We start from the raw sequence: 54,960 nt of genomic DNA, 5'->3' as shown, positions 1-54,960 counted from the left end.
GGACAAGGTCACCTTCCCCGAGCTGCTCGCCTCGGACGCCGTGCTGACGAACTCACGCGGCATCTTCGACCGCCCGATGGCCGAGTACGTGCTCGGCTGCGTGCTGGCGTTCGCCAAGGACCTGCCCGGGACGCTCGCGCTGCAGTCCCGCGCGCAGTGGCGGCACCGCGAGACCGAGGGCGTCGCCGGGAAGCGCGCCACGGTCGTCGGCAGCGGGCCGATCGGACACGCGATCGCGGACCTGCTCCGGGCCGTCGGACTGCGGACCGAGCTGGTCGGCCGGCGCGGCGGGGAGGGCGTGCACCCCTTCGACGCGCTCGACGGCCTGCTGCCCACCACGGACTTCCTGGTCCTGGCCGCCCCGCTCACGGACACCACGCGCGGGATGCTGGACAAGGCCGCGCTCGACGCCCTGCCGGACTCCGCGCGGGTGATCAACGTCGGACGAGGGGGGCTCGTCGTCGAGCAGGACCTGATCGCCGCGTTGGCGGGCCGCCGGATCGCCGGTGCCGCGCTGGACGTGTTCGAGACCGAGCCCCTGCCGGACGACTCCCCCCTGTGGGCGATGCCGAACGTGATCGTCTCCCCGCACATGTCCGGCGACGTCGTCGGCTGGCGGGACCTGCTCGTCGACCTGTTCCTCGACAACCTCACCCGCTACCGCGCCGGCGAGCCGCTGCGCAACGTCGTCGACAAGAGCCTCGGCTACGTCTCCGGAAAGGGCTGATCCCCGTGTCCACCCCCACCAGGACCACCGCCGACCTCTCGGCCGCCGACCTGCTCGCCGCCTACCGGACCGGGGAGCTCTCGCCCGTGGAGGCCACCCGGGACGCGCTCGACCGGATCGCCGCGCTGAACGACACCGTCAACGCCTTCAACCTGGTCGACGCCGAGGGCGCACAGACCTCGGCCAAGGAGTCCGAGGCCCGCTGGCAGGCGCGAACGCCGTGCGGGCCGCTGGACGGCGTGCCGACCTCGATCAAGGACATCCTGCTGACGACCGGCTGGCCGACCCGCCGCGGCTCGCGCACCTCAGCCGACGCGCCCGCCGAGGTCGACGGGCCGCCGGTCGCGCGGGTGCGCGAGGCCGGGGCGGTGCTGCTGGGCAAGACGACGACCCCGGAGCTGGCCTGGAAGGGCGTCACGGACTCCCCGCTCACCGGGGTCACGACCAACCCCTGGGACCCGACACTGACGTCCGGCGGGTCCAGCGGCGGCAGCGCCGCGGCCGTCGGGCTGGGCATGGGCGCGCTGTCCCTCGGCACGGACGGCGGCGGCTCGGTCCGCATCCCCGCCGCGTTCACCGGGACCGTCGCCCACAAGCCGACCTACGGCCGCGTCGCGCACCACCCGGGCAGCCCCTTCGGCACGCTCGCGCACGTCGGGCCGATGACCCGGACCGCGGCGGACGCCGCGCTGCTGCTCGACGTGATCTCCGGCTTCGACGGCCGCGACCCCTGGCTGCTCTCCCCGTACGCCCGGACGTTCGCGGACACGCTGGCCGACGGTGTCGACGGGCTGCGGATCGCGGTCAGCCCGACGCTGGGCTTCGCGACCGTGGACCCCGAGGTCGAGGCCGCCTTCGAGGCGGCCGCGGACGTCTTCGCCGCGCTCGGCGCGACGGTCGAGCGCGCGGAGCCCGGGTTCGCGGACCCGGTCGAGCCCTTCCACGTGCTGTGGTTCTCCGGCGCCGCCAAGACGATCGAGAACCTGGGCCCGGGGGCGCGGGCGCAGATGGACCCGTCGCTGGTGGAGATCGCGGAGCAGGGCGCGCGGTACAGCGCCCTGGACTACCTGACCGCGATGGCCGTCCGGAACGACCTCGGGACGCTGATGGGCGCGTTCCACGCCGAGTACGACCTGCTGCTCACCCCGACGCTCCCGATCCCGGCGTTCGCCGGCGGGCTCGAGGTGCCGCCCGGGTCACCGGACCCGCGGTGGACGTCCTGGACGCCCTTCACCTACCCGTTCAACATGACCCAGCAGCCCGCCGCGAGCGTCCCCTGCGGGTTCACCTCGGCCGGGTTGCCCGTGGGGCTGCAGATCGTGGGCCCACGGCACGCGGACGGCCGGGTGCTGGCCGCGGCGCACGCGTTCGAGACGGCGACGGACCACCACACCCGCCGCCCGCCGCTGCTCGGCTGAGCTCGGACCCCGACCGGCAGGAAAGCCTGGGTCAGGTCGCGTCGGGGTCGATCGGGGGGCGCTCGTTCGGGGCGAGCTTCTCGGGCTGCGGCGCCGCCGCCGGATGCGGCTGCGGGGTCACGCTGCCGCCGTTCGCTCCCGGAGCGTGGCCGTTGGGCTTCTCGCCGAACAGGTCGCCGTCGTCGAAGAGGCTCCGGCGGACCGCGGTGCGGGGGTTGAAGTTCCGCAGGCCGCGGAGGTCCTCGAGGGGTTTGCGCAGCTCGTCGAACTCCGGGCCGAGCTCGTTGCGCAGCTGGTCCTTCGCGCCAGTGGCGTACTCGCGGACCTGCCGGATGGTCTTGCCCAGCCACGCCGCGGCGGCCGGCAGCCGCTCGGGGCCCAGGATGAACAGGCCCGCCACGATGAGGACCAGGATCTCGCCCCAGCCGACGGAGTCGAACACGCGACCAGCCTACTCGGATCTAGTCGGACGCCAGGGTGGCCGTCACCGTCAGCGGCCGGCCGTCCCGGACCAGCTGGATCGGCACGACGTCCCCGGGGTTGCGTTCCCGGACCGCGACGACGAGCTCGTCCGCTCCGGCGACGGACCGGTCCGCGACCTTCACGATCACGTCCCCCTCGAGGATCCCGGCCACGGCGGCCGCCCCGCCCTGCACGACGTTCTGCACCTCCGCGCCGTCGGAGGCGCCGTCGGTGACCGAGCGGGTGTTGACGCCCAGGTCCGCGTGCTTGACGACGCCGGTGCCGATGAGCTCCTCCGCGATGACCCGGGCGTCGTCGATCGGGATGGCGAAGCCGAGGCCGATGGAACCGCCCTCGTCCTGCGTCGCGCCGAGGCTGCGGATCGCGCTGTTGATCCCGACGACGGCACCGGTGGAGTCCACGAGCGGCCCGCCGGAGTTGCCGGGGTTGATCGCGGCGTCGGTCTGGACGGCGTCGATGACCGCCACGTCCGAGCCGTCGCCGTCGAGCCGGATGGGCCGGTCGACGGCGCTGACGATGCCCTCGGTGACCGTGCCGGCCAGGCCGAGCGGCGACCCGATGGCGATCACCCCGTCCCCGACGACCAGCGACTTCGACGTCCCGATGGTCGCGACGGTCGGGTTGGTGACCCGCACCTTGACCACCGCCAGGTCCGTCTTCGGGTCCCGGCCGACGATCTGCGCCGGGGCCCGGGTGCCGTCGCTGAACACGGCCTCGATGGTCGCGCCCTGCGCGCCCGCGGCCGGGGCGATGACGTGGTTGTTGGTGAGCACGTAACCGGCCTGGTCGATCACGACGCCGGAACCGGTCCCGCTCTCCTGCCCCACCTTGACGTCGATGGAGACGACCGCTGGGAGGACCCGCTGCGCGATGTCCGCGACCGAGCCGGGCGGGCGTTCCTTGCCGTCCGACGTCGCGGTCAGGGTGACGCCGGGCTCGGTGAGCGAGTTGGCGCCCTCCGCGGTGTAGCGGCCGACGAGCCCGCCGACGGCCCCGATGAGCAGCGCGACGATGCCGAGCAGGGCCAGGGCCTTCGGGGCGACGCGGCGACCGAACAGCAGCTCCCGGACGCTGAGCCGGGCGCCGACGCGGGCCGGCATGCTGGCACCGGGGGTCTCCTCACCGGGCTGCGGCGGGCCGAGTTCGACCGGCGTCCCGGGGTTCCGCCAGGGGTCCTGCTGGGCGCCGGAGTTCCAGAAGGGGTCCGCGCCGTCACCGTCGGCGCCGCCGGCCTCGACGGGCGGGCGTTGCAGGGTGGGTCCGCCGGTCGCGGGACGGCCGAAGGCCGTGGCCAGGGCGGCGGTGGGGGCCGGGGCGCGCCGGGCGCGGCCGTTGCTGCCGAGCGTCGAGGCGAAGGCCCCGTCGACCCCGTCCGGCCGGGCGAAGGCGGCGGCGGTGCCCGGGTCGACGGGCGGCCGCTCGATCGGGCGTGGACTCAGCCGCGGCGGGCCGCCCGCACCTTCGGCACGGAGATCGGCGATCTCGGCCCCGGACGCGTCCTGTCGGGGTGCGTCCTGTCGGGGTGCGTCCTGCGGGGGCACGGACGAGTCCGGCTCGGCGCGCTCGCGCGCGTCCTGCTCGTCTGACATCGCAGGCCGGCTCCAGGGGACGGGACTGATCGGACCCGCTCAGCCTGCCGGATACGGGGTGAAGTCCGCGTAGCCGGGCCGGGCGGGAGAGCTCAGCGCAGACCGGCCGGCGGGAACGACGCCGGGACGGCCGCGCGCTCGTCCTGGCGGAGCTCGGCGGGGAGGATCGGGGCGGCGGTCGGGGTGGCCGAGGCGGACGGCGTCGAGACCGCGCGGCTCGTGGCGCCCTGGGTGCCCTGCAGACGTGCGGCCGGCACGACGCCGCCGGCGCCGCCGAGCACCGCCCCGCCGAGGACCCCGCGCGGAGCCGGGACGCCGGTGTGCACGACGCCGGCGGACGGGACCGCGCCGAGCGCGAGCGCCCCGAGGGCGAGCCCCGAGACGGCGCCGACCGCGCCGACGCGCAGCCGGCGGACGCGACCGGCCTGCGGGTGCTCGTCGGACCGGTCCGGGAGGCCGTCGGGCAGCCCGGCCGGCGCGTCGGGGAGCGTGGGGCCGAAGGGCCGCCGGACGGAGACGGCGGGCCGGACGACGTCCGGCATCCGCTCGGGCCGCAGCACCGAGACGAGCGTGCCGTCCGCGGTCATGGCGAGACCGGGCGGCGACGGGGGCAGCTCGGCGTCGTGCGGGATGGACTGCAGGGCTGCGAGCAGCGAGGACGGGACCGTCGGGTCGTCCGCACCGCGCAGCCGCGTCCGGACCTGCCGCTGGACGCGCACCTCGGCGGTGCACTCCAGGCATTCGCGGACGTGGGCGGTGGCCCGCTCGTGGGCACCGGCGGCGAGCTCGCCGTCGACGAAGGCCACCACCGCGTCCGAGGACAGGTGGTCCGTGCCCCAGCCGGGTCCGCGGACGAACCTGCGGCGCGCCTCGGTCATCGACCCGCTACCTCCCCGGCCATCACCAGCTCACCCCGACCACCTCTCCACAGCTGCTCGCCCTCCGCGCGGCGACGCTCGAGCGCACCGCGCAGCTGAGCGCGACCACGGTGGATCCTGCTCCTCACGGTACCCAGCTTCACGCCGAGCGTGGCGCCGATCTCCTCGTAGGAGAGGCCTTCCACGTCACACAGCACGACCGCGGCCCGGAACTCCGGGGGCAGCTCGTCCAGCGCGTCCTGCAGCATCGGGTCCAGGTGGGTCTCCGAGAAGACCGTCTCCGGCTCCGGGCCGCCGCCCGGGAGCCGGTCCGTGTCCTCGGGCAGGCCCTCCATGCGCACGCGGGCGCGGCGGCGGACCATGTCCAGGAACAGGTTCGTGGTGATCCGGTGCAGCCAGCCCTCGAAGGTGCCGGGCTTGTAGTTCGCGAGCGAGCGGAAGACCCGGATGAAGGTCTCCTGGGTGAGGTCCTCCGCGTCGTGAGGGTTGCCGCTGAGCCGGTACGCGAGCCGGTAGACCCGGTCCGCGTGCTCTCGGACGACCTCGTCCCAGCTCGGCGGGGTCCATTCGGGCCCTTCGCCGGGCAGCGACACGGAGCCCGGCGACGAGGACGTCACCGTTTCCGCGTCGAAGCCCACGGTGGCCGGTCGGTCGGTCATCGGGGGAGCGCACCTCCTGCGGCGGGTCGTGCCTTCGTGGCGACGAGCGAATTGCGGGGGTTCCCCGGTTCGCCGGTGTGAAACCGACGACCCCGGTTCCACGCTCCACACGGTGCCCCACCCCCATGACAGAAGTGTGAGATCCGACTGAGAAGAGCCTGTGAAATCTCCCGACACACGAAATTTCCCGATCTTCCTCCCCGTCCGCGCGGTGGCCGGGCCTGCGCACAGTAAGTTCGTGCCATGACCGGCCCCCTGGCGGCGAACGAGCGGGCGGACCGCCCGATGGGCACCGCCGACGGCTACCTCGCCGAGGACGACGTCCTGGCGTCCGCCCGCGCCCGCGGGGACGCGGCGGGCGCGACCCCGGTGACCAGCGGTGTCGGTGCCGCGCTGGCGTTCCTGGCCGCGACGACGTCGGCGAAGGCGGTCGTGGAGATCGGCACCGGAGCGGGCGTGAGCGGGCTCTGGCTGCTCCGCGGGATGTCCGGGGACGGCACGCTGACCTCGATCGACGTCGACCCCGAGCTCCAGCGGGCGGCCCGCCGCTCGTTCCTCGACGCCGGTTACGGCCCGTCCCGGCTCCGGCTGATCAACGGCATGGCCCTCGAGGTCCTCCCCCGGCTCACCGACGGCGGCTACGACCTGGTGTTCGTCGACGCCGTGCCCACCGAGTACCCGCGGTACCTCGAGGAGGCCGTCCGGCTGATCCGGCCGGGCGGCGTCGTCGTGCTGGAGGGCGTGCTCGCGGACCCCGGGATCGACCGCGCCGGCCACGACGGCCACGAACGCGCCGACATCGCCGCCGCGGCGCTGCAGGAGGTCGCGGACCTCGCCCGGGACGACGAACGCCTGGTCGCGGCCCTGCTCCCGCTGGGGCAGGGCCTGCTCTGCGCGACGCGCGTCTGACTCCTCAGAGGGCGGTGACGCCCTTGCCGAGGACGACGACCCCGCCCGGGCTCACCGTGTAGCGCGCCCGGTCCAGGGCCAGGTCGACGCCGATCAGCGCGCCGTCGGGCACCACGACGTTCTTGTCCAGGATCGCGCGGCGCACCACGGCGCCCCGGCCGATCTTCACCCCCGGCAGGATCACCGAGTCCGACACCTCGGCGCCGGCCTGGATCGTCACGTTCGGGCTGATCGTGGACCGGCGGACGATCGCGCCGGAGATGATCGTGCCCGCGCCGACGATGGAGTCCTGCGCGATCCCGCCCTCGACGAACTTGGCCGGCGGCAGCGGCGGCGTCGCCGTGCGGATCGGCCAGCGCTCGTTGTAGAGGTTGAAGATCGGGTGCACCGAGACGAGGTCGGTGTGCGAGTCGTAGTAGGCGTCGATCGTGCCGACGTCGCGCCAGTAGCCGCGGTCGCGGTCCGTCTCGCCGGGGACGACGTTGTCCGCGAAGTCGTAGACGTGCGCCTCGCCCTCGTTGACCAGCCGCGGGATGATGTCCCCGCCCATGTCATGGTCCGAGTCCGGGTCCTCGGCGTCGGCCCGCAGCGCGTCGATGAGCGTCTCCGTGGTGAACACGTAGTTGCCCATCGAGGCGAACGTGACCTCGGGGTCGTCCGGGACGTGCGGCGGGTCCGACGGCTTCTCGAGGAACCCGACGATCTTGCCTTCCGCGTCCGAGTCGATGCAGCCGAAGGCCTTGGCCTCCATCCGCGGCACCCGGATCCCGGCGACGGTGACGCCCGCCCCGGTCTCGATGTGCTGCGCGATCATCTGGCTCGGGTCCATGCGGTACACGTGGTCCGCGCCGAAGACCGCGATGTAGTCCGGCCTCTCGTCGTAGACGAGGTTGAGGCTCTGGAAGATCGCATCCGCGCTGCCGGTGTACCAGCGGCGGCCGAGCCGCTGCTGCGCCGGGACCGTGGTGATGTACTGCCCGAGCACACTCGAGAGCCGCCACGTGGTGGAGATGTGCCGGTCCAGCGAGTGCGACTTGTACTGCGTCAGCACGCAGATCCGGTGCACCCCGGCGTTCACCAGGTTGGAGAGCACGAAGTCGATCAGGCGGTAGTTGCCGCCGAACGGCACACCCGGTTTCGCGCGGTCCGCCGTCAGCGGCCACAGCCTCTTGCCCTCACCGCCGGCCAGGACGATGCCGAGCACGTTCGCCGGCATGCCTCCGGGGGTCAGCATCCGGGAGGACGTCATCGCCTGCCGCCCTTCCCGGACGGCCCGTCCAGCAGTCGCACGGTCACGGTGGAGACCCTAGTGCGCCCGGCGGGTGCTGGGCCACACCGAGAAGGCCCTGTGTCGGCGGCCGATCAACCGATAGCGTGTGTCCGCGTGCGGATCGGTCTGCTCACCCGCGAATATCCCCCGGACGTCTACGGCGGCGCCGGGGTCCATGTCGCGCACCTCGTCCCTGCCCTCCGGGCCCTCGTCGACGTCGACGTGCACGCCTTCGGCGGCGCCGGCTCCCCACCCCGCGAGGGGGTGACGACCTACGCCACCCCGGGCGGCCTGGCCGGGGCGAACGCCGCGCTGCAGACGCTGGGCGTGGACCTGTCGATGGTCGCGGGGCTGCAGGACGCCGACGTCGCGCACTCCCACACCTGGTACGCGAACATGGCCGGGCACCTCGCGAAGATCCTCTACGGGATCCCGCACGTCGTCACCGCGCACTCGCTCGAGCCTCGACGCCCGTGGAAGGCCGAGCAGCTCGGCGGCGGCTACCGGCTCTCGTCCTGGGTGGAGAAGACCGCCTACGAGTCCGCGGACGCCGTGATCGCCGTCAGCCGGGGCATGCGGGACGACGTCCTGGACTGCTACCCCTCCCTCGACCCCGCCCGGGTCCACGTGGTTCACAACGGGATCGACACCGAGTTCTACCGGCCGGATCCCGGCCGGGACGCCGTCGTCGAGGCCGGGGTGGACCCGGACCGGCCGATCGTCGTGTTCGTCGGGCGGATCACCCGGCAGAAGGGTCTCGGGCACCTGGTCGCCGCGGCGCACTCGATCAACCCGGACGCCCAGATCGTGCTCTGCGCAGGCGCGCCGGACACCCCGGAGATCGCCGAGGAGACGGAGAAGGCGGTCAGCGAGCTGGCCTCCGCCCGGCCCGGTGTGATCTGGGTGCGACGCATGCTCGGCACTACCGAGGTCCGCCAACTGCTGTCCGCCGCGACGGTGTTCGTCTGCCCGTCGGTGTACGAGCCGCTGGGGATCGTCAACCTGGAGGCGATGGCGTGCGGCACGGCCGTCGTCGCCTCCGACGTGGGCGGGATCCCGGAGGTCGTCGAGGACGGCGTGACGGGGACCCTCGTGCACTATGACGAGCACGACACGGAGACCTTCCGCAGCGGGATCGCCGACGCCGTCAACGCCCTGCTCGCGGACCCCGCCCGCGCCGAGGCGATGGGCGTCGCGGGCCGCGAGCGGGCGGTACGGGAGTTCGCCTGGGAGCAGGCGGCCGAGCGCACGGTCGAGATCTACCGCAACCTGTAGACCGCCGAAGACAACGACTCGCGGTGTGAGGCCGCGCGAGTCGCGGTCAGCGGGACGAGCGCTGGCGGGCTCGGTGGGCGGCGACCGCGGAGCGGTTGGCGCAGGCCGGGGAGCAGTAGCGGCGGGCGGCGTTGCGGGAGGTGTCCGCGAAGACCCGCGAGCAGCCGTCCGCGGCGCAGACACCGTGCCGGTCCATCCCGTACTCGGACACCAGCATGGCGAGGGCGAAGGCGGTGGTGGAGCGGACCCGGTCCACCACGGCGGCGTCCGGCGGCGAGTAGTGCAGATGCCAGCTCTGGTCGTCGTGCCGGGTCAGGTGCGGGCCGATCACGACGTCCGCGAGCACCGCGTTCACCGCCGCCGCGGTCTCGTCGAGGTCCTCGGCGTCGAACACGGTGCGCAGCCGGTGCGCCCAGCCCCGCAACGTGGGCTCCACCGATGCGGGCGCCCGGCCCGCGAGGTAACCGTGGGCGAGCAGGACCTCGCGGAGCTGGTTCGGCGGCGCGCTCTCGCCGTTACGGCCCGCCGGCGCGGCCGTGACCGTGTTCACCAGTTCGACGGCAGCGCCGAGCGCGTCACTTCTGTAACCGATGAAGTCCACTGAGCTATTACTCCTGCTACCCTCTGGGCGTAAGGCGTCAACTAAAGACGCACATTACTCTCATCAGGAGTGCGACGATGCGCTGCACGCGCTGCGGCTGGCCGACGGACGAGGCCAGGACGCTCTCGACCCACCACACCTCCGAGGGCTGGGTCCGCTACCGGCTCTGCGTCTGCGGGGCGGTGTCGATCCAGCACCTGGAACTCGCCGACACGGGGGTGAGCGAGCAGGGCGTGCACGCCACGGCGGGCAGCGAGTCCTGACGCGCACGTCCGGGCAGCCGGTCCCGAGGAGCCTGCCCCGGACTTCCCGGTGCGGGCCCCGCGCCGCGGGAACGACACGGGCACCCACTTCCGGGGCTCAGCTGGGGGAGGCCGCCTTGAGGGCGTCGCCCAGATTGCTGGCCTCTTCGGGGGTCATCTCGACGACGAGCCGGCCGCCGCCCTCGAGCGGGACCCTCATCACGATGCCCCGACCCTCCTTGGTCACTTCCAGGGGTCCGTCGCCGGTCCGGGGCTTCATCGCCGCCATGTCCTGCTCCCTCCGTCGTCAGTTCTCGTGCAGGGCGCCGGTGCGCTGGGGAGCGCGCACGGCGGGATGGTGTGGCCATTCTCCCCCATCGCGGAGCGTGAGGTGCAACCGAGGCGATCAACGGTGCACGCCGGGGTGATGCGTGCACGCTGCGCAATCGCCGGATCACGGGCCGAACGCGGCGTCGGGAGAAGACCGTCCGTTATGGACGCGGAGCGTCCGGGGCCGCTCGCCAGCAGTCCGCGACGTGGTCGTCCACAAGCCCGGTGGCCTGCATCAGCGCGTAGCAGGTGGTGGGTCCGACGAACCGGAAGCCTCGCCGTTTGAGCTCCTTCGCCATGGCCTTCGACTCCCCGCTCGTGGCCGGTACCTCGGCGAGTGTCGCCGGGCGGATGCGGGTGGCCGGGTCCGGCGCGAACGACCACAGCAGCTCGTCGAGCGGCGTGTCGAGCTCGAGGACGGCCCGGGCGTTGTCGATCGCCGCATCGATCTTCAGACGGTTCCGGACGATGCCGGCGTCCGCCAGCAGCCGCGCGCGGTCCGCGTCGTCGAACTTCGCGACGGCCTCCGGGTCGAATCCCGCGAAGGCCTCCCGGAACGCCGGCCGCTTGCGCAGGATCACCAGCCACGAGAGCCCGGACTGGAAGCCCTCGAGCGTGAGCCGCTCGAAGAGCGCGACCTCGCCGCGCAGGGGACGGCCCCACTCGTCGTCGTGATAGGCGACGTACTCCGGGGCGGAGGTGGCCCATCCGCATCGGAGGCGCTCGCCAGCAGGTGTCGTCACGGGCGGCACGCTACCCGCGGGGTCCGACAGTTCCGTCGCGCTTTCCCCGGTCACCGCCGTGCGGTGTACCGCCGCTCGCACAGCCGGGCCATCTTCCGCAGCGCGAGCTGGACACCCGCCGCGAAGCCGGGCCGCACCAGCGGCCAGCCGAACCGGCCGACCGCCCCGAGCGGGAGGTCCAGCAGCTCGGTCCAGACGAACCGGGAGCGTTGCGGCCCTAGCTCGACGACCTCGAACACGCCGTCGCCGCGCACGACCTTCCCGGTGTGCAGGACGACGCAGCGCCAGGGCCCGTCGGAACCGGGAGCCGGCTCGCTCCACTCGGTGATCTCCATCGTGTCCAGGAAGCCGACCGGGCCGACGCCGGTGAAGGCGTCGAGGGTGGACCCGACGGACCGGCCGTCCCCTCCGGTGCGCCGGACGCGGGTCGCGGGGATCCACTCCCCCTGCGCCTCCCAGTCCGTCACGTAGGCCCAGACCACAGGGGCGGGCGCCCGGACGTCGACGGTCAGGGTCAGCTCGCGACGGCCGTGCGGAGCCGGCGTCCCGCCGGTGGACGGCTCGCTCACGGGCGCGGCCCCTCGTGCTCGGACGGGCCGACGCGCCGGTGGGTGCCGCCGGTCGCGCGCCGCGCGGCCGGTATCGCGGGACCGGATTCCAGTTCGTCGACGCGGGCCGACAGCGCATCGCGTTCGCTCGTGAGCAGGTCCAGCTCGTCCGCCAGGCGTTCGAGCACCCAGTCCACCTCGCCCATCCGGTACCCGCGCACGACCTGTTGGAAGCGCAGGTCCCGCACGTCCACCCCGCGGACGGACTCCGCGGGCAGCCGGGTCGGTGTCGCCCCCGGCGCCAGCGGGGCCAACTCCTCGCCCCGGCCGAAGACCATGGCCGCGAGCACGAACACCACCGCCGCCACCGCCGCGACGACGAGCAGGTAGATCAGAGCTGTCCCCACCACGCCATCCCATCACGGGGTGGGGAACGACGCGACAGGGCTCAGGCGACCTGGTCCGGCTGCCGGGCGGGCAGGACCTCCCGCATCGGCGGCCGCTCGGTGGCGACCAGCTCCCGGCTGTTCGGGACCCATTCGCCTCCGACCTGCACGAACTGCGTCAGCGGTGCGCCGGTGTCCGGCAGCCCCGTGCGGCGCAGCGCCGTGGCCGTGATCTGCCGGGACATGACCCCGAGGTCCATGAGGTTGCGGTTGCGGTGCTTGCGCACCCCGAGGTTCACCTGGGCGATGGCGTCGAGGCCCAAGCTGTCGACCGTGTCGAGCAGCAGCCCGATCTCCACCCCGTAGCTCGTGGCGAAGGGGACGGACTCGAGCAGCGCGCGGGTGCCCGCGTACTCGCCGCCGAGCGGCTGGACGATGCCGGCGAGCTCCGGGCGGAGGGCGGACAGCAGCGGGCGGGCGACGAGCTCGGTGACCCGGCCGCCGCCGTGGTCCAGCGACTCGACCTCGGTGACCTCGAGGCGCAGCGGCCGCCGGTAGAAGCCCTTCACCAGGTGCACGCCGTCCGCCAGCAGCAGCGGGCCGAGCAGCGACGGGACGAACCCGGGGTCGAAGTCGACAAGATCCGAGTCGATGAAGCAGATGACGTCGCCGTCGGTGGCGGCGAGCGAACGCCAGAGCACCTCACCCTTACCGGGAACCGGCTCGAGATGCGGCACGACATCGGTGCGCAGCGCGACGCGGGCACCGTTCTCGCGCGCTATCTCGATGGTGCGGTCCTCGGACCCGGAATCCATCACCAGTAGGTCGTCGACCAAGGCCCGGTCCCCCGTGGTGAAAGGCGCGATGCCGGCGACGATGGCGCCGATGGTCGCTTCCTCGTTCAACGCGGGAAGGACGACGGACACCCTGCGGCCACGCTTCGCGGCGATCAGGTCGTCGACGGTCCAGTCCGGGGCCTGCCAGGTGCGACGGGCGAACCAGTCCTCGGTGATCGGCTGCATGGTTCTCCTCGGGTCGGGTCTCGGAACGCGGTCAGCGCGTCGACGTAAGGATCAACTGGGATTCCAAGTCGTGGTGCGAGTACTCGATTAGTTCCATTGCGGATTACTGTTCACGACACGACTCGTTACAGCGCGGTTAAGAGCATCCGAACCGGACTGCCATTGAAGTGTCGGTCAGAGATAAACCCAACTTCCGGGTGATTTCCCTCCGTACTACGCCAGCGCGCGGACGGTCCGCGCCGGAAGACGGGTACCCAGAATGGACGCGACCATGTCCACGGTGCGCCGGGTCTCCACGATCTGGTGCGCGCGGAACACCCGCGCGCCCGCCGCCGCGGCCAGCGCCGTCGCGGCCAGCGTGCCCTCGATGCGCTCCTCCAGCGGGACGCCCAGGGTCTCCCCCACGAAATCCTTGTTGGACAGGGCCATCAGCACCGGCCAGCCCGTCGCGACGAGAGTGTCGCAGTGCCGCAGCAGGGCCAGCCCGTGGAAGGTGTTCTTGCCGAAGTCGTGGGTCGGGTCGATGAGGATGCCCTCGCGCGGCACCCCCATCGCGAGCAGCCGTTCCGCCTGGCCGGTGACCTCCTCCACCACGTCCGCGACGACGTCCGCGTAGCGCACCCGGTGCGGCCGCAGCCGGGGCACGGCGCCCCCGGTGTGCGAGCAGACGATCCCCACGCCGGTCTCGGCCGCGACCTCGGCGAGCGTCGGGTCCGTCCCGGCCCACGTGTCGTTGAGCAGGTCCGCGCCCTCCGCGACGGCGAGCCGGCCGACGGCGCCGCGCCAGGTGTCGACGCTGATCACGACGTCGGGGTGCCGCTCGCGCACGGCGGCGACGAACGGCACGACCCGGCGGACCTCCTCGTCGACGTCCACGACGTCCCCCGGGCCGGCCTTCACACCCCCGATGTCGACGATGTCCGCGCCCTCGGCGACGGCCCGGTCGACCTTCGCCATCGCGGCATCGTCGGAGAACGTGGCGCCGCGGTCGTAGAACGAGTCCGGCGTGCGGTTCACGATGGCCATGACCAGCGCGCGGTCCTGTGCCGGGGTCCGGGTGCCGAAGCGGAGCGGGGGGAGCGTCACGTCCCCGATCGTGGCACGGCCGCGGCGTCGACGCGGGGGGCGCAGGCCTCCAGGGCGCCCGCGACGTCGTGCACCACCGTGATCCGCTCCAGCGGGGCACGGCTCGCGAACCCGGCCGCCGGGAGCCCTTCGACCCACTGGAGGAGACCCGTCCAGTGGCCGTCCGGGTCCAGGATCACGACCGGCTTGCCGTGCAGGTCCAGCGCCCCGGCCGACCAGACCTCGAAGAGTTCCTCGCAGGTACCGATGCCGCCCGGGAGCGCGAGGAAAGCGTCGGCGTGCGCCTCCATCAGCGCCTTCCGCTCCCGCATCGTCTCGGTGACGAGAAGTTCGTCCGAGTCGTGGTCCGCCCACTCGCGCTCGACCATGCTCCGCGGGATCACCCCGATGGTCCGGGCGCCCGCCTCGCGCGCCCCGAGTGCGACGGCGCCCATCATCGACCGCTTGCCGCCGCCGGAGACCAGCGACCAGCCGCGGGCGCCGATCTCCCTGCCCACCTCCGACGCGAGGTCCAGGTAGCGCTGCGGGACGCCGTCCGACGAGCCGCAGTAGACGCAGACGGCGTGCGGGTCCCGGCCCCCGCGTCCGGCCGTCATCAGTGCGTCTCCTCCCACGCGCGGTACGCCTCGTGGACGACCTTGACCGCGTCGTCGACGTCGTCGGTGAGGTGCAGCAGCGCCAGGTCCTTCTCGCCGATCTTGCCGGTCTTCAGGACCGGGCCCGCGATCCAGTCGAAGAGGCCCTGCCAGTAGTCCTTGCCGAGCAGGACGACCGGGAACTTGGTGACCTTCTTCGTCTGGACCAGGGTCATGGCCTCGAACAACTCGTCGAGCGTGCCGAACCCGCCGGGCAGGCAGACGAACGCCTGGGAGTACTTGACGAACATCGTCTTGCGCGCGAAGAAGTACCGGAAGTTGATGCCCAGGTCGACCCACTCGTTGAGGCCCTGCTCGAACGGCAGCTCGATGCCCAGCCCGACGGACAGCCCGCCCGCCTCGGAGCACCCCTTGTTGACGGCCTCCATCGCGCCCGGGCCGCCTCCGGTGATGGCGGCGAAGCCGGCCTCGGCCAGTGCGGCGCCCAGCTGCACGCCCTGGGCGTACTCCGGGCTGTCGGCACGTGTGCGCGCCGAGCCGAAGACCGTCACCGCGCGGGGCAGCTCGGCCAGCATGCCGAAGCCCTCGACGAACTCGGCCTGGATCCGCATGACCCGCCAGGGGTCCGTGTGCACCCAGTCGCTCGGGCCGCGCGAGTCCAGCAGCCGCTGGTCCGTGGTGCTGCCCTCGGTCTGGTGCTCGCGGCGCAGCACCACCGGGCCGCGGAAACTCTGCTCGGGTCGGGCCCGCTCCCCGTTCGCGCTCATGTCCGCAGACTAATGAGCCTCGTGCGTCGGCCCGGTGTCAGCCGAGAAAACGCCGGAGGACGTCGGTGCATCGGGTGATGGCCGCGGTGTCCACGTGCTCCTCACGGGTGTGCGCCAGGTTCGGGTTCCCGGGGCCGTAGTTGATCGCCGGGATGCCCAGCGCGGCGAACCGGGAGACGTCCGTCCAGCCGTACTTCGCCCGCGCCGACGTCCCGGTCGCCGTCAGGAACTGTTGCGCGGCGGGGGCGGTGAGGCCGGGCAGGGCGCCGGGCGAGAGGTCGGTGACGGTGAGGTCGAACCCGTCGAGGACCTCCTCGACGTGCGCGACGGCGGCCTCGGCGGTGCGGTCCGGCGCGAACCGGAAGTTGACGGTGACGACGCACTCGTCGGGCACGACGTTGCCCGCCACGCCCCCGGCGATCCGGACCGCCTGCAGGCCCTCGCGGTAGACGCAGCCGTCGATGTCGACGTCCCGGGGGGCGTAGGCGGCGAGCCGGCCCAGCACCTCGCCCGCATGGTGGATCGCGTTGTCCCCGAGCCACGAGCGGGCCGAGTGTGCCCGCCGCCCGGTGGTCCGGACCTCCACCCGCAGGGTGCCCTGGCAGCCGGCCTCGACCTCGCCGTCCGTCGGCTCGCCGAGGATCGCGAGGTCGGCGCGGAGCCACTCCGGGAGCTCGCGCTCGATGCGCCCCAGGCCGTTGCGGGCGGCCTCGACCTCCTCGCAGTCGTAGAACACCAGCGTGAGGTCGTGCCGGGGCTCGGCGAGGGTGGCGGCGAGGTGCGCGAAGACGGCGTCCCCGGCCTTCATGTCCGACGTGCCGCAGCCGTACAGGACCGCGCCGTCGCGACGGCTCGGGACGTTGTCCGCGATCGGGACGGTGTCGATGTGCCCCGCGAGGAGCACCCGCTGCTCGCGGCCGAGGTGGGTCCGGGCCAGCACCGCCGCACCGCTGCGCACGACCTCGAGGTGAGGAGCCTGCTCCCGCAGCGCCGCCTCGAGCAGGCCCGCGAGCGCGGCCTCGTCCCCGGACACGCTGGGCACGTCGACGAGCGCGGCCGTCAGGTCGACGGGATCCGCGGTGAGGTCGAGGGCCCGGTCCGTGGTCTGTGAGGTCACGCGGGCGACCGTACCGGGGCGCTCCGCCCCGACGGCCGGGAGTGACCGCGCCGTCCCTCGCACCCTTGATCGCCGTTCGCGGTACGAGGCGGTCACCGATGGCCGTCTTCTACCGCTGACCGCGATCACCACCTGCGCTCCGGGTGCTTCTCGCCACCGGCGCCCTCGGGCGGTGCGGCCGTGTGCGCGGAGCAAAGGCCACCGACGAGCACCCCTGACAGCCACCCGGACCACCGGCGCCCGGGCCACGGCACCCACTGACGTAGATTGCGCAGACGTGAGCACCGAGTTCAGCACAGGTTTCCGCAGCGAGGGTGCCTCCGGCACCGGCCTCGCCACCGTCACCCCGGACGGGACGATCCTCGACACCTGGTACCCGGCTCCCGCCCTGGGCGCGGACGCCGTCGACACCACCGCCGCGCTCGAGCCGCTCACCGGCGACGACGAGGCGCGCGAGGTCACCACCAGGATCGTCCGCACCGAGATCGGGTCGCTGGCGGACAAGCCGGTCGACGCGTCCGACGTGTACCTGCGGCTGCACCTGCTCTCCGGCCGGCTCGTCCGGCCGCACGAGATCAACCTCGACGGCCAGTTCGGCCTGCTCGCGAACGTCGCGTGGACCAACTTCGGGCCGTGCGCGGTCCCCGGGTTCGAGCTCGTCCGCGCGAAGCTGCGGGCCCGCGGCGCAGTCGCCGTGTACGGCGTGGACAAGTTCCCGCGGATGGTCGACTACGTGCTCCCGTCGGGCGTGCGGATCGCGGACGCGGACCGGGTCCGGCTCGGCGCCCACCTCGCCGAGGGCACGACGGTCATGCACGAGGGCTTCGTGAACTTCAACGCCGGCACGCTCGGCTCGTCGATGGTGGAGGGCCGGATCTCCGCGGGCGTCGTCGTGGGCGACGGCTCGGACGTCGGCGGGGGCGCCTCGATCATGGGGACGCTCTCCGGTGGCGGCACCCAGGTCATCTCGATCGGCCGGCGCTGCCTGCTGGGCGCGAACGGCGGCATCGGCATCTCGCTGGGCGACGACTGCGTGGTGGAGGCAGGCCTCTACGTCACCGCCGGCACGAAGGTGACCCTGCCCGACGGCACCACCGTGGCCGCCCGCACGCTCTCCGGCCAGGACGGCGTGCTGCTGCGCCGCAACAGCGTCACCGGCGCCGTCGAGGCCCTTCCCCGCACCGGCGAGGGCATCGCGCTCAACGCCGCGCTGCACGCGAACTGATGACCCAGGTTCGGAACGGGCGGCGGCCGATCGCCGTCGCCGACCTCCCCGCGCCGCTCACCGCGACCCCCGCGGACCCGCCGGCGCACCACGTCCGCGCCGCGCTGGACCTGCGGCTACGGGCGCTGCTCGCGCACGACCCGGGGACGAGGGTCGGCACGGACATCGAGGACCTGCACCAGATGCGGGTGTCGGTGCGGCGAATGCGGGCCGCGCTGAAGGCCGCCCGCCCGCTGCTCGACGGCCCGTGGTCCGACGGTTTGCGCGAGGAGCTCGGCCGGCTCGGCCGGGCGCTCGGACCGGTCCGGGACCTCGACGTCCTGCTGCTGCGGCTCGGCGGGGAGGCGGCGAGCCTGCCGACCGCCGAGCAACGGGCGGCGGAGCAGCTCGTCGCGGCCCTGGAGACCGAACGCGAGCAGGCCCGGGCGGAGATGCTGGCCGCCCTCGAGGCGCCCCGCTACGCCGCCCTGCTGGAGCGGCTGGCGGACGCGATCCGGCTGCCCCTGCCCACCCCGTCGGCGACGCAGGCGCAGCCCGAGCTCGTCGACCTCGTCCGCAGGGAGGCGCACAAGCTTCGGCGCAACGTCGAGCGGGCCGGGGAGCACCCGCCGGACGCGACCCTGCACGAGCTGCGGATCCGGGTGAAGCGCGTCCGGTACGTGGGCGAGCTGGTGCTGCCGATGCTCGGCAGGCCGGTCAAGCGGCTGCTGCAGGCGACGGCGGTGCTCCAGGAGGTCCTCGGGGACCACCAGGACGCCTGCGTGGCCGAGGAGCGGATCCGCGGCCTGCTCGACGGGCTGGGCGAATCCCCGGACGCGCTCGTGGTGTTCGTCGCCGGCCGGCTCGTCGAGCGCGAGCGGACCCGGGCCGAGCAGAAGCGCACCGAGTGGTGGGCGGCCTGGGAACAGGTCAGGGAGCTCGCCGCGGACCTGTAGGGGGAGCTAGCCGAGCGAAGCGGTAGCCGGATCGGGCCGGTGGTCCCCGATCCGCCAGATCGCCAGCCCCTGCACCGTCCCGGCGACCAGCAGCACCACGATCGCGGCGACGTACCCGCCGGTCAGGTCGATCAGCACTCCCATCAGCAGGGGCCCCAGCCCGGCCGCCAGGTAGCCGATGCCCATGGCGAACCCGCTGGTGGCGGCGCTCGTCGCGCCGTCGGGGGTGTTCCACGCGATCACCGCGAGGCCCATCGGGAAGCCGGCACCGACACCGATCCCCATCAGCACCGCCCACGGCCACGGGCCGACGACGCCCGGCTCCGCCAGCAGCAGCGCGCCGAGCGTCCCGGCCAGCCCGCAGGCCAGCGTGAGCGAGGACCAGAACCGCCAGCGCCGGCGACGTTCGGCCAGCACCGGGGCGAGCAGCGCGGCCGGGATCTGCGCGACGCTCCAGACCGCGAGCAGCAGGCCCGCGCGCTGCGGGCTCCAGCCGTGGCTCTCGTAGTACGGCGAGAGCCAGGTCAGCCAGCCGTAGAACATCAACGACGTCCCGGACATGTAGCAGGCGGCCTTCCGGGCGAACGGGTCCCGCCACGGCAGCCGCACAGGTGGCCCGGTCCGGTCCGGTCGGCCGACGCGCAGCGCCACCGGCGCCCACACCGCGCAGGCGACGACCGCCGGTACCGCCCACACGGCGAGCGAGAACGACCAGCCACCCAGCCCGACCGACAGCGGCACCGCGACGGCCGACGCGACGGTCGCGCCGACCATCATCGCGACCACGTAGCCGCCGGTCACGGCGCCCGCCCGGGCGGCCAGGTGCTCCTTGACGATCCCGGCGAGCAGCACCCCGGCCAGGCCGATCCCGAGCCCGACGACGAGGCTGCCCGCGATCAGCGGGGCCAGCGCCGGGATCCCGCGGAGGACGCTGCCGAGCGCCACCAACCCGACGGCGCCGCCCGCCGCGCGCTCCCGGCCGAACCGGGAGCCGATCCCGGAACCGACGAACGACCCGACGGCCATCATCAGCACCGCCCCGGCCTGCACCAGGCCGGCGGCACCCGAGGAGACCCCGAGCTGGGCGCGGACGGTCTCCAGCAGGGGCGGATAGCCCGCCAGGGCGGTGCGGAGGTTCGCGGCGAGGGCGAGCAGCCCGAGCAGGACGACCACCGGCCGGATCCGCGTGGTCGCGGGGACGGGAGAGGTCATCTGCCCGGTCGATCCGAGGTCAGCCGGGCCACCGCCGCGTCGATCCGTTCGTCCGACGCCGTCAGCGCGATCCGGACGTGCTCCGCGCCGGCGTCCCCGTAGAACTCACCCGGGGCGACGAGGATCCCCCTCTCCGCCAGCGCCTGCACGGTCTCCCGGCACGGCCGGCCCGCGGTGGCCCAGAGGTAGAGCCCGGCCTCGGAGTGGTCCACGCGCAGCCCGAACGCCTCGGCGGCGGCGCGCAGCCGGGCCCGCCGGCCGTCGTAGAGCGCGACCTGGGCCCGCACGTGCGCGTCGTCCGACGCGGCCGCAGCCAGGGCGGCCTGCACCGGGTGCGGGACGATCATCCCGGCGTGCTTGCGAATCTCGAGCAGCGCGCCGACCAGCGCCGGGTCCCCGGCGAGGAACGCGGCGCGGTAGCCGGCGAGGTTCGAGGTCTTGGACATCGAGTGCACGGCGAGCAGTCCCTCGTGCCGGCCGTCGCAGACGTCCGGGTGCAGCACGGACACCGCCCCCAGCGCGGGAGCGGCCAGGCCGAGGTAGCACTCGTCCGACGCGACGGTGGCCCCGACGGCGCGAGCCGCCTCGACCGAGGCGCGCATCGCGCGGGCGTCGAGCACCCGGCCCGTCGGGTTCGACGGCGAGTTCAGCCAGACCAGCCGGGTCCCCGCGGGCGGGGCCTCGCCGTCCGCGAGCCGGACCGGGGTGGCCCCCGCCAGCAGCGCCCCGACCTCGTAGGTGGGGTAGGCGACCGCCGGGACGCCGACGACGTCCCCCGCGCCGAGGCCCAGCAGCGTCGGCAGCCACGCGACCAGCTCCTTGGAGCCGATCGTGGGCAGCACCGCGGCCGGGTCGAGCCCCGTGACGCCGAAGCGCCGGCCCAGCGACGCGGCGACGGCCTCGCGCAGGGCGGGCGTGCCGTGCGTCGTCGGGTAGCCGGGGATCTCGGCGGCCGGCCCGGCGAGCGCGTCGCGGATCACGGCGGGCACAGGGTCGACCGGAGTGCCGACCGACAGGTCGACCAGGCCCCCCGTATGCCGTGCGGCGAGCTCGCGGGCTCCGGTCAGCGAGTCCCAGGGGAAGTCCGGGAGCGCGACGGGACTCACTCGTCGTGCGACTGCGGTGCCAGGCTCAGGACCGGCTCCACGTCCTTCTCCACCAGGCCGACCTTCGACGCGCCGCCCGGGGAGCCCAGCTCCTCGAAGAAGTCCGCGTTCGCCTTGGTGTACGCGCCCCACTGGTCCGGCACGTCGTCCTCGTAGTAGATGGCCTCGACGGGGCAGACCGGCTCACAGGCACCGCAGTCCACGCACTCGTCGGGGTGGATGTAGAGCATCCGGCCACCCTCGTAGATGCAGTCGACCGGACATTCCTCGATGCACGCCTTGTCCTTGAGATCGACGCAAGGCTCTGCGATCACGTACGTCACGGGTCGTCCTCCAACTACGGCTGTGGAAACACTGTGTGGTGCGCGCTCGAGCGCGCTCCACGCTGTGGCAGGTTAACCCGCGGCTCGTGGCCCCGGCATGGGAAGGTAAGCCTCAGTGACACGCGACGGGATCGACCTCGACGCGGTGCTCGGCGCGCGTGTCGCGCTCCGGCACCGGATCGGGGAACGGGACGGCAGGCCCCTTTTCACCGACGCCGTCGGCACCCTGTCCGACGGTGGCGGGGGCACGGTCGTCGTCGAGACCCGGAAGGGTGCGGTGCGAGTCCCGCGGGAGGCCGTCGTCGCGGTTCGCGCGGTACCCCCGGCACCCCCGCGCCGGGCCTCCTGGAGTGCGGTGACGCGGCTGGAGTCGTTGTGTGCGGACGCCTGGCCGGCGCTGGTCGACCGCCCCTTGGGCGCCTGGCGGCTGCGGGCGGCGGACGGTTTCACCGGGCGTGCGAACTCGTGCCTGGCGGTCGGGGATCCCGGCATGCCGGTCACCGACGCGCTCGCCGCCGTCCAGGAGTTCGCGGCTGCGCACGAGGGCGTCCCGCCGCGGGTGCAGACGCCGATCGGCTCGCCGTGGTCGACGGCCGTCCAGCGCGCCGGTTGGGTCCTCGACCGCGGGCACGACGCGGGCGCCGAGGTCGCGGTCCTGGTGGCGGATCTCACTCTGCTGACGGGCGCCGACGGCCGGGTGCCCGTCTCCCTGACCGACCGCGCGTCGTCGACCTGGTGGGAGTTCTCCGAGGGCGCCGAGCCGACGCCGGCGCAGCGACACGTCCTCGATCCGGGCCCGGGCGGGCCGCCGACCGTCTTCGGCCTCGCCGGACCGGAGCCGCTCGGAGCCGTGCGCGGCGCGCTCGTCGAGGACCACCTGCACCTGTCCCGGCTGTCGACGTCCCCCGCCGCCAGGCGCACCGGGGTCGGGACCGCACTCACCGCGGCCGCCGCCCGCTGGGCGCTGGCGCGCGGCGCGAAGTGGGCCGTTTTGCAGGTGGCGCTGCACAACACCGGCACCCGGACGTTCTACGAGCGGCTGGGCTGCACCGAGCACCACCGCTACCACTACCTCACACCCGCGCCAGCCGCTTCTCCGCGGCCTTCGCCGCACGCTTGAGGCCGGACCACTCCCCGAAGTACTTCCCCGCCACCCCGACGACGGGCAGCATGCCGATCGCCTCGTGGTAGAAGCGGCCGTGCGGGCGCTTGTCCAGCTCGTCCTCGACGGAGTACAGCGCCCGGCCGAGCCGCCAGACCGCGGAGCCGATCCTGGCCACCGCCGGGGAGGCGTCCTTCTCGCCGAGGTCCCCGGTGAGCTCGTCCGCCCTGCGGTCGACCACGGCGTCCTCGGCGGCGTCCAGGGTGCCGGTCAGCGTCAGCTCGCGGCCGAACAGCACCGACGCGAGCAACTCGACGATCCGGTCCTCGCCGGCGCGGGAGTGGATTCCGTGCTCGCCGGCGATCGCGACGAGCAGCAGGCCCTGTCCCGCGGCGCCGACGGCGGCGGACACCGGCAACGTCCTGGCCAGCGCGCCGCCGAGGCCGGGGATCGCCGCGATCAGCGTCGTGAACCGGCCGACCCGGTAGACCCACCAGTGCGAGCGGCCCCGCACGTCCATCGCCGCCCACGCGGCGGTGCCCGGCACCTCGACGGACGCCAGCGTGTCCAGGATCCTGTTCTTGAGCGGGCGCTCGTCCTCCGCGCCCGGGCCCGGGCGCCCCCGCCCGCGCAGGCCGAACGGATCGGACTCGCGCAGGCCGGCGAGCACCGGCCGGGTGGCCCGCACGAACGGCCGGAGCACCCCGACGATCACGGAGTCGGGGATGGCGCCGTTCTCATGTCCGGACACTCGTGCTCTCCTCGCTCGTGCCCGTACCCGGGTGGTCGTACGACTCGTCCAGTACCCGCCGCAACGTCAGCAGACCCGCGAGCAGGGCCGCGACGAGCAGCAGCAGGGACTGCCAGGTCTCCGGCAGCATCACGTCCCCGCCCGGCCCGGCGAGCCCCAGCACGCCGACGACCACCAGCCAGATCATCAGCGGCGACCCCGCCACGAGCGGGGTCGCGGCGACCGTCGCGGCCCCGCGGATCATCGCCGGCATGGTGCCGAGGATCAGCAGCGTGCCGAGCGGAGCGGGCACCGTGCCGACGTATGTGGGCTGGTAGAGCAGCTCGGCGACGGCCAGCGCGGCGGAGGCCGCCAGCACCGCGACGAGCGTCAGGGCCTTCACAGGTCGAGCCCGGAGAACAGGTCGTCCGCCGGGGCCGGGCCCGCGCCGCGCGCCAGCACGTACTCCTCGACGTCGAGGAGCGGCTGCGCGACCTCGTTGCTCATCGCCAGGGCCACCGGGCCGCGCCCGCTGTCCCACACCGAGATCTGCGTGGCGTGCGCCTGCATCGCCTCGATCCGGGCGGCCCGGTGCGCCGTGACGTCCAACCGGGTCGTGACGTCCGCGTCCGGGACGCCGGGAAGCTCGTCGTCGCCCGGCGCCCGGAACGGCAGGCCCGGCAGCCCGACGATCTCGGCGAGCCCCTTGTCCAGGGTGGTCCGGCCGACGACGGCGTGGAACAGCCGCGCGACGACGTCGGGGCGGGCCTGCACCGCCGCGGCGACCAGCAGGTGTGCGCGGACGTGGTCCGGGTGGCCGTAGCCGCCGTCGTGCGCGTAGGAGACGACGACCTGCGGGTGCACCTCGTCGACGATCTCCAGGAGCCGGGCCAGCTGCTCGTCGAACGCCTCGGGCGCGGCCAGCGCGCGCGGGTGCAGCTCGGCCGGGGTCGCCGCCCACACGCCGCCGTGCCCGGCCAGCACCATGCCGCTGTCCCGCCAGTGCGCGGCGCCGCCGAGGTAGCGGTGGTCCGGCCCGCCGAGGGCGGCCAGTGCGCCCGCGAGCTCGTGGATCCGGTACCCGCCGAGCTGGTCCGCCCGGTCCGGGGCCAGCTCGCGGAGCTCGGGCGGGATGACCTCGCCCTCCTCGCCGAGGGTGCACGTCACCACGGTCACGGAGGTGTCCGGGTCCGCGGTGTAGCGGGCGATGGCACCGCCGGTGGTCAGCGTCTCGTCGTCGGGATGTGCGTGCACCAGCAGCAGCCGACGCCCAGCTGTGCGTGGGAGCGTCACGAGCGCACTCTATGCGGCGGGGCCTGTGTGATGCTGCACGCGTGCAGCCTCCCGAGCGCCTGGACCCGGCCGCGTGCGCAGTCGAGCTCCTCGCGCTCCAGCGCGTGTCCTACCGGGTGGAGGCGGGGCTGATCGGCTCGGACGCCATCCCGGCCCTGCACGACAGCGCGGAGACGCTCGCCGCCGCCGGGCTGACCTGGCTCGCCTTCGGGGACGACCACGGCCTGCTCGCCGCCGCCGCGCTGAGCGAGACGGCCGAGGAGGTCGACCTCGAACGCCTCGTCGTCGCGCCACGGGCGTTCCGCCGGGGCCTGGGCCGCCGGCTCGTCACCGCGGTCCTGGCGCACGCCCGGGACCGCCGGGTGGTCGTCTCGACGGGCCGGGACAACGCGCCGGCCCGCGCGCTGTACGCCTCGCTCGGCTTCGCCCCGACCGGCGAGCGAGAGGTGCCCCCCGGTCTCGTGCTGGTGTCCTACGGGTTCCCGGCGGACCGCGCGACGAGCTCGACCTCGAACCCGTCGGAGTTCTCCAGGTAGCCCGCGTAGTGCTCGGGGTCGCCCGCCCAGGGGCGGCGCTCTGCGAACATCGGGGTCCGGCCGAGCAGCCGGCCCCATTCGGCGACGGCCCGGTCGAGGTCCGGCACCCACAGCTCGACGTGGTGCAGGACCCCGACCGGGGCGTCGGTCATCCGCGCAGGACCTCGCGCTCGGCGGCGTAGTGACATGCCGCCTTGTGGGTAGCGACGTCGCTGTGCCGCACCAGCTCCGGGTCCTGCTCCAGGCAGGCCTGCTGCTGGCTCTCCGAGAGCACCTCCGCGAACTTCCAGCAGCGGGTCCGGAACCGGCAGCCCGACGGCGGGTTGGCCGGGTTGGGCACGTCCCCGACCAGCACGATCCGCTCCCGCTCGCGCTCGATCACCGGGTCCGGGATCGGCACGGCCGAGATCAGCGCCTGCGTGTACGGGTGCTGCGGTCGCTCGAACAGCTCGTCCCGGTCCGCGATCTCGACGATCTGGCCCAGATACATCACCGCGACGCGGTCGGAGATGTGGCGCACCACCGACAGGTCGTGGGCGATGAACAGGTAGGTCAGCCCGAAGTCCGCCTGCAGCTTCTCCAGAAGGTTCAGGATCTGCGCCTGGATGGAGACGTCGAGGGCGGACACCGGCTCGTCGAGCACGACGAACTTGGGGTTGAGCGCGATCGCCCGGGCGATGCCGACACGCTGGCGCTGCCCGCCCGAGAACTCGTGGGGGTACCGGTCCGCGTACTCCCCGGACAGGCCGACCGTCTCGAGCAGGTCCTCGATCGTGGTGTCCGTGACCGTCCCGCCGAGCAGCTCGTACTTCTCCTCGAGGATCTGCCGGACCGTCATCCGCGGGTTGAGCGACGCGTAGGGGTCCTGGAAGACGATCTGCATGTCCTCCCGGGCCCGGCGGAGCTCCTGCTGGCTCAGCGCCGTGACGTCCCGGTCGCCGACCCGGACGGTGCCCGACGTCGGCTCGTGCAGCCGCAGGATCGCCCGGGCCGCGGTCGACTTGCCGCAGCCGGACTCCCCGACCAACGACAACGTCGTCCCCGGTTCGATGTCCAGGCTGATGTCGTTGACCGCCTGCACCGCGCCGACCTCGCGCCGGATGAACACCCCGGACTTGATCGGGAAGTGCTTGACCAGCGACGTCACCTCGACGACCGGCCGGCCGCCGGTGGACGGCGTGGCGTCGACGGACGCGGCATGCGGCCGCGGGGTGTCGTGCGCGATCGCGACCTGGTCCGGGTGCACGCAGGCGTGCAGGTGCCCGGAACCCGGCGACAGGGGGACGAGCTGCGGGACCTCGGCGATGCACTCCTGCGTCGCGAACGCGCACCGCGGGTGGAACGCGCAGCCCTGCGGCACCCGGGCGAGGTTCGGCGGCTGTCCGGGGATCGGCTCGAGGCGCTCCGGCCGCGAGTGGTCCATCCGGGCCAGGCTGGACAGCAGACCGTGGGTGTAGGCGTGCCGGGGCGAGCTGAAGATCTCGTCCGTCGTACCCGTCTCCACGATCCGGCCCGCGTACATGACCGCGATCCGGTCCGCGTGGCTCGCGACCAGGCCGAGGTCGTGCGTGATCAGCACGATCGCGGTGTTGCGGCGCTCCTGCAGGTCCACCAGGAGCTGCATGATCTGCGCCTGCACCGTCACGTCGAGCGCGGTGGTGGGCTCGTCCGCGAGCAGGACCTGCGGGTCGTTCGCCAGCGCCATCGCGATCATGGCGCGCTGGCGCATGCCGCCGGAGAACTCGTGCGGGTACTGCCCCGCCCGCACGGCCGGGTTGGGGATGCCGACCTCACCGAGCAGGTCGACGGCCTTGCGGAACGCGGCATGCTTGCCGATCCGCTGGTGGACCCGCACCATCTCCGCGATCTGGTCGCCGACCTTGAACACGGGGTTCAGCGCGGTCAGCGGGTCCTGGAAGATCATCGAGATGTCGTTGCCGCGCAGCTTGCGCTGCTGGTTCTCCGGCATGTCCAGCAGCGAGCGGCCCTTGAGCAGCACCTCGCCGCTCGGGAAGACGGCGGGCGGGCTCGGCACCAGGCCGAGGATCGTCATCGCGGACACGGACTTGCCCGAGCCGGACTCCCCGACGATCGCGAGGGTCTCGCCCTCGTGCACGTGCCAGTTGACGCCGTCGACGGCCTTGACCGTGCCGGCCGGGGTGTTGAAATGCACCCGGAGGTCCTTGACCTCGAGCAACGGCGAGCGGCGCTCGTCGCTGCGGGCGCCGAGGACGTCCTCGCTCGCGAGGGCGGTGTTCTCGGACATCAGTTGCCACCCCGCAGCTTCGGGTCGAGGGCGTCCCGCAGGCCGTCGGCGACGAACGCGAACCCGAGGGTCGTGATCGCGATCGCGGCGGCGGGAGCGATCCACAGGAACGCCTTGCCCTCGACCTGCAGGAAGTTCACCGCCTGGGAGATGAGCCGGCCCCATTCGGGGATGTCCGGCGGGACGCCGATGCCGAGGTAGGACAGCGACGCCATGGCGACCACCGCCACGCCGATGCTGGTGAACGCGTAGACGAACACCGGGGCGATGGCGTTCGGCAGGATGTGCCGGCGCACGATCCGCCCGTTGTCCGCCCCGATCGACCGGGCGGCCTCCACGTACTCCGCCTCGCGCAGGGCGAGCATCTGCCCGCGCATGAGCCGGCCGGTGGTGACCCAGCCGAGGACGACGAGCGCGACGATCACCGTGGCGACACCGTTGCCGATCGCCCGGACGACGACGATCGCACCGATCAGCTGCGGGAAGGCCAGGAACACGTCCATGATCCGGCTGATCACGGCGTCCCAGGCACCCCCCTTGAAGCCGGCCAGCGCACCGAGGGACACCCCGATGAGCAGCGAGAAGGCCACGGTGCACACGCCGACGATCATGGCGACGCGGGCGCCGTAGATGATGCCGGAGTAGAGGTCCCGGCCGAGCACGTCGGTGCCGAACCAGTGGCTGGAGCCGGGGGGCTGCAGCGTGTTGAGCAGGTTCTGCTCGAACGGGTCGTACGGGGTGATGAACGGACCGATGATCGCCAGCACGACCAGTACGGCGATGATCACCAGCCCGACCATCGCGAGCTTGTTGCGCCGGAAGCGGCGCCAGATGTCGGTGAACTGGCTGTTCCTGCGCCGCGGGGCGGTCCCCGGGGTCACCGGGGTGTCGGGCTCGGGCGGGGCGATCTCGGCGGTGGGCAGTCCGAGCGCCCCGGCGGCCGGGTCGCTGGACGACGAGGGGGGAAGGGTCATGGGAGGGTTGGCCTCGGCTCGGTTCTCTCGAGTTGTCGCGGACGGACTCTTCGGCACAGGAAGATCAACTGAGCCTGATCCGCGGATCGAGATAGGCGTAGAGGATGTCCACGATCAGGCTCAGCAGCACGTACACGACGACGCTGAAGACCACGATCGCGATGATGACCGGCGCGTTGTTCTGCACGATGGACCGCGACAGCAGGTAGCCCACGCCGTTGTACTGGAAGATCGTCTCGGTGATGATCGCGCCGCCGAACAGCACGCCCAGCGAGATGCCGACGTAGGTGACGACGGGGATCAGCGAGTTGCGCATCGCGTGCTTGGTGATGACGGTGCGCTCGGGCAGGCCCTTGGCCCGGGCCGTGCGGATGAAGTCCGCTCTCAGCACCTCGAGCATCGACCCGCGCATCAGCCGGGCGATGAACGCGGCGTCGATGACGGCCAGCGTGAACGCCGGCAGGATCAGCTCGTTGAGCCAGTTGACCTGGACCGTGAAACTTCGCGGGACCGGCGGGAACGGGCCCCAGCCGGACACGTTGGCCACCAGCAGGATGCCGATCACGAACGGCGGGATGCCGATCGCGAGCGTCGAGGTGACGGTGACCAGGACGTCCCAGAACGAGTAGCGCTTGACGGCGGCGATGACGCCCGCGACGACCCCGATCAGCACGTCGAGCAGGATCGCGGCGACGGCCAGCTTGACCGTGTTCGGGATCGTCGCGGCGAGCAGCTCCGAGACGGGCCGGTTCTGGTTGAAGTCGATGCCGAAGTCTCCCCGGACCATGTTGCCCAGGTAGGTGAGGTACTGGACCGGCAGCGAGTGGTCCATGCCGTACTTGGCGCGGTTGGCGGCCGCGATCGCCGGCGGCACGGCCTTCTCGCCGGTGGAGGCGAAGGGATCTCCCAGGGCGAAGGTGGCCAGGAAGATCAGCAGGGTGGCGACGAGGATGACCAGGATCGCCTGGGCGGCTCGGCGCAGGATGAACTTTCCCATGCGAGGGGACTCCCGACGGAACACGGCGGTGACCCGGGGACTCTACGTCGCCCCGGGCCACCGCCTGATGTCGACTACGACCGGCTTACTTCGTGGTGATCGTGGCCAGCGTCGGGTTCTCGAAGAAGTCGAACTTGATGTTGTCGAACTTCGCGGTGTCGACCAGCCGGGACTGCTGGCGGGCCCACAACGGGATGAGCGCCAGGTCGTCGCCGATGGCGATCTTCTCGGCCTGCTTGTAGAGGTCGTTGCGCTTGGCGTCGTCCTGGGTGGAGGACGCCTGCGCGAGCAGGCTGTCGAACTGCGGGTTGCTGTAGCGGCCGCGGTTGTCGCCCTGGGCGACGTCCTGCGGGCTCGCGGCGCCGATCGCGGCGGTCGAGAGCAGCGGGCCGAGGAAGTTGCCCGCCGTGGGGTAGTCGGCAGTCCAGGCCGCCCGGTAGAGGCCGGTGGCACCCGGGGCCTGCTCGTTCTTCAGCAGGTCACGGAACGGCACGCCACTGTAGGTGACCTTGAGCCCGAGGTTGGTCTCCAGCTGCTGCTTGACCGCGGCGGTCCACTCCTCGTGCCCGCCACCGGTGTTGAACTGGAAGTTCACCTCGGTGCCGGGGACGAGGCCGGACGACTGCGCGAGCCTCTTGGCGTCCGCGACGTCGTACTTGCAGGCGGTGCACACACCCTCCTGGTACGCGCCCTTGAACGACGCGGGGACCAGCGCGGTGGCCGGGACCTGCGAGTTCTGGAACACGCCCTGGGCGATGGCGTTGCGGTCGATCGCCTCCGAGATCGCCTTGCGGGCGTCCGCGGTGTCGAGGGGCTTCCGGGTGACCGAGACGAGCAGGTAGTTGATGCCCGCCGTCTTCTTGTTCAGCCACTGGCCCTGCGGGTCGTACTGCGCCCGGGCCTGGGCGAGGACGGGCGTGGGCATGCGCGCCCAGTCGAACTGGCCGTTCCGGAAGCCGTTGTACTCGGCCTGCGCACCCTGGTCGGCCGGAGTGATGGTGATCTCGACGGCGTCGAGGTTCGCCTTCGGGCCGGCGCCGTAGGTGTCGTTGCGGACGAGCCGGATGCCCTTGTCGTGCTGCCACGGGCCGTCCATCTTGAACGGGCCGTTGCCGATCGGGAGGTCGTTGTAGGTCGTGTTGCTCGCCGCGCCGGCGACGGTCGGGACCGGGCTCAGCGCCGGGTGCGCGCCGCGGATCTCGAACTCGCAGTCCGGCTTGGAGAGCGCGACCTTCAGGACGTTCGGGTCCGTGGCGTCGACGCCGGACAGCGCCTGGGCGCTGCCGTCCTGCATCTGGGCGTAGCCCTGGACCTCGTCCAGGTGGTACGCGACATCGGAGGCGGAGGCCTTCGCGGCGGTCCGCTCCCAGCCACGCTTGAACGACGCGGAGTCGACGACCTCCCCGTTGCTGAACGTCGTCCCCTGCTTGAGGGTGAACGTCCACTGCGTGCAGTCCGCGTTCGACCCCCACTTGTCCGCCACGCCCTGGATCACGGTGCCGTCCGGCTCGACCTGGACGAGCCCGGTGAACAGCTGCTTGTTGACCAGGATGCCCTCGGACTCCTGGGCGTTGTACGGGTCGATCGCCGTGGGCTCGACGATGCCGAGACGGAAGACGCCACCGGGCTTGCCCGGCACGTCCGGGGCGTCGGCCGTCTCCGGGAAACCGGTTGCCGCCGCGGCGGTCTGTCCTGAATTCTGGTTGGACTGCTGGGAGCAGCCCGCGAGCACGATGCTGGCCACCGCCGTGACCGCGACGGCAGACAGGGCTGCCCTCGATCTCCTCATCGACTTTCCTGACCCTTCGTTGCCGGGCCCTCCCGATCGGCAGACCCGTTCAGTTCGGTGCGGCGAGACGCGTCCCTGTGCTGAGACTGGCGCACCGCCCCGAGCAACTTAGGAATCGCACAGGCTTCCCGCCAGCTTCGTGACCAAAGGGTGACCAGGCGAGAAAACCGCAGATACGAGCTTATTACCCAACGGTAACGTCCAGCATGCGGGAGGCGATAAAGCGCTTCTCAGCCGGGTGGCGCGGTCCAGCGCTGGGCGCCCGTGAGGGGGCCCGTGGTCAACGGGCCGGGTCCGATCCCGGCCGTCGCCGCGTCGCCCGCGGTGGTGCTGACGACGAGGCCCACGGGCTGGAACAACGGCAGCGCGGGCAGCTGCGCCCACAGCACCCGCTCGGTCGTGGCCAGCTGTCCGGGGTCGGGGGTCGCGGCGTTCGCGAGGCTGTCCAGGACCGGCTGCAGGGCCGTGGAGCAGAAGGCCGTCGGGGTCGCCGGCGGGTTCGGGACGGTCGCCGTCGGGGTGGCGCAGCCGTAGTCCGACGCGAGCTGGGCACCGAGGTCGCCGCCGACCGCGCGGGGACGCACCAGGACGTCGACCGGGACCGCCGCGCCCGGCGCCGGGGCGGCGGAGGAGAGGGTGGTACTCGGCGCCGTGGTCGGTGCGATGGTGGCCGTCGGGGCCGCGGCGGGCGTGGGGGCCGGGGTCGTCGTGGGCGACGCGCTAGCGCCCGACGAGGGGGCCGTGCTCGTCGTGGACGGCGGGGTGGCGGGCACGGTCGGCGCTGTGAACAGGTCCGCCGAGGGCGGGGCGACCACGTCGACCGTGATCCCCGCGGCCCGCAGTTGCTGCGCGACGAGCTGCGCCACCGCCACGTCGGTCGTCCGTTCGGCGCCGGCGCCGATCACGAGCCGCAGCGGCGTCCCGCCCAGGGACCACCGGCCGTCGGCGTCGCGCGTGTAGCCGGCCTCGGTGAGCAGCTGCTCCGCCGCCGCCGGGTCCCGGCGGGCGGGAGCACCCGCGGGCGCGGTGGCGGCGTAGCCCGGCTGGGAGGGGGCGAGGCCGAACGCGTCCGCGGCGAGTGAGTCCGGGGCGACGGCGGTGCGGATCGCCTCCCGGTCCACGATCGCGCATACGGCCTGCCGCACCCGGGTGTCGACGAGCGGGCCGCCGTCGGACCGCAGCCGGAGCTCGCTGACGGTAGGCCGCGGCGCCGGCTGCGTGCGGACGGCGGCGCCCAGCGGCGCGAGGGCGGCGCGGACCTTCGCGCCCGAGGCCGGGATCGCCACCTGGACGTCCCCCGTGCGCAGGCCCTCGGCCAGCGTCGGCGGATCGAGCCGTCGCAGCACGATCTGGTCCAGGGTGCTGGGGGTGGCCCAGTAGAGGTCGTTGCGCGCGAGGACGACCTCGCCGCGCGAGCGGTCCACCGTCACGACGCGGAACGGCCCGCCGGACACCGGGAGCCCGCCGGCGAGCGCGCCCGTCCAGGAACCCGGGGCGTCCTTGAGGATGTGCGCGGGCAGCAGGTCCGAGAAGAGGTGCGACCAGTTCGGGTACGCCTCGGAGAACACGACGTCCACGGCCTTTCCGCCGGCCCGCGAGCGCACGTCGGTGATCAGCTTGTACCCCGCGGCGTCGACCGTCCCGGGCTGGGAGCGCATCTGCTCCCAGAGGTAGACGAAGTCCTCGGCGGCGATGGGCGAGTTCGACGACCAGGACGCCTGCACGTTCAGCTCGTAGCTGACCGTGAACGGGCTGGTGGAAGTGACCTCGGCGCTCGTCGCGATGGTCCGGTCGAGCTGCAGGTCCCCGTTCGCGTCCGGCCGGAACACCGAGGGCAGGACCAGGGTGGACAGCGCCGTCGTGACCGCGGACCGGTCCGCCGTCAGATGCGGGTTGAAACCGGAGCCCAGGTCGTCGACACCGACGACGACCTGGGTCGACATCGGGACGGGCGGCGGAGCGGGGGCGGGCGCGGGCTGGTCGACGGGTCGGTCGGTGCACGCGGCGAGGAACGCGAGCAGCGCCGCGACCAGCACGGCGAGCAGCGATCGCTCGGTCCTCATGCCCGTCCTCCCGCCGGGGCGGGCCGTGTGGCCCGCCGGGGGGCCATCGTCGCACCGACACACGACACCGCCCGGGTGGGGCTGATCGACTCCTCGATCGGCCCTGCCCGGGCGGCGGTGGGTCACGCCTTGGACGCGTTGGCGGCCTTCGCCCGGGCACGCTGACGACCGCGCAGGTGCGAGTCCAGCTCGACCTTGCGGATCCGGACGTTCTCCGGGGTCACCTCGACGCACTCGTCGTTGGCACAGAACTCGAGCGCCTGCTCGAGGTTCAGGACCGTCGGCGGGGTGAGCTTCACCAGCTCGTCGCTCGTCGACTTGCGCATGTTGGTCAGCTTCTTCTCGCGCACGATGTTGACCTCGAGGTCCTCGTTGCGCGTGTACTCACCGATCACCATGCCGTCGTAGACGGTGGTGCCCGGGCCGACGAACAGCACGCCGCGGTCGCTCAGCGCGTCCACCGCGTAGCCCGTGACGGGCCCGCTGCGGTCCGCGATCAGCGAGCCGCGGAGCCGGTTGTTGATCTCCCCGACCCACGGGCTGTAACCGTCGAAGACGTGGCTCATGATGCCCGCGCCGCGGGTGATCGTCAGGAACTCGGTGCGGAAGCCGATCAGGCCGCGGGACGGGACCCGGAAGTCCAGCCGGACCCGGGTATCGCCGTGCACCATCTGGGACATCTCGCCCTTGCGCGCGGCGAGTAGCTGGGTGACGGCGCCGAGGCTCTCCGACGGCACGTCGCAGGACATCTGCTCGAACGGCTCGTGCACCTTGCCGTCGATGACCTTCGTGACGACCTCGGGCTTGCCGACGGTCATCTCGAAGCCCTCGCGGCGCATGGTCTCGACCAGGATCGCCAGCGCGAGCTCGCCACGCCCCTGGACCTCCCAGGTGTCCGGGCGCTCGGTGGGCAGCACCCGGAGGCTGACGTTGCCGACGAGCTCCGAGTCCAGCCGGCTCTTCACCTGGCGGGCGGTGAGCTTGCCGCCCGGGTGCGGGTCCCGGCCGACGAGCGGCGAGGTGTTGATGCCGATCGTCACCGAGATCGCCGGCTCGTCCACGTGGATGCGCGGGAGCGCGACGGGGTTGTCCGGGTCCGCGAGGGTGTCGCCGATGGTCACGTCCGAGATACCCGCGACCGCGACGATGTCACCGGCGTAGGCGGCGTCGGCCTGGACGCGGGTCAGGGCCTCGGTGCGCAGCAGCTCCGTGATCTTGACGCGGGTGACCTTGCCACCCTCCTGCATCCACGCGACCTGCTGGCCGCGGCGGATGACGCCGGCGCGGATGCGGCAGAGCGCGATCCGGCCGAGGAAGTTGGTGGCGTCGAGGTTGGTGACGTGCGCCTGCAGCGGCGCGTCGGGGTCGTCCGCGGGCGGCGGCACGGTGTCCATCAGGACGTCGAACAGCGGCTGGAGGTCCTCGGAGTCCGGCAGCTCGCCGTCGCCGGGCCGGTTGCGGCTCGCGCGCCCGGCGCGGCCGGACGCGTACACGACCGGGAGGTCGAGCAGCCGGGCGGTGGCGTCCTCGTCGAGCTCGAGCTCGTCGGCCAGCTCGAGCAGCAGCTCCAGCGACTCGTCGACGACCTCTTCGATCCGCGCGTCGGCGCGGTCGGTCTTGTTGACGACCAGCATGACCGGCAGGCCTGCGGCGAGGGTCTTGCGGAGGACGAAGCGGGTCTGCGGCAGCGGCCCCTCGGAGGCGTCGACGAGCAGCACCACGCCGTCGACCATGGAGAGGCCGCGCTCGACCTCGCCGCCGAAGTCCGCGTGGCCGGGGGTGTCGATGACGTTCACCGTCACGCCGTGCCAGTTGACAGTGGTGTTCTTCGCGAGAATGGTGATGCCCTTCTCGCGCTCGAGATCGCCGGAGTCCATCACGCGGTCCACGAGCTCCGCACGCTCACCGAACGCACCGGAAGCGCGCAGCATGGCGTCGACGAGAGTGGTCTTTCCGTGGTCGACGTGCGCCACGATGGCGACGTTGCGCAGCTCGTGCCGCGCGTCGGGAAGACCGCGATCGGCGGTCTCCGGGGCGGCCTCGAGAATGGATCCGGGTGTGGTCACACTTCACGGTATCTCGCCCGAACCCTGGACCCCCGCCGTAGGTCAGCCTAGGCTCCCCTCACGATGGGCAAGGTGAAGAAGAAGTGCTGCCGCTCGAAGCCGAAACGGTGCAAGAACTGCCCCGTGGTGGCGCTCCGGATGTCCAAGATCGACAAGCTGGATCTGCGGGGTAAGGAGCTCGCGCGCGCGATCAAGGCCGCCCGCGTCTACTGAGGCCCACGGGCCGTCCGGCCGGGGTGTTGTGCACTCCCGCATGCCCTCTGACCAGCGATTCCGCTTCACCGCTCGGTACGGGTACGCTGTCGCGCAACTGCTTTCCGATCATGGTCCGCGACGCCCTCCGGGGTGGCCCGCGCGGGCCGGGCGCTGCGGCGGAACGCCGTTTCGGCCCACTACACCCTGGTGGTCCGGAGCGCTCGTCATCGGGCGTGGATCATGCCTGGATGATGACCTACTTCACACAGTGATCCAGCGCTCTCTCGACCGATCCAGTGCCCGTTACGGGCTATCACGAGACCGTCCGGGCCCGTCGGCCGCGCCCGATCGCGTGCACGATCTCCGCCAGCACCGCCCGCGGCCGGCCGACGATGTCGTGCCAGGTGAACCGGAGCACCGTCCAGCCGCCTCGCGTCAGCACGCTGCGCCGCCACAGGTCCTGCTGCCGGCGGGCGTCGTCGACGTGGCCCGCCCACCCGTCGACCTCGAGGGCGAGCCGGTACTCCGGGAACGCGACGTCGACCAGGAACCCCGAGAACGGGAAGTGCGGCCGCCAGCCCGTGAGCCGGGCCTCGCGGAGCAGGTCCGCGAGCCGCCGCTCCGCCGCGGACGCCGAGTGATCCGCGGCCGCGGTGAGCAGCGCCCGCATGGTCGACGAGCCGTGCGTGCCGAGGTTGCGGTGGTAGGCCTCGCGGACCTCGGGGAACGTGGTCGAGACCTGCAGGGCCCGGTCCAGGAACGGCGGTCCGGCCGGCCCGAGCTCGACGGCGGCCTCCAGGACGGTGAGCGGAACCGCCGTCACGGAGACGCCGAGCCGGGAGGTCAGGTCGGCGGCCTCGAGCTCCCGCCGCCGGACGCCCACGCCCGGCCGCGCCCGCGGACACCGGGCTCGCGGAACCGTGACCTGCACGTTCTCCGGCAGCGCGGTGGCGATCCCGTGCCACCACGCCGCCGCGACCCCGGACAGGACGGCGTCGCCGCCCGCCCAGAGCACCGCGCTCCGGACCCGCACCTCGTCCGTGGGCCGGTGCGCGGAGTCCAGGTAGACCTGCGGGTGCAGCGGTTTCCAGCGGCGGCTCGCGAGCCTGCGGTCGATCGTGTCCGCCGAGAGCCCGGCGGCGCGCGCCTGCCGCCGGGTGATCACACCGGCCTGGCGGCGGAGGTGGACAGCGACGCTGAGGTGCGGGTTGACCGTCATGACCACCTTCGACGGACCGCGGCCCGTGCCGGTTCCGTCGGATCCGACGATCACCGGTTCGGCGCAGCGCGGCGCGGTGGGCGGTGCCCGGGGCTTCCGCTCCGGTGATCGTCGGAATCGACCCGGGTACGGCCACCGATGGCCGCGTCGGGGTCGCGTCCGGTGATCAGCGGTCCGCGAGCAGTCCCTGCAGGTCCGCGACGACCGCGCGGTCCGCCTCCACCCAGCCCAGCATGGCCAGCTCCCCCGCGCCCACCCAGCGGATCTCCAGGTGTTCGAGCGCCCGCGGTTCCGCGGAGCCCGGCGCGGGATCCGCGACGTACACCCGCACCAGCGCGCCGGGGACGGGCAGATCGGTGCCCAGCCGTTCCCGGGCGACCACGTCGGTCCCCAGCTCCTCGCGGCACTCCCGGGCCAGCGCGTCCGCCTCGCTCTCCCCCGGCTCGACGCGTCCGCCGGGCAGCTCCCAGCGCCCGGCCAGCTCCGGGGGATACGACCGGCGCGCGGCGAGCACCCGGTCGTCCCGGACCAGCGCGGTCGCGACGACGACTGAGCCGTCGGCGAGCGCCGCCGCGCGCTGGGTGAAGGCGACGGCCCGGACGTCGAGGATGTGCCTGATCAGCCTCCGGACGAGCACGACGTCGCTGAGGCGGCCGAGCAGGCCGAACGGGGACGTCCAGCCGATCTCGTCGGTCAGCCGGGTCCCGCCGCCCTCGTCGGTGAGCGTGGTGGTGTGGGTGAGCGCGCGGGCGAGGCCGCCGACCAGCACGGACGTCATCCCGTCGGGCGAGACCCGCAGGATGCGGGTCCGGAACGACAGCCGGACGCCGGGGAGGACGCGGCCGACGAGGACCGCCTCGTCCCCGGGTGCGAGCAGCCGGACGGACGACGAGAAGTCGTGCCCGGCCCTGGCGAGGGCCTCCCGCGCGGCCTCGGAGTCCCGGAGCATTCCGGCCACGAGGCGGCGCGGGGCGTCGACGAACGTCGTGGAGCGCAGGACGGGCATGCGCGTGATCGTGTCAAGCCGGGCGGGAGATCCCGACTCGCCGGTCCCACATCCCGACTCACGCGGTCTCTCGTCGCGACTCGCGGGGCGGGTCAGGTGGGGGTGGGCCAGCGGACCTCCAGGCGAGCGCCGCCCCAGGCGGACTCCCCCGCGACGACCTCGCCGCCGCGCCCGCCCACCAGCGCCTCGACCAGGGCGAGGCCCAGGCCCGCGTGGCCGCCGTCGGCTTCGGGTGCGAGGCGGGTGAAGCGGTCGAAGACCCGGCGGCGCTCCTCGGCCGGGATGCCCGGCCCGTCGTCGGACACGACGAGCCGGGTGCGCCGCCCCGCCGGCAGCACCTCGACCCGGACCAGCGTGCGGGCGTAGCGGCGGGCGTTGCCGATCAGGTTGTCCAGCACGAGCCCGATCTCCGCGGGGCTCGCGGCCACGGACGCCGCGGCGGGCGCGACCAGCTCGACCACCGGGCCGTCCTGCCCGGCGCGGGCCACGGCGAGCCGCGCCGCGCCGACCAGGTCCACCGGTTCGGCCGCGGGCCGCCGCCCGGCGTCCGCCCGGGCGAGCGCGAGCAGGTCCGAGAGCAGCCCGGACAGCCGCTGGGCCTCCCCCGCGACGTCCCGCAGCGTCTCCTCGGCCAGCGCCGGATCCGGGTGCATGACGGCGACCTCGGCCTGCGCGCGGATCGCCGCGACGGGTGAGCGCAGCTCGTGCGCGGCGTCCCCGGTGAAGCGCTCGAGCCGGGTCACGGCGTCGTCCCGGCGGGCGAGCAGCGAGTTCATCTCCTCGGCGAGGGACCGCAGCTCGTCCCGGGCGACGGGCAGGGGCAGCCGTTCCCCGGGCGGGAGCGCCGCGGCGGCGGAGCGCATCCGGTCCACGGGCCGCAGCGCGAACCGGGTGGCGACCCACGCCGTCGCCGCGACGATCGCGGCCACCAGCAACGCCGCGAGCAGGAAGCCGACGGCCGCGCGTGCCAGCAGGGTCGCCCCGCCGACGAGGTCCCCCGAGGCCAGGACCAGCTTCGTCGTGCCGTCCGGCATCACCACGGGCTCCGCGATCCAGCGCGTCGCGTCCCGGCCGCGGAACACCGACTCCGCCTCGCCGGCCGCGAGCCGGCGGACGTTCCGCGCCTGGAGCGGGAGCGGGCCGCGGCCGTCGACCGGGTTCCCGGCGACGTCCACGATCCGGATCGACGGCGCGATCCCCGGCGCGTTCACGGTCTCCCCGCTCGTCAACCGGCCGGCGACGATCTCCGCCTGACCCCGCAGCTCGACGTCCGCGGCGCCGAGGAGCGTGGTGTAGAGCAGCCCGACGCCGAGCCGGCTCAGGGCCAGCAGCGCGACCAGCGCGACGCCCCCCACCACGACGGTGATCCGGACCCGCAGCGAGCGCCGCCGCCACCAGGCCCGCAGCCGGACCGCGCGTCGACTCATCCGGGCCGTCTCACCCCGTGCCGACCAGATATCCGTGCCCGCGGACGGTGCGCAGCAGGTGTCCGGCCCCGACGGCGTCGAGCTTGCGCCTCAGGTACCCCACGTAGACCTCGACGACGTTCCGGCTGGCCGCCTGCTCGTCCCCCCAGACCAGCCGCAGCAGCTCGTCCTTCGCGACGGCGGTGTCCGGCCGGCTGGCGAGCGCGTGCAGCAGCTCGAACTCCCGCGGGGACAGCTCGATCGGCGTGGCCTCCCAGGTCACCGTGCGCGACGCCGGGTCGACGACCAGCGCGCCGAGGCGGACGCGCCGGCCGGTGCGGCCGAGCGTCGCGTCCCGGCGCCGCAGCATCGCCTTGAGCTGGGCGACGAGCACGACGAACGAGAACGGTTTGACGAGATAGCCGTCCGCGCCGAGGTCCAGCCCGTCCGCCTGGTCCACCTCGCCGTCCTTGGCGGAGAGCAGCAGGACGGGGGTGTCCACGCCGGCCGCGCGCAGCTGCTCCAGGACCCGGTAACCGGAGAGCCCGGGGATGATGATGTCCAGCACGACGGCGTCGAAACTGCCGGTCAGGGCCGCGCGCAGGGCGGACGGACCGTCCGCGAGCGCGACGACCTCCATGCCCTCGGCGCTGAGCCCGCGGGTCAGCGCCGTGCGCACCCCGGGCTCGTCGTCCACCACCAGCACTCGTGCCATCGGCCGAAACGTACCGGTCACCACCGGCGGGAACGGGTACGCCGGCTCAGAACACTCTCAGCGACTCAGAACACTCTCAGCCGTGATGCGTCAGGCTGAGCACATGACGGCAGGACGTGCGTGGTCACGGATCGGTGTGGGAGCGGCGCTCGCGGGTGCCGTCGGGCTCGGGCTGATCGCGGTCCCGGCGGGCGCCGGGGCCGCGCCGGAGCTTCCGCCGGTGTCCGCGCAGGACCTGGTGAGTTCGGTGCTGACGGCGAAGCCGGGGCCGTTCAACGGGACGGTGGCGCTGGACAACGCGCTCGGCCTCCCGTCGATCCCCGGTGCGCCGGCGCAGCTGGCGAACGGCACCAGCACCGCCCGGGTCTGGTCCGGTGACGACGGCAAGGGCCGGCTCTCGATCCCGTCGGGCTCCGACGAGAAGACGGTCGTCGCGGACGGGACCACGGTGTGGACCTACGACTCCGCGGACCGCACGGCCGCCAAGCACGCCGTCACCCCCGGGGAGCACGCCCCGGACCAGCGGTCCGCCACGGACCCGACGGCCGCGGCCGCGCAGGCGATCGAGACCCTGGGCAAGACCAGCACGATCACGGTCGACGGCACCGCCGAGGTCGCGGGCCGCCCCGCCTACGACCTGGTGCTCGCGCCCAACCCGACCGAGCGCACCCTGCTGCGCGAGGTCCGGATCGCCGTCGACGCCGAGAAGCGCGTCCCGACCCGGCTCACCGTGCTCGCGAACGGCTCGACGAACCCCGCGCTGGAGATCGGCTTCACGGACCTCACCTTCGGCCCGCAGGACGCCTCGCTGTTCACGTTCACCCCGCCGCCCGGCACGACCGTGACGGACGAGCCGGCCCCGGCGGACAAGCCCGAGGGCACGCCCGGCCAGAGCGGTCCGCCCGCCGGCACCACCGTCGTCGGCGACGGGTGGGACACCGTGGTCGTCGGTAAGGCACCCACAGCACCGCAGGGCCGGCCGACTCCCGGGGACCAGGGCCGCCCCGGCGGTGCCGCCCCGGACCTGTCCTCGCTCGGTACGCCGGTCAGCGGTAGCTGGGGCAGCGGGCGGCTGATCACCACCGCCGTCGCGAGCGCCATCGTCACCGACGACGGCCGGGTCGCCGGCGGCGCGGTGCCCGAGCAGGTCCTCACCGAGGCTCTCGCCAAGTGAGTCTGTCCACCCACGCCACCCCGGCCGCCGCCCCCACGGCGGCCGGGGTGGTCCCGTTGGCCGCGAAGGCCGTCGGGCTCCGCAAGGTGTACGGCCGCACCGTCGCCGTCGAGGGCATCGACCTCGAGGTCCCGACGGGGTCGGTGCTCGGCATGCTCGGCCCGAACGGCTCCGGCAAGACCACGCTGATCCGGATGCTGCTCGGCCTCACCCGGCCCAGCGCGGGCACCGCCGAGCTGCTCGGCGCGGCCGTGCCCAAGGACGTCGCGAGCGCGCTGCCGCACGTCGGCGCGCTCGTCGAGGGCCCGGGTTTCCACCCCTTCCTGTCCGGCCGGGAGAACCTGCGCAGGGTCGCGGCTGCCGAGCCGCTGCTCACGAGCGCGGAGATCCCCGGCGCCGTCGGTACCGCGCTGGAACGGGTGGGCCTCACGCACGCCGCGGACCGCCGCTTCCGCGGCTACTCCCTCGGCATGAAGCAGCGTCTCGGCCTGGCCGGGGCGCTGCTGGTCCCACGGAAGCTCGTGGTGCTCGACGAGCCGACGAACGGACTCGACCCCGCGGGCACCCGGGACGTCCGGCGGATCATCGGCGAGCTGCACGCGGGAGGCGCCACCGTCATCGTCTCCTCGCACCTGCTCGCCGAGGTGGAGGCGACGTGCACGCACGTCGCCGTCCTGCAGTCCGGGTCGCTCGTCGCGGCCGGCGAGCTGGGGAGCCTGCTCGACGCCGGGACCGGCGGCCTCGTCGTCGCGACCCCTGATGTCGACCTTGCGCTGACGACCCTGCGCGACGTCGGCGCGACCGCCTTCCGGGACGCGGGCGACGAGCCCGCCGTCGTGGTGAGCGACGGGCCGGAGGCACCGGAGATCGTCGCGCTGCTGGTCCGGGCCGGGGTCGCCGTGCACGAGGCGCGGCGCCGCCGGCCGCGACTGGAGGAGCTGTTCGCGCAGCTCACGGAGGGAAGTTCATGAGCACGTCGCTGGTGGAACGGGACACGGCGCAGCCGACCCGGACCACCGCCCCGCTCGACCGGCTCCTCGCCGCCGAGGTCCGCTGGGTGCTCCGGCGCCCGCGGACGCTCGTCATGCTCGGCCTGTTCGCGCTGATCCCGGTCCTGATCGCGATCGGCATCGTGGTCGCGGACCGGCAGGCGGGCGGCGGGCTGATCGGCGCCGTCGCCGGCAACGGCCTGGTCCTCCCGATCGCGGCGCTCACCCTGTCGCTGACGTTGCTGCTGCCGCTCGCCGTCGCGATGGCCGCGGCGGACGCGATCGCGGGCGAGGCCTCGCACGGCACGTTGCGCGGGCTGCTCCTCGCGCCCGTCGGCCGGCTCCGGCTGGTCGGGGTGAAGGCGTTCGGCGTGCTCGTCGTCGCGACGCTGGCGGTGCTGGTGATCGCGGTCGTCGGGGTGCTCGCCGGATCGCTGATCGTCGGCGGCTCCGGTCAGGTCGTCACGCTGTCCGGCACGACGCTCGGCACGGGCGAGGCGCTCGGCCGGGTCGCGCTCGTCGCGGTCTGGGTGATCGGGCAGCTGGCGGCGGTCGGCGCAATCGCGCTGGCGCTCTCGTCGCTCACCGAGCACCCGCTGGTGGTGCTGGCATCGGTGCTCGGCGGGCTCATCGTGTTCGGGGTGCTCGGCGCGATCCCCGCCCTGGACTGGCTCCAGCCCTGGCTGCTGACCTCGGGCTGGGGTGCCTCGGCCGACGCCCTGCGGGATCCGCTGCCGCTGGGCGGGCTGGGCGAGTCCACGCTGCGCGCGCTCTGCTACCTCGCGATCGGGCTGGGGTTCACGGCCGTCAGGATGCAGCGCCGGGACGCGTGAGCCTGCCGGGATCGGCCGGGCGCGCCATCATGACCGCATGGCCCAACTCCTGGACGACGACGCCGTCACCGCCGCCCTGGCCCGGCTCCCCGGCTGGGAGCGGGACGGCGACTCGATCGTGCGCACCGTGAAGCTCCCGTCCTTCCCGGAGGCGATCGCGGTCGTCGACCGGGTCGCGGAGGACGCCGAGTCCCGGGACCACCACCCGGACATCGACGTCCGCTGGCGCACCCTGACCTTCCGGCTGTCCACCCACTCCGAGGGTGGGCTGACGGCGAAGGACACGGACCTCGCGGGCGTGATCTCGCAGCACGTCGCGGCCGCCGGCGGCTGAGTCGGGCTCAGAACTTCCGGTTGGCCAGCACGGGCACGGACTTCCGCGCCGCGTCGACCGCTCCCGGGTCGATGTCGACGACCAGCAGCCCCGGCTCCGCGTCCAGCTGCGCGACGATCGATCCGAACGGCCCGGCGACCGCGCTCGCCCCGATCCCGGTCGGCGCCCGGCCCGCCTCGCGGCCCACCGTCGTCGGGTCCGCCTGGTCGCAGGCCGCGACGAACGTCGTCGAGTCCAGCGCGCGGGCCCGCACCAGCAGGTCCCACTGCGCGCGCTTGCCCGGTCCCGCGCCCCACGACGCAGGCGCGACGACCAGCGTGGCACCCCGGTCCGCGAGGGTCTGGTAGAGCCCGGGGAACCGCAGGTCGTAGCACGTGGACAGGCCGACCGTGAGCCCGTCGACCTCGATCGTGACCGGGTCAGTGCCCGGGGCGACCGTGTCCGACTCGGCGAACCCGAACGCGTCGAAGAGGTGGATCTTGTCGTATGCCGCCTCGACGCCGCCGCCCGTCGCGAGCAGCGTGTTGCGCACCCGCCCGTCGGGGCTCGGGGTGAACATCCCGGCGACGACGGTGACTCCCGCGTCCTCGGCGATCGCGCGGACGTCCGTGGCCCACGGCCCGTCGAGGGGCTCGGCGACCGGCCCGAGCTTCACCCCGAAGCAGCACATCGTGGCCTCGGGGAACACGACCAGGCGGGCGCCCTGCTCGGCGGCCGCGCGGACCTGGTCCGTCACGAGGCCGAGGTTCGCCTCCGGTTCCGAGGTGGAGACGATCTGGGCGAGCGCGATGCGCACGGGGGTCCTCCTGTCGGTGGTGCTGTATATCTTCTGTATGCCGGTCAGGGAGTCAGGACGCGACAAGGCCGTCCGCTACCTGCGCGAGACCGTGCTCGCCGACCCCGCGGTCCAGGGCACGTTCCTCAACGAGGTCGAGCTGGCGAAGCGGATCGGCGTGTCCCGGACCCCGGTGCGCGAGGCCCTGCTCCTGCTGGTCTCGGACGGGCTGGTCGAGATGATGCCCGGCCGCGGCGCGTACGTCCCGCCGCTGACCGGCCGGCAGATCCGTGAGCTCATGGAACTGCGCGGCATCCTCGAACGGCATGCCGCCACCCGCACCCTCACCGGCGGCACGGTACCGCTCCCGGCGCTCCGCGCCGCCCTGGCCGAGCAGGAGAAGCTGGTGCGGGACGGCCCGGACGACCTGGCGACGGCGACCGCGTTCATCGATCGGGACATGGCCTTCCACCAGTCCCTCGTCGACGCCGTCGGCAACGCCACGATCGCGCGCACCTACGCCGGCCTGCGGGTCCGGCAACGGCGCGTCGGGGTCGCGGCGCTCTACCGCGCCGCGAACCGGCAGCGCTCGGTGTGCACCGAGCACGGCCGGATCGTCGACGCGCTCGCCGCCGGCGACGAGGCGGCCGCCCACGCCGCGATCGACGAGCACCTGGAGCTCACACTGCGGGTTCTGCTCGAGGCGTGACGGAGCCGCGCGCGAGGTAGGCCTCGTCCTCGGCCCGGTCCGGGTCCCGGCCCAGCACCAGCCCGCCGATCGAGACCACGCACGCGACCGCCACGTACAGCGCCACCGGGACCCAGCTGCCGAACTTCCCGTTCAGGGCGGTGAACGCCAGCGGCGCGACCGCGCCGCCGAGGATGCCGGCGATCGTGTAGGCCAGCGAGCTGCCCGTGTAGCGCAGCCGCGGCGAGAACTGCTCGATGATGAACGCGGCCTGCGGCCCGTACATCAGGGAGTGGAACATCAGCCCGACGACGACGCCGAGGATCAGCATCCCCGTCGAGCCACCGCTGATCATCGGGAAGAACACGAACGGCCACACCGCGGCGCCGATCGTCGCGAGGCCGTAGACGAGGCGCCGGTTGATCCGGTCGGTCAGTGCGCCGGCGGCCGGGATTCCCACGAGCTGCAACGCCGCGCCGGTGAGCGTCGCGGTGAGCACCTGGCTCCGGGTGAACCCGTGGGTGGTGCCGTAGCTCAGCACGAACACGGTGAACAGCGCGTAGGAGACGTCCGGGCCGATCCGACTGAGCACCCCCGCGACCAGGCCGCGCCGCTCGGTCCGGAAGACCTCCTTGATCGGCGCATCCGGGCGGTCGCCGTGCTCCTGGATCGCCCGGAAGACCGGGGTGTCCTCGAGCTTGAGCCGGATCCACAGCCCGAACGCGACCAGCAGCCCGGACAGCAGGAACGCGACGCGCCAGCCCCAGGAGGCGAACGCCTGGTCGCTCAGCGTCGCGGTGAGGACGGCCAGCACGCCGTTGGACATCAGGTTGCCCGCGGGCGGGCCGATCTGTGCCGCGGACGACCAGAACCCGCGCTTCGCCGGATCCCCGAACTCGCTGGAGAGCAGCACCGCGCCGCCCCACTCGCCGCCGACGCCGACGCCCTGTGCGAACCGCAGCAGCACCAGGATGATCGGCGCGGCGACGCCGATCGTCGCGTAGGTGGGCAGCAGGCCGATCAGGAACGTGGCGCCGCCGATCAGCATCAGGGTCAGGACGAGGACCTGCTTGCGCCCGATGACGTCTCCGAGGCGGCCGAACACGAACCCGCCCAGGGGCCGCGACACGTAGCCGACGGCGTAGGTCGAGAACGCGAGCAACGTGCCGGTGAGCGGGTCGGAACCCGGGAAGAACAGCTGAGGGAAGACCAGCGCGGCGGCGGCGGAGTAGACGGCGAAGTCGTACCACTCGAGGGACGTGCCGGACAGGCTCGCCACGAACGCCTTGACGAGCGAGCGCCGGTCCGGCGTGGCGGCTGCGGGGGTGGACATGAGGCTCCTGACGTGGGCGGTCTGGTCTGGCTGGCGTACATACTCCCTGTATACAATTCGCATGCGCAACCGTCACCGCGGCTCCGAAACACGTTCGGAACATCCACTCGACACCGCTGCCCCGGTCGGTGCGCTACCTGTACCCGTCACCAGGAGAGGTCACACATGACCCGGCTCGACTTCGGCCTGCCGGACGGCACCACCCGCTCCGTCACCGTGCCCCGCCTGCTCGACGCCGGGTACGCGGGACGAGCCCAGGAGGCTCGAGGACCCGGCCACCGGCGACACGCCGGTCTCGGCTACGTCGTGGACCGGATGCCCGACCCCATCGGCTGAGGCACGCCTTCTCCACAGCTCTGATGAATTCTCGGCCGATTCCCTGACACCCCGGGCACCGCCGACGGGACCACCGGGGGGATCGAATCTCTCCCACCTGCCGCCCGGTGCGATGCACCAGACGATCCAGCTGGACTGGTTCCCGTCCGGCACGACGGCAACCACCCCGTCGTCATGAACGTCGCCTGGGTCCGCCAGTACGCCGTCTGAGCGCCCGGACGCGGGTGCGCCCGGGATCGCCTGGCGCGCCCGCGAACCGCTTCGCTACAGTCGTCGACGTGGCTCAGCGATACTGGTTTAGCGAGTCGGCCCGGGATGGGTCGGCACGCACTCTGCTGCGCTGACCTCCATCCCCTCGAGCCGGAACCCCCACGGGCCGGCTCGGCGGGACTCTCGCGAGGCCTCCGGACGGCCCCACGAAAGGACGCCGTCCGTCATGTCCCCCCTGCATACCGCCCCCGCGCTGGACGACCACCGCACCGCGCGGATCAGCCCCCTGCTCTCCCCGGCGCTGCTGCGCGACGAGCTGCCCGCCGGTGAGCGCGTCGGCGAGGTGGTCACGCGCGGCCGTGCCGACGTCGTCGACATCCTCGACGGGCGGGACGACCGGCTGCTCGTCGTCGTCGGCCCGTGTTCGATCCACGACCCCGAGGCCGCCCTCGGCTACGCCCGCCGGCTCGCCGCGCACGCCGAGCGCGTCTCGGGCGACCTGTGCATCGTCATGCGCGCGTACTTCGAGAAGCCGCGCTCGACCGTCGGTTGGAAGGGCCTGATCAACGACCCCGGGCTCGACGGCAGCTTCGACGTCAACCGTGGCCTGCGCACCGCCCGCCGGCTCCTGCTCGAGATCAACGAGCTCGGCCTACCGGTCGGCTGCGAGTTCCTCGACCCGATCACCCCGCAGTTCATCGCGGACACCGTGACCTGGGGTTCCATCGGTGCGCGCACCGCCGCGTCGCAGGTGCACCGGCAGCTGTGCAGTGGTCTCTCGATGCCCGTCGGGATCAAGAACGGCACCGACGGCGACGTTCAGGTCGCCGTCGACGGCATCGGCGCGGCCGCCGCGCCGCACGTCTTCATGGGCATCAACGCCGACGGCCTCGCCGCCCTCGTCCGCACCACCGGCAACCCGGACGCGCACCTCATCCTGCGCGGCGGCTCGACCGGGCCCAACTACTCCGCGCCCGACGTCGCGTCGTCGCGGGCGCGGCTGGCGAAGGCCGGGCTGCCGGAGCGGGTCGTCGTCGACGCGAGCCACGGCAACAGCGGCAAGGACCACGTCCGCCAGGCCGCGGTCGTCGGCGAGATCGCGGGCCGGATCGCGGGCGGCGACCACGGGGTCACCGGGCTGATGATGGAGAGCTTCCTCGCGGCGGGACGCCAGGAGCTCGGTCCGGCGCTGACCTACGGGCAGTCGGTCACCGACGCCTGCATGGACTGGGACACCACGGCGGGCCTGCTCGACGAGCTCGCGGGGGCGGTCCGGGCGCGCCGTTCGGCCTGATCGAGCCGCGTCCGCTCGAGGGGATCGTGAGAGGAACGTGAGTGCTGTCCTCGACGGTGTCGGCAGCACTCACGTTCGTCTCACACATGCTCTCACCACCCCCTCACCGACGGAGCAGTACTGTCGAGGCTGTTCCACGACCTCTTCGGCGCCGTCCGGCCGCCGCGCACCAGGGAGTCCTCGTTGTCGCAAGGCCGGTTACCGGCGCCCGTCCCCCCGGTCGAGCCGTCGTGAGCGACACGTTCACGGACCCCCGTCCGCCACGGGTGGACCGGCGCACGGCGACGTTCCTCTCCAGCTGCGTGCTCGTGCTGCTCGTGTGCCTGATCGGGGCGACGGTCCCGACGCCCTGGGTCGCGATCGGGCCGGGCCCGGCGCCGAACGTCCTCGGCGAGTCGGAGGGCAAGCCCGTCATCACGACGAACCTGCCGACCTACCCGACGTCCGGGCACCTGAACATGACCACCGTCCAGATCTCGGACGGGCTGACCCTGTTCCGGGCGCTGCAGCTGTGGGCCGACCCGGAGCGCCAGGTCGTCCCGCGGGCGTCGCTGTTCCCGCCGGACGAGACACAGGAGCAGATCAACCGGAAGAACGACCAGGACTTCACGGACTCCCAGTCCAACGCCGCCGCCGCCGCGCTGACCTACCTGAAGATGCCGACCCGGGTGTTCGTCGGCCCGCAGCCCGCGGGGTTGCCCCCCAACGGCGTCCTCGAGACCGGGGACCAGATCCTCGCCGTCGGCGGGCAGCCCGTCGACTCGGTCGAGGGCGTCCGCGCCGCCCTCGCCGGGACGACGCCGGGGCAGCAGGTCCCGGTGCGGATCCTGCGCGGCGACGCGATCCCCACGGACGTCACGGTCACGCTCACCCAGCTCGGCGACTCGCCGCAGGGCGCGCTCGGCATCGGGCCCGTGGCCAAGCCCGAGACCGACGACGAGATCAGCATCTCGCTGAGCGGCATCGGGGGTCCGTCGGCCGGGTTGATGTTCGCCCTGGCCGTCGTGGACAAGCTGACGCCCGGCGAGCTCACCGGCGGCCACAACATCGCCGGCACCGGGGAGATCACCTCCGAGGGCACGGTGGGCCCGATCGGCGGGATCGGCCTGAAGCTGATCGGTGCGCAGCGCGCGGGGGCGACGGTGTTCCTGGTACCCGGGCAGAACTGCGAGGAGGCCCGCGCAGACGCTCCGGCCGGGTTGCAGCTGGTGCGGGTGGACACGCTCACGGACGCGGTCCAGGACCTCGACATGCTGCGGGCGGGGCAGACGCCGTCGACCTGCTGACACGCCGCACCGGGAGTGCCGGTCCCCTCCGATGACCCGGCCGTCGGTGTACGAGGCTGCGGGCGGGGCCGACGCCTTCCTCGCCCTGGCCACCGCGAACCACGAACGCTGCCTGCAGGACCCCGTCCTCAGCCACCCGTTCTCCCACGGCGGCCACCCGGACCACGCGGTCCGGCTCGGCGGCTACGGAGCCGAGGTGTTCGGCGGCCCGCCGGGCTATTCGACGTCCTGCGGCGGCCATCCGCACATGCTGCGCATCCACGCGGAAGCGAGCCGGAGGAGAGCATGGGTCCGCGGTTCGTGGAGTGCTTCGTCGGGGCTGCGGACGACGCGGGCCTGCCCGCCGATCCCGAGCTCCGACGGGTGTTGCGCACGTACATGGAGTGGGCGGTGTCCGGGGTGCTGGACTACGCCCCGCAGGGGCCTCGTCCGCTGAAGGCCCCGTGTCGTCGGTCGCGACTCCACCCCTACTACTTGGCCGGGGCCTCGCGCCGCACGGCGTCGGTGAGCGTCGCGCGGAACGCCTTGACGTCACGGCTGCGGACGTAGGTCCCGACGGCGTCGTAGAAGCCTTGCTGGACCTTCGGGTTCAGTGCCTCGCCATGCACGATCGACCACAGCACGACGTCGCTGCGCAGCGCCTCCGCCGCAGAGCGCTGGTAGGGCGACAGCGACGAGACGTCCACGTCGGTCCGGATCGGCACCGAGCCCTTGGCCTTGCTGAAGGCGAGCTGGGTGTCCGGCGACCCGATGACGGCGAGGAAGTCGGATGCGTTGCGCGCGTTCCCGGACCGGGCCGCTCGGACGAACGTGTCGACGACGGCGACGTAATTTCCGTCGGTACCGGGATAGGGCACCTCGCCGAAGGTCTGGCCGTCGACCGCCCCGGCCTTGACCAGCTCCCCGAAGGCCGAGTCGTTGAGCGTCTCGAAGGCGCACCCGCCGTCCGCGAGCTTCTTGGTGGCCGCGTCCCACGACAGCGCCGCCGCCTGGGGGTCGGCGTAGTCCAGGATCTGCCCGAACCGGCCCAGCGCCTCGTCCACCGAGGCGGAGTTCCAGTCGAACCGATCCGCGCCGATCTGCCCCCAGCCGTCGGCGCCGACCACGCTCAACAAGGTGTTCTCGAACAGTGCGGGGGTGGTGAACGCGTCCTTGGCCCCGAGGCACAGAGGTGTGACACCGGCTGCCTTCAGCTTGGCCAGGTCGGCGAGGAAGGCCGCGGGTTGGTAGCCGGCCCCCGGCACGGCCACGCCGGCCTTGGCCAGCAGGGCGGTGTTGAAGAACAGCATGTTGCCCCGATGGGAGCTGGTGGGCACCCCGTACTGCTTGCCGTCGACGGTGAGCCCGTCGCGGATGACCGGCGGCAGGGCCGCCGCCAGCCCGCCCTGGCCGTAGAGGTCGCTGACGTCGGCGACCTGGCCCTGGTCGACGTAGGCCCGTAGCGATGCGGCGGGGAAGGTCTGCCAGACGTCGGGCGGGTCCCCGGACAGCAGGCGCTGGGCGAGCACGACCTGTGCGTTGCCGCCGCCGCCCCCGACGACAGCGCTGTTGGTCACCGTCACCCCGGGGTGCGCCGCCCGGTAGGCGTCGAACAGCACGGTGAGGGCCTGCTGCTCGGACCCCGACGTCCACCAGGAGACCACCTCGAGGTTCTTGGTGGGGTCCTGGCTCGATCCCTGGTCGGACGCACAGGCGGCCGCCACGCACGCGACCGCCAGCCCGAGCGCGGCGACGCGGAGCCCGCGGAGTCTCATGCCACATCCGCCTTGCTGGTCGCGACCGCGGGCTGCTCCGGGGCCCGGAGGTCGTAGAACGCGAACGCCGCGACCACCGCGAAGCACACGGCCGGAACGATGAAGGAGACTGCCGCGCTGGTGGCGTCCAGCGTCGCGCCCTGGATCAGCGGCATGATCGCGCCGCCGACGATGGCCATCACCAGTCCTGCCGCCCCGAGCTTGGTGGCCGGGCCCAGTCCGTGCAGGGCGACCCCGTAGATGGTGGGGAACATGAGCGACAGGCAGAACGAGACCCCGACCAGCGCGATGACCCCGGTGATGTTGGGGAAGGCCATGGCGTAGACGCACAGCAGCACGGCGAGGACGGCGAGGACGGCGAGCACCTTTGTCGCGCGGATCTTCCCGATGACCCAGGTCATGAGGAACCGGGACAGCAGGAAGACGATCAGGCTGACCTGCAGCAGGTAGGCACCGAGCTCGAGACTGCCATTGATGGCCTGCTGGACGTACTGCAGGAGGAAGGTCCACGTGCACACCTGCGCGGCCACGTTGAAGAACTGGGCCACCACACCGAAGCGGTACCGCTTGTTGTTCCACAGAATCCGGAGAAGCGCACCCGTGCTGGTGTCGCCGACGTCGGGGAACTCCTCGACGATCTTCGGTGCCTTCTGGGTGGCGATCACGACCCAGATGGCCAGGAGCAGCAGCCCGAGCCCGAGGTAGGGCCCCATCACGGCGGCGAGTTGTCCTGCCCGGATGACCTGGACCTGCTGCGGCGTGGCCGAGGTCAGGTCCACCGGGGACTCCAGCTTCGGCAGGATCAGGGTCGCGGCGACCAACACGCCGATGTTGGTGCCCAGCGGGTTGAACGCCTGCGCGAAGTTCAGCCGCCGGGTCGCCGTCTCCTCCGGCCCCAGGGCCAGCACGTACGGGTTGGCCGAGGTCTCCAGGATCGAGCATCCGGCAGCCAGCGCGAACAGCGCGACCAGGAACGCCTCGTAGGTGAGGATCTTGCTCGCGGGATAGAACAGGAACGCCCCGGCGGCGGCCAGGCCCAGGCCGGTCAGCAGCCCGACCTTGTAGCCGAACCGTTCATTGATCAATGCCGCCGGTATCGCGAGGAGGAAGTAGGCACCGAAGTACGCCAGTTGGACCAGGCTGGCCTGGAACGTACTCATCTCGAAGATGTGCTTGAAGCCGGCGACCATCGGCGTGGTCAGGTCGGCCGCGATCCCCCAGGCCGTGAAGCAGCCGATGATGACGGCGAAGAGCAGCCCCATCTTCGGATAGACCAGGCGCTGTTTCGTCGGCGCCGCGCGCTCGGCGGTGGTGTCGTGGTTCGAGACTGCTTCCGCCATGACGGACACGTCCCTATCTGGAGGCAACGCCTTCGTGAGCACGAGAATTCTGTCGCGAGGATCCACGGCAGGGCACCGCCGGAAGACGGTACGACCCCTCGGAAGCCGGGGCAACGGGTCCAGGCTGTCGCGCGCCCGGAGGATATCGGCGGGGAGCTACCTTGCCGACGTCTGCATGTGCGCCGAAGGCGGACTCGGGGCCACACCCCACTACGCGAGGCCCGTGCGACCCGGTCAGGAGGCGATCGACATGGTGTGTGCGGATCGACGTGATGGACTGGCGTGCTCCGCTCGCGTCCCGGAGCCTCCGCGGGTTCGACCGCGAGCGGATCCACCACGACGCGCGCTGAGGCCGCATGGAACGTTCCGACACGCCGGGCCACCCGGACACGACCGCCCGGGCCTGCTCACCGGGTTCCACGCACGACCGTCGATGCCGACGTCACATACGCCCTTGACGTCGCTCGGCGGTAGCGTCGCCGCCCTGTTCCACGCCGGATCGACAATCACCTCGCGACGTCGCCGTAAGCCGGCCGGAACCGTGTCAGCTAGACGTTGAAACGGAACTCCACCACGTCCCCGTCCGCCATCACATAGTCCTTGCCCTCCATGCGCACCTTGCCCGCGGCCTTCGCGGCGCTCATCGAGCCCGCCTCCATCAGGTCGTCGTAGGAGACGATCTCCGCCTTGATGAAGCCCCGCTCGAAGTCCGTGTGGATCACGCCCGCGGCCTGCGGGGCGGTGTCGCCCTTGTGGATCGTCCAGGCCCGGGACTCCTTGGGGCCCGCGGTGAGGTAGGTCTGCAGGCCGAGCGTGTGGAAGCCCGCGCGGGCCAGAGAGTAGAGGCCCGGCTCCGGCTGGCCGATGGACTCCAGGAGCTCGCGGGCGGACCCCTCGTCCAGCTCCAGCAGCTCGGACTCGACCTTGGCGTCCAGGAACACCGCGTCCGCCGGGGCGACCAGGTCCGAGAGCTCCTTGCGCTTGGCCTCGTCGGTCAGGACGCCCTCGTCGGCGTTGAAGACGTAGAGGAACGGCTTGGTGGTGAGCAGGGTCAGCTCGCGCAGCGGCTCGCGGTCCACGCCCGCCTGGAACAGGGTGCGCCCGCCGTTGAGGATCTCGACGGCCTGCTCGGCGGCCTCGAGGACCACCCGCCGGTCCTTCTGCATCCGGGCTTCCTTGGTCAGCCGCGGGACGGCCTTCTCCAGGGTCTGCAGGTCCGCGAGGATCAGCTCGGTGGCGATGGTCTCGATGTCGCTCGCGGCGTCGATGCGCCCGTCGACGTGCACGACGTCCGGGTCGTCGAACACGCGCACGACCTGGCAGATCGCGTCCGACTCGCGGATGTTCGCGAGGAACTTGTTGCCCAGCCCCGCGCCCTCGGAGGCACCCTTCACGATCCCGGCGATGTCGACGAACGACACCGTCGCGGGCACGACCTTGGCCGAGGAGAACATCTCGGCCAGCCTGTCGAGCCGCGAGTCCGGCAGCGGGACCACCCCGACGTTCGGCTCGATCGTCGCGAACGGGTAGTTGGCGGCGAGCACGTCGTTGCGGGTCAGGGCGTTGAACAGGGTCGACTTGCCGACGTTGGGCAGGCCGACGATGCCGAGGGTGAGGGACACGGTCGTCCAGGGTAGTCGCGCCGCGAGGCTCAGGCCGCGGAGCCCTCGGACAGCCGCTCCCCCGGCACCGGGCGGTTCTCCAGGTAGCGGCGCAGCGCCACCAGCGCACGGTGCTGGGTGACCCGGACGGAGCCGGGCGTGGAGCCCAGGATCTCGGCCGTCTCCACCGCGGACAGGCCCACGACCAGCCGCAGCCGCAGCACCTCACGGTGCCGCTCGGGCAGCCGACCCATCAGCTTCACGATCATCGCGGTGTGCTCGGCCCGGATGGCCAGCTCGTCCGGCCCGTCGACGCTCGCGGCGGTCTCCGGGACGTCGTCGACCAGGTCGATGCGGGAGATGCGGCCGCGCCGGACGGTGTCGACGATCTTGTTGCGGGAGATGCGGAACGCGAAGGCCAGGAAGGGGCTGCCGGCGTCGTGGTCGAAGGTCGGCAGCGCCCGCAGGACGCCGATCAGCGTGTCCTGGGCGATGTCCTCGGCCGTGCTCGCGTCCACGGCGTTGCGCAGCCGGCTGCGGCAGTAGCGCAGCAGCGGCGGGCGGAGCTCGGTCATGAGGTCGTCGCACGCCTGCCGGTCGCCGGTCGAGGCGGCACGAGCGAACCGGCCGATGCGGGCGGTGAGCTCGTCCCGGTCGGCGAGCTGCGGCAACGGGGCTGCGGGGCGCATGTCGTCCTCTCCTCGGGCCCGGTGGGCCCTTCCTTCTTCCAGGAGAAGCCTGCTCCCTCCGTGAGTACGTCGAGAGCCTGCGAACTTGCGAAGTGATCGGCGTGCTGGCGCGACCCCGGGGTGGTATCGGCCTCCCCACCGATTCGGCCGTTCGGGTTAGAGAATCGCTCAGGAACGGGTAGGAGGTCCTCACGACCGAGGAACGGGAGACACGGGATGCGGATCGGAACGGTACGGATCCTCGCGGCGTGCAGCGTCGTGAGCGTGGCGGGAACGGCGTCGGCCACCGGCATCGCGCTGACGGACGCGCCGGGGCTCGCGCCGGTCGCGCCGCCCACGTTCGACCTCGCGCCCCCGGCCCCGGCGGTCCGGGCGCCCGCCGCCCTGGTGCTCGACGCCCCGGTCACCGGGATGCAGATCGCGTCGTTGGGCATGGCACCCGCCGCGGAGCAGACCGGCCGCGTCCAGGCCGCCCGCGCCGCGGCGCGGGAACGCCGGGCGCGGGAGCGGGCCGCCGCGG

Annotated in this window: 58 protein-coding genes (1 of these 58 only partly in view); 20 read left to right on the top strand and 38 right to left on the bottom strand. The window is 73.0% G+C overall.

The features are described 5' to 3' along the window. Both JWP64_RS10150 and JWP64_RS10145 read left to right on the top strand, forming a co-directional pair. Positions 1-727, top strand: partial view of a D-2-hydroxyacid dehydrogenase gene (locus JWP64_RS10150; protein ID WP_297495117.1) — the 3' portion only. It extends 212 nt beyond the left edge of the window; 727 of the gene's 939 nt are visible here — the last part of the coding sequence; its start codon lies off the left edge, out of view; the stop codon is at positions 725-727. Positions 728-732: 5 nt separating this feature from the next. Continuing rightward, the gene (locus JWP64_RS10145; protein ID WP_297495114.1) at positions 733-2,145 is read left to right on the top strand and encodes an amidase; all 1,413 of its coding nucleotides are present in this window, start codon (positions 733-735) and stop codon (positions 2,143-2,145) included. 31 nt (positions 2,146-2,176) lie between these two features. Here JWP64_RS10145 and tatB read toward each other — a convergent pair whose 3' ends face one another. From tatB to sigE, 4 genes are all read right to left on the bottom strand, one after another. Then, the gene (gene tatB / locus JWP64_RS10140) at positions 2,177-2,587 is read right to left on the bottom strand and encodes a Sec-independent protein translocase protein TatB (protein ID WP_297495111.1); all 411 of its coding nucleotides are present in this window, start codon (positions 2,585-2,587) and stop codon (positions 2,177-2,179) included. Positions 2,588-2,606: 19 nt separating this feature from the next. Then, entirely contained in the window at positions 2,607-4,217 is a 1,611-nt protein-coding gene (locus JWP64_RS10135; protein ID WP_297495109.1) for a trypsin-like peptidase domain-containing protein, read from the bottom strand. Between the two features lie 92 nt (positions 4,218-4,309). Then, positions 4,310-5,095 carry a hypothetical protein gene (locus JWP64_RS10130; protein ID WP_297495107.1) on the bottom strand — a complete coding sequence of 262 codons (786 nt, stop codon included), beginning with the start codon at positions 5,093-5,095 and terminating at the stop codon, positions 4,310-4,312. Further along, positions 5,092-5,754: an RNA polymerase sigma factor SigE gene (sigE, locus tag JWP64_RS10125; protein ID WP_297495105.1), complete on the bottom strand. Its 663-nt coding sequence runs from the start codon at positions 5,752-5,754 to the stop codon at positions 5,092-5,094. The genes JWP64_RS10130 and sigE overlap by 4 nt, the downstream gene beginning before the upstream one ends. A gap of 243 nt (positions 5,755-5,997) precedes the next feature. Here sigE and JWP64_RS10120 point away from each other — a divergent pair, with 243 nt between their 5' ends. Further along, positions 5,998-6,663 (top strand): O-methyltransferase, encoded by a 666-nt coding sequence (locus tag JWP64_RS10120; RefSeq protein WP_297495102.1) that lies wholly within the window; start codon positions 5,998-6,000, stop codon positions 6,661-6,663. A gap of 4 nt (positions 6,664-6,667) precedes the next feature. On the opposite strand, the gene glgC is transcribed toward JWP64_RS10120, so the two are convergent. Beyond that, positions 6,668-7,897, bottom strand: coding sequence for a glucose-1-phosphate adenylyltransferase (glgC, locus tag JWP64_RS10115; protein WP_297495100.1), 1,230 nt, complete (start codon positions 7,895-7,897; stop codon positions 6,668-6,670). Positions 7,898-8,047: 150 nt separating this feature from the next. On the opposite strand from glgC, the gene glgA reads away from it, so the two are divergent. Continuing rightward, complete coding sequence (gene glgA, locus JWP64_RS10110) at positions 8,048-9,208, top strand: glycogen synthase (protein WP_297495098.1); 1,161 nt, start codon at positions 8,048-8,050, stop codon at positions 9,206-9,208. Positions 9,209-9,254: 46 nt separating this feature from the next. Here glgA and JWP64_RS10105 read toward each other — a convergent pair whose 3' ends face one another. Further along, on the bottom strand, positions 9,255-9,809 hold the full coding sequence (locus tag JWP64_RS10105) for a CGNR zinc finger domain-containing protein (RefSeq protein ID WP_297495097.1): 555 nt from the start codon (positions 9,807-9,809) through the stop codon (positions 9,255-9,257). A 77-nt stretch (positions 9,810-9,886) separates the two neighbouring features. On the opposite strand from JWP64_RS10105, the gene JWP64_RS10100 reads away from it, so the two are divergent. Further along, positions 9,887-10,072 carry a hypothetical protein gene (locus JWP64_RS10100; protein ID WP_297495095.1) on the top strand — a complete coding sequence of 62 codons (186 nt, stop codon included), beginning with the start codon at positions 9,887-9,889 and terminating at the stop codon, positions 10,070-10,072. A gap of 97 nt (positions 10,073-10,169) precedes the next feature. Here the strand turns inward: JWP64_RS10100 and JWP64_RS10095 are convergent, their stop codons facing one another. The 9 genes from JWP64_RS10095 to dapE form a co-directional block, all read right to left on the bottom strand. Then, on the bottom strand, positions 10,170-10,340 hold the full coding sequence (locus JWP64_RS10095; RefSeq protein WP_297495092.1) for a DUF3117 domain-containing protein: 171 nt from the start codon (positions 10,338-10,340) through the stop codon (positions 10,170-10,172). Positions 10,341-10,542: 202 nt separating this feature from the next. Continuing rightward, a complete protein-coding gene (locus JWP64_RS10090) occupies positions 10,543-11,124 on the bottom strand; it encodes a DNA-3-methyladenine glycosylase I (protein ID WP_297495089.1) in 582 nt (193 codons plus the stop codon). A gap of 50 nt (positions 11,125-11,174) precedes the next feature. After that, on the bottom strand, positions 11,175-11,693 hold the full coding sequence (locus tag JWP64_RS10085; protein ID WP_297495086.1) for an SRPBCC family protein: 519 nt from the start codon (positions 11,691-11,693) through the stop codon (positions 11,175-11,177). Next, positions 11,690-12,079 carry a DivIVA domain-containing protein gene (locus JWP64_RS10080; protein ID WP_297495083.1) on the bottom strand — a complete coding sequence of 130 codons (390 nt, stop codon included), beginning with the start codon at positions 12,077-12,079 and terminating at the stop codon, positions 11,690-11,692. The genes JWP64_RS10085 and JWP64_RS10080 overlap by 4 nt, the downstream gene beginning before the upstream one ends. 41 nt (positions 12,080-12,120) lie before the next feature. After that, positions 12,121-13,080 carry a glucosyl-3-phosphoglycerate synthase gene (locus JWP64_RS10075; protein ID WP_297495080.1) on the bottom strand — a complete coding sequence of 320 codons (960 nt, stop codon included), beginning with the start codon at positions 13,078-13,080 and terminating at the stop codon, positions 12,121-12,123. 213 nt (positions 13,081-13,293) lie between these two features. Continuing rightward, positions 13,294-14,106 carry a dihydropteroate synthase gene (folP, locus tag JWP64_RS10070; protein ID WP_297495347.1) on the bottom strand — a complete coding sequence of 271 codons (813 nt, stop codon included), beginning with the start codon at positions 14,104-14,106 and terminating at the stop codon, positions 13,294-13,296. A 56-nt stretch (positions 14,107-14,162) separates the two neighbouring features. Further along, on the bottom strand, positions 14,163-14,762 hold the full coding sequence (locus tag JWP64_RS10065; RefSeq protein WP_297495077.1) for a TIGR00730 family Rossman fold protein: 600 nt from the start codon (positions 14,760-14,762) through the stop codon (positions 14,163-14,165). Beyond that, positions 14,762-15,529 carry a TIGR00730 family Rossman fold protein gene (locus tag JWP64_RS10060; protein ID WP_297495074.1) on the bottom strand — a complete coding sequence of 256 codons (768 nt, stop codon included), beginning with the start codon at positions 15,527-15,529 and terminating at the stop codon, positions 14,762-14,764. Before JWP64_RS10060 ends, JWP64_RS10065 begins: the two co-directional genes overlap by 1 nt. Positions 15,530-15,566: 37 nt before the next feature. Then, the gene (gene dapE, locus JWP64_RS10055; protein ID WP_297495071.1) at positions 15,567-16,646 is read right to left on the bottom strand and encodes a succinyl-diaminopimelate desuccinylase; all 1,080 of its coding nucleotides are present in this window, start codon (positions 16,644-16,646) and stop codon (positions 15,567-15,569) included. A gap of 277 nt (positions 16,647-16,923) precedes the next feature. Between dapE and dapD the strand changes: the two genes are divergently transcribed. Both dapD and JWP64_RS10045 read left to right on the top strand, forming a co-directional pair. Continuing rightward, entirely contained in the window at positions 16,924-17,871 is a 948-nt protein-coding gene (gene dapD, locus JWP64_RS10050; RefSeq protein WP_297495066.1) for a 2,3,4,5-tetrahydropyridine-2,6-dicarboxylate N-succinyltransferase, read from the top strand. After that, the gene (locus JWP64_RS10045; RefSeq protein ID WP_297495064.1) at positions 17,871-18,806 is read left to right on the top strand and encodes a CHAD domain-containing protein; all 936 of its coding nucleotides are present in this window, start codon (positions 17,871-17,873) and stop codon (positions 18,804-18,806) included. Before dapD ends, JWP64_RS10045 begins: the two co-directional genes overlap by 1 nt. Before the next feature lie 6 nt (positions 18,807-18,812). On the opposite strand, the gene JWP64_RS10040 is transcribed toward JWP64_RS10045, so the two are convergent. Genes JWP64_RS10040 through fdxA form a run of 3 tightly spaced genes read right to left on the bottom strand, consistent with a single transcriptional unit; the run spans position 18,813 to position 21,447 of the window. After that, positions 18,813-20,018, bottom strand: coding sequence for an MFS transporter (locus JWP64_RS10040; RefSeq protein ID WP_297495061.1), 1,206 nt, complete (start codon positions 20,016-20,018; stop codon positions 18,813-18,815). Then, the gene (gene dapC, locus JWP64_RS10035) at positions 20,015-21,124 is read right to left on the bottom strand and encodes a succinyldiaminopimelate transaminase (RefSeq protein WP_297495058.1); all 1,110 of its coding nucleotides are present in this window, start codon (positions 21,122-21,124) and stop codon (positions 20,015-20,017) included. Before dapC ends, JWP64_RS10040 begins: the two co-directional genes overlap by 4 nt. After that, positions 21,121-21,447 carry a ferredoxin gene (gene fdxA, locus JWP64_RS10030; protein ID WP_297495055.1) on the bottom strand — a complete coding sequence of 109 codons (327 nt, stop codon included), beginning with the start codon at positions 21,445-21,447 and terminating at the stop codon, positions 21,121-21,123. Before fdxA ends, dapC begins: the two co-directional genes overlap by 4 nt. A 115-nt stretch (positions 21,448-21,562) precedes the next feature. On the opposite strand from fdxA, the gene JWP64_RS10025 reads away from it, so the two are divergent. Continuing rightward, positions 21,563-22,567 (top strand): GNAT family N-acetyltransferase, encoded by a 1,005-nt coding sequence (locus JWP64_RS10025; RefSeq protein WP_297495052.1) that lies wholly within the window; start codon positions 21,563-21,565, stop codon positions 22,565-22,567. On the opposite strand, the gene JWP64_RS10020 is transcribed toward JWP64_RS10025, so the two are convergent. The 3 genes from JWP64_RS10020 to mshB are packed head-to-tail and all read right to left on the bottom strand — an operon-like array spanning position 22,521 to position 24,572. After that, positions 22,521-23,300: a hypothetical protein gene (locus JWP64_RS10020; protein WP_297495049.1), complete on the bottom strand. Its 780-nt coding sequence runs from the start codon at positions 23,298-23,300 to the stop codon at positions 22,521-22,523. The genes JWP64_RS10025 and JWP64_RS10020 overlap by 47 nt on opposite strands. Next, the gene (locus JWP64_RS10015) at positions 23,287-23,682 is read right to left on the bottom strand and encodes a hypothetical protein (RefSeq protein ID WP_297495047.1); all 396 of its coding nucleotides are present in this window, start codon (positions 23,680-23,682) and stop codon (positions 23,287-23,289) included. The genes JWP64_RS10020 and JWP64_RS10015 overlap by 14 nt, the downstream gene beginning before the upstream one ends. Continuing rightward, complete coding sequence (mshB, locus tag JWP64_RS10010) at positions 23,679-24,572, bottom strand: N-acetyl-1-D-myo-inositol-2-amino-2-deoxy-alpha-D-glucopyranoside deacetylase (RefSeq protein WP_297495044.1); 894 nt, start codon at positions 24,570-24,572, stop codon at positions 23,679-23,681. The genes JWP64_RS10015 and mshB overlap by 4 nt, the downstream gene beginning before the upstream one ends. Before the next feature lie 41 nt (positions 24,573-24,613). Between mshB and JWP64_RS10005 the strand changes: the two genes are divergently transcribed. After that, positions 24,614-25,108, top strand: coding sequence for a GNAT family N-acetyltransferase (locus JWP64_RS10005; RefSeq protein ID WP_297495041.1), 495 nt, complete (start codon positions 24,614-24,616; stop codon positions 25,106-25,108). Here JWP64_RS10005 and JWP64_RS10000 read toward each other — a convergent pair. From JWP64_RS10000 to typA, 7 genes are all read right to left on the bottom strand, one after another. Further along, positions 25,045-25,260 carry a VOC family protein gene (locus JWP64_RS10000; protein WP_297495038.1) on the bottom strand — a complete coding sequence of 72 codons (216 nt, stop codon included), beginning with the start codon at positions 25,258-25,260 and terminating at the stop codon, positions 25,045-25,047. The genes JWP64_RS10005 and JWP64_RS10000 overlap by 64 nt on opposite strands. Continuing rightward, positions 25,257-27,374, bottom strand: a complete 2,118-nt coding sequence (locus JWP64_RS09995; RefSeq protein WP_297495034.1) for an ABC transporter ATP-binding protein — start codon at positions 27,372-27,374, stop codon at positions 25,257-25,259. The genes JWP64_RS10000 and JWP64_RS09995 overlap by 4 nt, the downstream gene beginning before the upstream one ends. Further along, a complete protein-coding gene (locus JWP64_RS09990) occupies positions 27,374-28,348 on the bottom strand; it encodes an ABC transporter permease (RefSeq protein ID WP_297495031.1) in 975 nt (324 codons plus the stop codon). Before JWP64_RS09990 ends, JWP64_RS09995 begins: the two co-directional genes overlap by 1 nt. Before the next feature lie 64 nt (positions 28,349-28,412). After that, positions 28,413-29,345 carry an ABC transporter permease gene (locus JWP64_RS09985; protein WP_297495028.1) on the bottom strand — a complete coding sequence of 311 codons (933 nt, stop codon included), beginning with the start codon at positions 29,343-29,345 and terminating at the stop codon, positions 28,413-28,415. A gap of 85 nt (positions 29,346-29,430) precedes the next feature. Further along, positions 29,431-31,134: an ABC transporter substrate-binding protein gene (locus JWP64_RS09980; RefSeq protein WP_297495026.1), complete on the bottom strand. Its 1,704-nt coding sequence runs from the start codon at positions 31,132-31,134 to the stop codon at positions 29,431-29,433. Between the two features lie 230 nt (positions 31,135-31,364). After that, positions 31,365-33,197: an ABC transporter family substrate-binding protein gene (locus JWP64_RS09975; protein WP_297495024.1), complete on the bottom strand. Its 1,833-nt coding sequence runs from the start codon at positions 33,195-33,197 to the stop codon at positions 31,365-31,367. Between the two features lie 122 nt (positions 33,198-33,319). Continuing rightward, positions 33,320-35,245 (bottom strand): translational GTPase TypA, encoded by a 1,926-nt coding sequence (gene typA, locus JWP64_RS09970; protein WP_297495343.1) that lies wholly within the window; start codon positions 35,243-35,245, stop codon positions 33,320-33,322. Between the two features lie 81 nt (positions 35,246-35,326). On the opposite strand from typA, the gene JWP64_RS09965 reads away from it, so the two are divergent. Further along, the gene (locus JWP64_RS09965) at positions 35,327-35,476 is read left to right on the top strand and encodes a hypothetical protein (RefSeq protein WP_297495022.1); all 150 of its coding nucleotides are present in this window, start codon (positions 35,327-35,329) and stop codon (positions 35,474-35,476) included. A 295-nt stretch (positions 35,477-35,771) separates the two neighbouring features. Here JWP64_RS09965 and JWP64_RS09960 read toward each other — a convergent pair whose 3' ends face one another. The 4 genes from JWP64_RS09960 to JWP64_RS09945 form a co-directional block, all read right to left on the bottom strand. Continuing rightward, on the bottom strand, positions 35,772-36,677 hold the full coding sequence (locus JWP64_RS09960) for a DUF559 domain-containing protein (protein WP_297495019.1): 906 nt from the start codon (positions 36,675-36,677) through the stop codon (positions 35,772-35,774). A 166-nt stretch (positions 36,678-36,843) separates the two neighbouring features. Next, entirely contained in the window at positions 36,844-37,683 is an 840-nt protein-coding gene (locus JWP64_RS31470; protein WP_366889688.1) for an NUDIX domain-containing protein, read from the bottom strand. 92 nt (positions 37,684-37,775) lie between these two features. Then, positions 37,776-39,110: a HAMP domain-containing sensor histidine kinase gene (locus JWP64_RS09950; RefSeq protein ID WP_297495016.1), complete on the bottom strand. Its 1,335-nt coding sequence runs from the start codon at positions 39,108-39,110 to the stop codon at positions 37,776-37,778. Positions 39,111-39,120: 10 nt separating this feature from the next. After that, the gene (locus JWP64_RS09945; RefSeq protein WP_297495013.1) at positions 39,121-39,804 is read right to left on the bottom strand and encodes a response regulator transcription factor; all 684 of its coding nucleotides are present in this window, start codon (positions 39,802-39,804) and stop codon (positions 39,121-39,123) included. 103 nt (positions 39,805-39,907) lie between these two features. On the opposite strand from JWP64_RS09945, the gene JWP64_RS09940 reads away from it, so the two are divergent. From JWP64_RS09940 to JWP64_RS09925, 4 genes are read left to right on the top strand one after another with little or no spacing between them, the layout of a single operon-like run. Beyond that, on the top strand, positions 39,908-40,978 hold the full coding sequence (locus tag JWP64_RS09940) for an outer membrane lipoprotein carrier protein LolA (RefSeq protein ID WP_297495012.1): 1,071 nt from the start codon (positions 39,908-39,910) through the stop codon (positions 40,976-40,978). Positions 40,979-40,980: 2 nt separating this feature from the next. Next, positions 40,981-41,949, top strand: a complete 969-nt coding sequence (locus JWP64_RS09935) for an ABC transporter ATP-binding protein (protein WP_297495336.1) — start codon at positions 40,981-40,983, stop codon at positions 41,947-41,949. Then, positions 41,946-42,800 carry an ABC transporter permease subunit gene (locus JWP64_RS09930; RefSeq protein WP_297495009.1) on the top strand — a complete coding sequence of 285 codons (855 nt, stop codon included), beginning with the start codon at positions 41,946-41,948 and terminating at the stop codon, positions 42,798-42,800. The genes JWP64_RS09935 and JWP64_RS09930 overlap by 4 nt, the downstream gene beginning before the upstream one ends. A gap of 37 nt (positions 42,801-42,837) precedes the next feature. Continuing rightward, the gene (locus JWP64_RS09925) at positions 42,838-43,134 is read left to right on the top strand and encodes a 4a-hydroxytetrahydrobiopterin dehydratase (RefSeq protein ID WP_297495007.1); all 297 of its coding nucleotides are present in this window, start codon (positions 42,838-42,840) and stop codon (positions 43,132-43,134) included. A 7-nt stretch (positions 43,135-43,141) separates the two neighbouring features. Here the strand turns inward: JWP64_RS09925 and JWP64_RS09920 are convergent, their stop codons facing one another. Then, complete coding sequence (locus tag JWP64_RS09920) at positions 43,142-43,930, bottom strand: carbon-nitrogen hydrolase family protein (RefSeq protein WP_297495004.1); 789 nt, start codon at positions 43,928-43,930, stop codon at positions 43,142-43,144. A gap of 37 nt (positions 43,931-43,967) precedes the next feature. On the opposite strand from JWP64_RS09920, the gene JWP64_RS09915 reads away from it, so the two are divergent. Next, on the top strand, positions 43,968-44,618 hold the full coding sequence (locus JWP64_RS09915; protein ID WP_297494999.1) for a GntR family transcriptional regulator: 651 nt from the start codon (positions 43,968-43,970) through the stop codon (positions 44,616-44,618). On the opposite strand, the gene JWP64_RS09910 is transcribed toward JWP64_RS09915, so the two are convergent. After that, entirely contained in the window at positions 44,590-45,930 is a 1,341-nt protein-coding gene (locus JWP64_RS09910; protein WP_297494996.1) for an MFS transporter, read from the bottom strand. The genes JWP64_RS09915 and JWP64_RS09910 overlap by 29 nt on opposite strands. A gap of 165 nt (positions 45,931-46,095) precedes the next feature. Between JWP64_RS09910 and JWP64_RS09905 the strand changes: the two genes are divergently transcribed. The 4 genes from JWP64_RS09905 to JWP64_RS09890 all read left to right on the top strand — a co-directional run bounded on the left by JWP64_RS09905 (position 46,096) and on the right by JWP64_RS09890 (position 49,492). Beyond that, positions 46,096-46,266 (top strand): hypothetical protein, encoded by a 171-nt coding sequence (locus JWP64_RS09905; RefSeq protein ID WP_297494992.1) that lies wholly within the window; start codon positions 46,096-46,098, stop codon positions 46,264-46,266. 436 nt (positions 46,267-46,702) lie between these two features. Continuing rightward, positions 46,703-47,770: a 3-deoxy-7-phosphoheptulonate synthase gene (locus JWP64_RS09900; protein WP_297494989.1), complete on the top strand. Its 1,068-nt coding sequence runs from the start codon at positions 46,703-46,705 to the stop codon at positions 47,768-47,770. Between the two features lie 230 nt (positions 47,771-48,000). Continuing rightward, positions 48,001-49,056, top strand: coding sequence for a PDZ domain-containing protein (locus JWP64_RS09895; RefSeq protein WP_297494986.1), 1,056 nt, complete (start codon positions 48,001-48,003; stop codon positions 49,054-49,056). Between the two features lie 31 nt (positions 49,057-49,087). Continuing rightward, complete coding sequence (locus JWP64_RS09890; RefSeq protein ID WP_297494983.1) at positions 49,088-49,492, top strand: hypothetical protein; 405 nt, start codon at positions 49,088-49,090, stop codon at positions 49,490-49,492. Between the two features lie 34 nt (positions 49,493-49,526). Here the strand turns inward: JWP64_RS09890 and JWP64_RS09885 are convergent, their stop codons facing one another. The 4 genes from JWP64_RS09885 to JWP64_RS09870 form a co-directional block, all read right to left on the bottom strand. Then, on the bottom strand, positions 49,527-50,810 hold the full coding sequence (locus JWP64_RS09885; RefSeq protein WP_297494979.1) for an ABC transporter substrate-binding protein: 1,284 nt from the start codon (positions 50,808-50,810) through the stop codon (positions 49,527-49,529). Then, positions 50,807-52,150, bottom strand: a complete 1,344-nt coding sequence (gene fucP / locus JWP64_RS09880; protein WP_297494976.1) for an L-fucose:H+ symporter permease — start codon at positions 52,148-52,150, stop codon at positions 50,807-50,809. The genes JWP64_RS09885 and fucP overlap by 4 nt, the downstream gene beginning before the upstream one ends. Positions 52,151-52,698: 548 nt before the next feature. Then, positions 52,699-53,772: a redox-regulated ATPase YchF gene (gene ychF, locus JWP64_RS09875; protein WP_297494973.1), complete on the bottom strand. Its 1,074-nt coding sequence runs from the start codon at positions 53,770-53,772 to the stop codon at positions 52,699-52,701. Between the two features lie 29 nt (positions 53,773-53,801). Beyond that, entirely contained in the window at positions 53,802-54,440 is a 639-nt protein-coding gene (locus tag JWP64_RS09870; protein ID WP_297494970.1) for a sigma-70 family RNA polymerase sigma factor, read from the bottom strand. Between the two features lie 216 nt (positions 54,441-54,656). On the opposite strand from JWP64_RS09870, the gene JWP64_RS09865 reads away from it, so the two are divergent. Further along, a partial coding sequence (locus tag JWP64_RS09865; protein ID WP_297494967.1) for a hypothetical protein occupies positions 54,657-54,960 on the top strand: 304 nt, incomplete at its 3' end.

Source organism: Pseudonocardia sp. (assembly GCF_025465255.1).
Classification (GTDB): Bacteria; Actinomycetota; Actinomycetes; order Mycobacteriales; family Pseudonocardiaceae; genus Pseudonocardia.
This window is presented reverse-complemented; position numbering and strand designations above follow the sequence as displayed.

What these genes read in the sequence shown, in the direction of transcription:
- JWP64_RS09870 (WP_297494970.1), bottom strand. Translation starts at nt 54,440, where the DNA reads ATGCGCCCCGCAGCCCCGTTGCCGCAGCTCGCCGACCGGGACGAGCTC.
- JWP64_RS10135 (WP_297495109.1), bottom strand. Translation starts at nt 4,217, where the DNA reads ATGTCAGACGAGCAGGACGCGCGCGAGCGCGCCGAGCCGGACTCGTCC.
- JWP64_RS10100 (WP_297495095.1), top strand. Translation starts at nt 9,887, where the DNA reads ATGCGCTGCACGCGCTGCGGCTGGCCGACGGACGAGGCCAGGACGCTC.
- JWP64_RS10060 (WP_297495074.1), bottom strand. Translation starts at nt 15,529, where the DNA reads ATGAGCGCGAACGGGGAGCGGGCCCGACCCGAGCAGAGTTTCCGCGGC.
- JWP64_RS10045 (WP_297495064.1), top strand. Translation starts at nt 17,871, where the DNA reads ATGACCCAGGTTCGGAACGGGCGGCGGCCGATCGCCGTCGCCGACCTC.
- JWP64_RS10095 (WP_297495092.1), bottom strand. Translation starts at nt 10,340, where the DNA reads ATGGCGGCGATGAAGCCCCGGACCGGCGACGGACCCCTGGAAGTGACC.
- JWP64_RS09990 (WP_297495031.1), bottom strand. Translation starts at nt 28,348, where the DNA reads ATGACCCTTCCCCCCTCGTCGTCCAGCGACCCGGCCGCCGGGGCGCTC.
- JWP64_RS09890 (WP_297494983.1), top strand. Translation starts at nt 49,088, where the DNA reads ATGACCCGGCCGTCGGTGTACGAGGCTGCGGGCGGGGCCGACGCCTTC.
- JWP64_RS10065 (WP_297495077.1), bottom strand. Translation starts at nt 14,762, where the DNA reads ATGACGGCCGGACGCGGGGGCCGGGACCCGCACGCCGTCTGCGTCTAC.
- JWP64_RS10130 (WP_297495107.1), bottom strand. Translation starts at nt 5,095, where the DNA reads ATGACCGAGGCGCGCCGCAGGTTCGTCCGCGGACCCGGCTGGGGCACG.
- JWP64_RS31470 (WP_366889688.1), bottom strand. Translation starts at nt 37,683, where the DNA reads ATGCCCGTCCTGCGCTCCACGACGTTCGTCGACGCCCCGCGCCGCCTC.
- sigE (WP_297495105.1), bottom strand. Translation starts at nt 5,754, where the DNA reads ATGACCGACCGACCGGCCACCGTGGGCTTCGACGCGGAAACGGTGACG.
- JWP64_RS09885 (WP_297494979.1), bottom strand. Translation starts at nt 50,810, where the DNA reads ATGAGACTCCGCGGGCTCCGCGTCGCCGCGCTCGGGCTGGCGGTCGCG.
- JWP64_RS09965 (WP_297495022.1), top strand. Translation starts at nt 35,327, where the DNA reads ATGGGCAAGGTGAAGAAGAAGTGCTGCCGCTCGAAGCCGAAACGGTGC.
- fucP (WP_297494976.1), bottom strand. Translation starts at nt 52,150, where the DNA reads ATGGCGGAAGCAGTCTCGAACCACGACACCACCGCCGAGCGCGCGGCG.
- JWP64_RS09975 (WP_297495024.1), bottom strand. Translation starts at nt 33,197, where the DNA reads ATGAGGACCGAGCGATCGCTGCTCGCCGTGCTGGTCGCGGCGCTGCTC.
- JWP64_RS09905 (WP_297494992.1), top strand. Translation starts at nt 46,096, where the DNA reads ATGACCCGGCTCGACTTCGGCCTGCCGGACGGCACCACCCGCTCCGTC.
- JWP64_RS09985 (WP_297495028.1), bottom strand. Translation starts at nt 29,345, where the DNA reads ATGGGAAAGTTCATCCTGCGCCGAGCCGCCCAGGCGATCCTGGTCATC.
- glgC (WP_297495100.1), bottom strand. Translation starts at nt 7,897, where the DNA reads ATGCTGACCCCCGGAGGCATGCCGGCGAACGTGCTCGGCATCGTCCTG.
- JWP64_RS09960 (WP_297495019.1), bottom strand. Translation starts at nt 36,677, where the DNA reads ATGACGGTCAACCCGCACCTCAGCGTCGCTGTCCACCTCCGCCGCCAG.
- JWP64_RS09940 (WP_297495012.1), top strand. Translation starts at nt 39,908, where the DNA reads ATGACGGCAGGACGTGCGTGGTCACGGATCGGTGTGGGAGCGGCGCTC.
- JWP64_RS10000 (WP_297495038.1), bottom strand. Translation starts at nt 25,260, where the DNA reads ATGACCGACGCCCCGGTCGGGGTCCTGCACCACGTCGAGCTGTGGGTG.
- JWP64_RS09910 (WP_297494996.1), bottom strand. Translation starts at nt 45,930, where the DNA reads ATGTCCACCCCCGCAGCCGCCACGCCGGACCGGCGCTCGCTCGTCAAG.
- JWP64_RS10120 (WP_297495102.1), top strand. Translation starts at nt 5,998, where the DNA reads ATGACCGGCCCCCTGGCGGCGAACGAGCGGGCGGACCGCCCGATGGGC.
- JWP64_RS10075 (WP_297495080.1), bottom strand. Translation starts at nt 13,080, where the DNA reads ATGCAGCCGATCACCGAGGACTGGTTCGCCCGTCGCACCTGGCAGGCC.
- JWP64_RS09900 (WP_297494989.1), top strand. Translation starts at nt 46,703, where the DNA reads ATGTCCCCCCTGCATACCGCCCCCGCGCTGGACGACCACCGCACCGCG.
- JWP64_RS09980 (WP_297495026.1), bottom strand. Translation starts at nt 31,134, where the DNA reads ATGAGGAGATCGAGGGCAGCCCTGTCTGCCGTCGCGGTCACGGCGGTG.
- JWP64_RS09945 (WP_297495013.1), bottom strand. Translation starts at nt 39,804, where the DNA reads ATGGCACGAGTGCTGGTGGTGGACGACGAGCCCGGGGTGCGCACGGCG.
- JWP64_RS09925 (WP_297495007.1), top strand. Translation starts at nt 42,838, where the DNA reads ATGGCCCAACTCCTGGACGACGACGCCGTCACCGCCGCCCTGGCCCGG.
- JWP64_RS10040 (WP_297495061.1), bottom strand. Translation starts at nt 20,018, where the DNA reads ATGACCTCTCCCGTCCCCGCGACCACGCGGATCCGGCCGGTGGTCGTC.
- JWP64_RS09915 (WP_297494999.1), top strand. Translation starts at nt 43,968, where the DNA reads ATGCCGGTCAGGGAGTCAGGACGCGACAAGGCCGTCCGCTACCTGCGC.
- JWP64_RS09950 (WP_297495016.1), bottom strand. Translation starts at nt 39,110, where the DNA reads ATGAGTCGACGCGCGGTCCGGCTGCGGGCCTGGTGGCGGCGGCGCTCG.
- folP (WP_297495347.1), bottom strand. Translation starts at nt 14,106, where the DNA reads ATGGCCATCGTGAACCGCACGCCGGACTCGTTCTACGACCGCGGCGCC.
- JWP64_RS09930 (WP_297495009.1), top strand. Translation starts at nt 41,946, where the DNA reads ATGAGCACGTCGCTGGTGGAACGGGACACGGCGCAGCCGACCCGGACC.
- JWP64_RS09995 (WP_297495034.1), bottom strand. Translation starts at nt 27,374, where the DNA reads ATGTCCGAGAACACCGCCCTCGCGAGCGAGGACGTCCTCGGCGCCCGC.